We start from the raw sequence: 57671 nt of genomic DNA, 5'->3' as shown, positions 1-57671 counted from the left end.
GCGCCTGAATTTGGGCGATGTAAAAACCTTTTTTGGGAAGGGAATAGATGTAGCCTTCTGCAAGGAGTTGCGCATAAGCGTTTTCGACGGTTACGACGCTCACGCCGAGATTTTGGGCAAGGCTTCGTTTGGAAGGCAAGCGGGAATCGGCTTCGAGCCTTTTTGAAAGAATGTCCTTTCGGATGCACTGGTACAGATAATGATAAAGAGATTCACTTCCTGCTTTAGACATGTCGTAGGTGAACATTCTTTTGCCCTTGAAAAAAGTTTCTGATCTTCTAGAAATATAAAAATCTGATATGCAACTGACCTTATTGTGGTATGGTCAAAATAATAGAAACTTGAACGTTGGAATGTGATTTTGTTCGTTCTAAATTACCCCTTGAACCAAAACAAGTGAGGTCATGATGACGAACGAAACGAAAACAGAAAGCCGCAGCGAATTGAACCGTAACCTTGCCCAGATGCTGAAGGGCGGTGTGATTATGGACGTGACGACTCCGGAACAGGCAAAGATTGCAGAAGCGGCAGGTGCCGCTGCCGTGATGGCGCTCGAACGCATTCCGGCGGATATCCGTGCGGCGGGTGGCGTTTCCCGGATGAGCGATCCGAAGATGATCAAGGGAATTCAGGATGCGGTTTCGATTCCGGTGATGGCGAAGTGCCGCATTGGACACTTTGCAGAAGCACAGATTTTGCAGGCGATTGAAATTGACTACATCGATGAAAGCGAAGTGCTTTCTCCGGCGGACGATGTTTTCCACATCAACAAGCGTGATTTTGAAGTGCCGTTTGTGTGTGGAGCAAAGGATTTGGGCGAAGCGCTGCGTCGGATTGAAGAAGGCGCTTCGATGATCCGTACCAAGGGGGAGCCGGGTACGGGAGATATTGTACAGGCTGTGCGTCACATGCGTTTGATGAATCAGGAAATCGCAAGAATTACGAGCATGCGTGAAGACGAACTCTTTAACCGTGCCAAGGAATTGCAGGTTTCGTATGACTTGGTTCGCTATGTGCATGATCACGGAAAACTCCCGGTGGTGAATTTTGCGGCGGGTGGCGTTGCGACTCCGGCGGATGCCGCTTTGATGATGCAGCTCGGCGCGGAAGGCGTTTTTGTGGGGTCGGGAATTTTCAAGTCTGGTAATCCGGCAAAGCGTGCCGCGGCGATTGTGCAGGCGGTGACGAACTATACCGATGCCAAGCTGATCGCTTCGCTTTCGGAAGATCTCGGAGAAGCGATGGTCGGAATCAACGAACAGGAAATCGCCTTGCTGATGGCGGAAAGAGGCAAGTAGTGGAAAAAAGAAAACTGCACATTGGAGTTCTTGCGGTTCAGGGAGCGTTCATTGAACATGAACGCGTCCTTGAATCCTTGGGCGCCGAGGCTTTTGAAATTCGCCAGTTGCGCGATTTGGATCGTCCGATGGATGGCCTTGTGCTGCCGGGAGGTGAAAGTACCGTTCAGGGGAAGTTGCTTCGCGATCTCGGTCTTTTTGAACCTCTTCAGAAGAAGATCCGCGAAGGCCTTCCGGTGCTTGCGACTTGCGCCGGCTTGATTCTGCTTGCGGAAAAGCTTTCGAATGACAAGTCGACGTATTTTGCGACGCTTCCCGTGACGGTGGAACGAAACGCTTACGGTCGGCAGTTGGGAAGCTTTTTTGTGCAGCACGATTTGAAGCACGTGGGGAATATTCCGATGACATTCATTCGCGCTCCGATCATCAATCAGGTGAACGATGGCGTGGAAGTTCTCGCGCATGTGGATTCTCCTTCGATTGGTGATAAGATTGTCGCTGTGCAGTACAAAAAACAGCTCGCCCTTGCTTTTCACCCGGAACTGGATTTGGATCGCAAGGTTCACCAGTACTTTCTCGGAATGATTTGAGCGGAAAGAGCTATTATTCTCTTTGAAAAGTGAGCCTAAATCATGAATTTAAAAGAGAATCTCCAATTTGATAAAGAACATCTGTGGCATCCTTATGCAGCGTTGAAAAATACTCCGGCGCGATTCTTGGCAAAGGAAGCTCATGGAACGACGATTGAAACGGCGGACGGTCTGCATCTGATCGACGCCGTTTCCAGTTGGTGGTGCATGGCGCACGGCCATAATGCTCCGGAAATCGTGGAAGCGATTCAGAAGCAGAGTGAAAAAATGTGCCATGTGATGTTCGGCGGCTTTACGCATGAACCGGCGATTGAACTCGGTGAAAAACTGGTGAACTTTTTGCCGCAGGGATTGAATCGAATCTTTTTTGCGGATTCCGGCAGTATTGCCGTGGAATGCGCGGCGAAAATGGCGGTGCAGTATCAGTATGCCATGGGTCATCCAGAAAAGAGTAAGCTTGTGGCGCTGAAAGGCGGCTATCATGGGGATACCGCCGGGGCGATGGCGCTCTCGGATCCCGATGGCATGCATGTGCTCTTTCGCGAAATCATGCCGCATCATTATTTTGCGGAACGTCCGAACTGCAGAGTCGACGAACCTTGGGACGATACGGACTTCGTTTCGATGGAACAGACCGTTGCGGAACATCTACATGAAATTGCAGCGGTCATTTGCGAACCTGTTTTCCAAGGTGGAAACGGGATGTGGCTGTATAATGCGGGCTATCTGAAACGTTTGCGGAAACTTTGCGACCGCTACGGGATTCTTTTGATTTTAGACGAAATCGCTTCGGGCTTTTTTCGGACCGGTCCGCGTTTTGCGATGGAACATGCGGGAATTTTGCCGGATATCATGTGCATCGGGAAGGCGCTGACCGGGGGAAGCATCACCATGGCGGCCTGTGTGGCGTCGGAGATGGTCGCGGAGACGATTACGAATAGTAAAATCTCTGCGTTTATGCATGGCCCGACTTACATGGCGAACCCTCTCGCTTGTGCGGCGGGGATAGCTTCGCTGTCGCTTTTTGAAAATCGGGATTATCCAAGTGCCGTGAAGCGGATTGAGGCTCGCTTAAAGCAGAATCTGGCACCGTTGCGCAGTTTGGAAAATACGGCGGATGTCCGCGTCTGTGGAGCGATCGGGGTGCTAGAACTGAAAGCGAAACCTTCATCTGACGACATTTTGAAGGTCATTCGGGAAACAGGAGTGTGGCTTCGTCCGTTCTGCAATTACGTGTACACGATGCCACCGTTGGTGACGACCGAAGCGGAAATAGACCGCATTTGCGAAGCGATGAAACGGATTGGGGAATGCGAACCTTTGCCGGTTGTCGATGGGGATGATGAATTCCACGAATAAGGGAATGTAAGATTCCCTTTATTGAGGTCATTATGAATTACTATAGCTTAAAAATGCGAGCTTCGCAGCATATGGGCGAAGGCGTCAATCAACACGAACAGCATATTTCCGGTGCGGAACGCATTGTAAAACGCGAAATGGTGGAAGATGTTTGCAGGGCCATGGTGCATCGGGCGATGTCGCATTCTAAGGGAGATCCGGATTTTATCAATGTGAAAATCGAGAAGGTCCTGGAAAAGGATATCCAAATTTTGAAGGCTTTGCCAGTGACCCGCGTGGACGTGGAAACGGCAGAAGAAGGATTGAAAAAGGCGTTTGGCTTGCTTCGCGACGATGTCGCCTGCAACGACAGGTTGGAAAATGCCATGGAGAACACTGCGACGCCTTCCGAGTTGGCCGGTTTCTTGAAGGATTTTGAAACGAACTTATCTAAACTATTAAAAGAAACCTTCCCGATGCGCGGAGCCATGCTCTACGATATTGCGACGGGGAAGCGCTTGGAACCGGACAAGGAACGCGGAGTCCGGGCGACTTACATGGACGCTTTGCATTCAAGCGAAGTGGACGGAAAAAAGAACCATTTTAACGAAGCGATTGTCCTTGCGACAAAGGTCGCTAATGCACCGGGCATGGTCGCGGAATTCTGCATGAGCGACGATCCAAATTATGTGACGGGTTACGTGGCGAGCAAAAGGCTTGGCTACGTGCGTATCATGAAAATGAAAGAGATGAACGACGAAAACGGCGGTCGCATTTTCCTCTTTGACTCGAGGAAAGCTTCCGCCGAAGAATGCATTCAGTTCCTTCAGAAAACGAAGGTTCTGGTCGAAGTTTAGTTAACGGCTGATGCGGACGCTCTTGGAAACGCCTGTTGTCCTGTTCCTTAAATAATAGACGCCGGACTGCTTCAGCTGATTGGACGACTGGAGCATATCGGCAGCGGCGGAGAATCCGTATGCGGAAATCGTTCCGATACGCATGCCGAGTGAATTCAACACGTGATAATCCTGAAGTTTCTGGGCGTCATAATTCAAATTGTTTGAAAAGACGCTGGTTGATTCGTTTGTAATCGGTTCCGGATCGGTTGCGTCTTTTCCCTTCACCAAGGTAAAGTAGTCGATGTCGAACCAGGAGCGGATCACCTTCATCTTAATAATGTGCGTGCCTGCAGTCAGGGTGACATTGGCGCTGACCTTGTTGTAGTCTTCGTAGTTTTCTTCGCCTTCGGTGGCTGCCGGAACCGAAATGGTATCCGTCAAATCAACGCCGTCCACTTGGAATAGGAGGGAAGAACCTTCGCTTGCCGCTGCGACTGCGGCAAAAAGCGTGTAGTCTCCAGTTTCTTGAACATTTACAGTGTAATCGAGCCATTCGCCTTCTACGTTGTAGCCGACGACAACTCCGGTTGCTTTAGCGTAAAGGTCTACGCTTTCTCCGCTGCGGTAGTAGCTGTCACCATGATTTTCGGAATCGGTGTCGTAATAGCCTGCATTGCCCGTGCCGATGCCTGGAACATCAAAGTCTTCGGATTCTATTTTGCCCGGAATTGTGTGGGTTTTGTATGCGGTCTGCGGAACAGGATCGATGAGAACGCCTCCGCCAAGTCCTGTTGTATTTTTGCCCTTGTCCAGATTTGTAGCGAAGTATTCCTTGAGCCATGTCATGGAGGCACGGTCTCTGCCGTTATCGATTAAGCCGGTGTTCGACACCCAAGTAGCTCCGTTGATGTATCCCCAAATGGTAATGCCTGCGACCCATTCCGTTTCCCACATAAAAGGAATGTGGTTTGCGTAGTCATTTTTTTGCTTGGCATCGTCCGCTTCGCTAATGTCGTATTCGGAGATGAGCAGGGGAAGGCCTGTTTCTTTGTGAATCCGGGTCATCTTGCTTTCAAAATCCGTTTTGCTCATGCCTTTACAGTCGTGAGCCTGCTGACCGTAAGCGTCGACAGGTGCACCATTTTTGATAATGGTCTGGATGAGTTCAATGCCTTCGTTTATTTGCCAGGTTAGCGTGTTATAATCGTTATAAATCAGGACCGCCTTTGGCCAACGTTCGCGTGCCATTTTGAAGGCTGTCGTGATAAAGTTGTATTGGTGCTTGCCGTTCACGACATCGTCACCGCCAAGAGCTTCGATAATATAAGAGCCTCCGCATTCCGTGTCGTCGGTGCTATTCCCTTCTGCACCGGCGGCGGGTTTGCCGTAGCCGGAGTGGTAGTTGTTACCATCCCAAATTGCTTCGTTAACGACGTCGATGTATTCGAGGTCGGGGAATTTTTCAGCGACGGCGTCAAACCATTCCGTAATGTATTGCTTGGTCTTTTCTATTGTAATGCTTGGATTCTTCTTTTTGCAGAGAAAGTTCGGGTATTGGGAACCCCAAACCAGGGCGTGAAATTTGAAGTGACGTTTGCCCGGTTCTTCTTTTGCCCATTTATAGGCACTTTCGCATTTATCGTAATTGTCCCAGGCGAATTTACTTGTGCCGGTGTTGCCGTTTGAGAGGGAATGGACAGAACCCCATTTACAGCCGTTTTCGGGGGTAATCTGGTTCCAGTACGTTCCCATGTCATTGCGGATTTGACCGCTCGTGGTGATGTTGCCGACGAATTTCGCACCGCCTTCTGCTAACGGAGCTGCTGTTGCGGTAGCGGTGAGTGATGCAAGGAGCGCTACGGAAGAGAGAAATGCCTTTTTCATGCCGAATCCTTTTTTTGATTTTTATTAAAATATTTCGCCGTTGTCGAATGCCTTAAGTATGAAAGAAATTTCTATGGATAAATAGTCCATAAAAGTTTGGACGGATTTTTTATATTGTTGACCGAAAAAAAGGCGAAAAATGAGCGTTTTGGACGATTTTACAAATGAAGTGATTCAGTCGATGCAAAAGGATCACACTTATCGATCTTTACGGCACATGACTACCCCCGAAACGAGCCGTATTCAGCTCGCTGGAACATCAGGGAAACCATCGCAAGAACTGATGCTTTTGGCGTCGAATTCATACCTTGACCTCGCCAATATACCAGAACTTAAAAAAGCGATGGCGGATGCCGTTCTCAAGTGGGGAACAGGCAGCGGCGGCGCACGCCTTACGACCGGAAATAAGACGCCACATTTAGCGCTCGAAGAGGAAATTGCAAAGTTCAAAGGCGAGGAGGCTGCGATTACGTTCGGCACGGGATACATGGCAAACGTGGGAACGATTTCCGCTCTCTGTGCTAGGAAAGACATCATTTTTAGCGATGAACTGAACCATGCAAGCATTATCGACGGCATTCGCCTTTCCCGTGCAAAGTGCTACGTTTACAAGCACAACGATCTCGAAGATTTAAGATCCAAGATTGCGGAAGCGGTGAATGTAAATGGTCAAAAGCTCGGCGAAAATGCGGCGGAAAAAGTCCGCGGAGTGATTGTGACCGATGCCGTGTTCAGCATGGACGGCGACTTGGCGAATCTTCCCGAACTTTTGAAAATCGCAAAGGATCATTCCTTGCTTCTGATGATTGACGAAGCGCATGCGACGGGCGTTATTGGCAGAACGGGCCGCGGGCTTGCGGAATATTTTGGCTGTGAACATGCCGACGTGACGGTGGGAACCTTGAGCAAGGCGATCGCCTGCGAAGGAGGATTTGTCGCGGGCAAAAAGCAGCTGATCGAATTTTTGAAGAACAAGGCGCGGAGCTTTATCTTCACGACGGCGATGGCGCCGGCGGTCGCTTTTGCGGCTTGCAATAATTTGCGGTATCTGGAAAATCATCCGGAGTGCGTGCAAAAACTCCAGTCAAATGTAGAGTTTTTTTGCAAGGCTTTGCAGAAGGCCGGTCTGCAGGTGCCGAGTGTTCCGTCGGCGATCGTTCCGATCATCGTGGGCGATGAGGAAAAGGCTTTGCTGGTTTCGGCAGAACTTCAGAAACAGGGGATTCTGATTTCCGCGATCCGCTATCCCACCGTGCAAAAGGGCAGCGCCCGCTTACGGGCAAGCTTGATGGCAAGCCTTTCGACCGAAGACTTGGAATTTGCCGCCCAAAAGATTGCGCAGACGATTCAAAAGATGAGGTGAAAAATGTCTAACGGTTGTTTGAATGCGAAGGGTTACTTTGTGACGGCGACCGGCACGGATGTCGGCAAGACTTTTATCACGGCACTTCTCGTGAAAAAATGGCGGGATTCCGGAATTGATGCAGGATATTATAAGGCCGCATTGAGCGGTGCCGAATTCAAAAATGGTCACTGGGTTGCGGGCGATGCGGATTATGTGAAAAATTTCGCCGGACTTTCGGACTCTGAAGAAGAACTCGTTAGCTACGTTTACAGGGAAGCCGTTTCGCCGCATTTAGCGGCCCGTAAAGAGGGAAATCCGGTAGAGCTGTCCCAAGTGAAGTCGGACTTTAAAAAGGCCGCGGAAAGGCACTCTTTTGTGTTCGTAGAAGGGAGCGGTGGAATCATCTGCCCGATCCGCGATGACGTGGACGCAAACGGTGAATCCTGTGGAAAAAAGTATTTTCTCGAAGACATCATGAAGGCGGTGAATTTGCCGCTTTTGATTGTCACCACGGCAGCCTTGGGCTCCATCAATTCCTGCGTGTTGACCGTGGAATATGCTAAAAGCCGAGGACTTTTTGTTCGCGGAATCGTGGTGAACCGTTACGGCGATAGTGGCAATCTGGAAATGGAAGACGACAACATGCGTATGATGCAAAAAATCACCGGTCTTGAAATTCTTGCGAAAGTGAGAACCGGTGATTTGGACTTAGGCGTTTTGCCGTTTTAATTTTACTTCGAACGCCAGAGGCCGATCAGGCTCTTGTTTTTGCGGAGCGTGAGCCAGAAGGTCGGACCGATAAGAATCAGATCTCGGATAAGGGCTGTCCATGTTTCACTCTTGCTCTGCGCCCCTTCCAGTTCAAAGCATCCGCAGGTGATGCCGAGGTCCAGGGCAAGCGCCCAGATGAGTGCGATGATAAAGCTTACGAACATGCCGAAAATCGCAAGGGAACATTCCTTTGTAAACGGCGTCACGATGAGTGCAAGGCCAAACCAGAATTCAAACTGCGGATAGACCAGGGCAAAGAAGTTGTTCACAAAATCCGGCAAGAACTGGTACTGTGCCACGAGAACGGCAAACTGCTTCGGATCCTGGATCTTGAAAAGGCTTGCAAAGATGAACATGCCGCCGATGCCGATGCGGAACAGCGTTTCAAGACCTTTGATAGTGAATTCCTTATCCTTCAAATAAGCGGGAATCACAAGCAGAATGGAGACGATCAGGGAAGCGATGCCTACGTGAATGTTGTACTTCCAGATTTTCGGGAACTTTTCGATTAAAGATTCATAATCGGTAAAGGTGAGGAAGGATTCCGGGAAGGCGACTTCCGCGACGCATACTGCGGTCAGGAATGTGGCTATAAGCAATAAAATGGTGGAGAGGATATGCTTTTTCATTAGAACCCCTCCGGTTTTTCAAAGACTTCCTGGGTGCCGATCCATTCGACAGAGCGATTTGCATCGGCACGGATGTTGTTGAGAATCGCAAGTAGAATACATGCTGCGGCGAAAATAAATAAAAACTTCCAGTTGAAGCTTTTGATGTAGTTTAAAATTTTTTCCTTCATAAATAGAAATGTATAAATCTATCTCGCAAAAAACAAAGGCTTTCCTGGTGGGAAAGCCTTTGCGCGAAAGTTCTGCGAATTTTCGAAACTTAGATGTTGTCGATAATCCGGTTGAAAGCTTCGACCGGACGCATCCACTTTTTGAGAAGTTCCGGCTGGGTGACGTAGTAACCGCCGATATCCACGGAGACGCCTTGAGCCTTGGCGAGAGCCGAAACGATTTCCTGTTCGCTTTTCGTCAACGCTTCGGCAACCGGAGCGAACTTGGCTGCAAGTTCGCTGTCCGTCGTCTGGACGGCGAGTTCTTGTGCCCAGTACATGGCGAGGTAGAAGTGGGAGCCTCGGTTGTCGAGACCGCCGAGCTTGCGTTCCGGGGTGCGGTTGTTATCGAGGATTTTTTCGTTTGCTTTGTCGAGCGCTTCGGCGAGAACCTTGGCCTTCGGCGTACCGATCTGTTCGAGAGAAGCGGCGAGGGCGAAGTATTCGCCAAGGGAATCCCAGCGAAGGTAGTTTTCAGCGAGGAACTGCTGCACCTGTTTCGGAGCGCTTCCGCCTGCACCTGTTTCGAACATGCCACCGCCCGCCATCAGCGGAACAATGGAAAGCATCTTGGCAGAGGTGCCGACTTCGAGAATCGGGAAAAGGTCGGTGAGATAGTCGCGCATCACGTTGCCCGTGACGGAGATAGTATCTTCGCCCTTCTTGGCGCGGGTCATCGTTTCAAAGATTGCATCTGTCGGGGATTTGATCGAAATCGAAAGACCGGAAAGATCGTATTCTTTAAGGTAAACTTCGACCTTCTTTTGCACTTCGCGGTCGTGGGCGCGGTTCGGGTCGAGCCAGAAGATTGCTGGCATGTTGGCAGCTTTGGCACGGTTCACGGCGAGCTTTACCCAATCGCGAATCGGAGCGTCCTTCGCCTGGCACATACGGTAGATGTCGCCTGCTTCCACGTTCTGCGAAAGGAGAACGTCTCCCTTCGAATTGACTGCGCGGATAATGCCCTTGCCGGTTGCGATAAAGGTCTTGTCGTGGCTGCCGTATTCTTCGGCCCCCTGAGCCATGAGACCAACGTTCTGAACGGTACCCATCGTGCTCGGGTCAAATGCGCCGTTCTTTTTGCAGAAGTCGATCGTAGCCTTGTAAATACCTGCGTAGCTGCGGTCCGGAATCACGGCCTTCGCTTCTTCGAGCTTGCCGTCCTTGTTCCACATGCAACCGGAGTTGCGGATCATCGCCGGCATCGATGCGTCGATAATCACATCGCTCGGAACGTGAAGGTTTGTGATTCCCTTCGTGGAATCGACCATGGCAAGGCTCGGACCTTGAGCGATTGCAGCGTCGATAGCCGCCTTGACTTCGGCTTCCTTCGGATGTCCATCGAGACGCTTGAAGAGGTCGCCGAGACCGTTGTTTTCATTGACGCCGATTTCCTTGAAGAGATCTGCGTACTGTGTGAACACGTCCTTAAAGAACACGCGAACGAATGCGCCGAACATGACCGGGTCCGAGACTTTCATCATGGTCGCCTTCAAGTGCACGGAGAAGAGAACGCCCTGCTTTTTGGCATCTTCCATCTGTTCTGCGATGAACTTTTCGAGAGACTTCATACGCATCACGGTGGAGTCGAGAATTTCCCCCTTCAAAAGTGGCTTGGCAGCGCGGAGTTCCTTGACTTCGCCCGATTCGGAAACGAATTCGATCTTGAACGTGTCGGCTTCCGGAAGCGTAATGGAAGTTTCGTTGCCGTAGAAGTCGTCTGCCTGCATGCTCGAAACGTGGGTCTTCACAGATTCGTTCCAGGTTCCGTCGGAATGCGGATGCTTGCGTGCGTAATTTTTCACTGCCTGCGGAGCGCGACGGTCAGAGTTGCCCTGGCGAAGAACCGGGTTTACGGCAGAGCCCTTCACCTTGTCGTACTTGGCGCGGATGGCCTTTTCTTCTTCCGTTGCCGGCGCGTCCGGGTAATTCGGAACGTCGTAACCGTTCTTCTGGAGTTCCGCGATGGCTGCCTTGAGCTGTGGGAGGGACGCGGAAATATTCGGAAGTTTGATGATGTTTGCTGACGGATCCTGAGTGAACGCGCCGAGGAAGGCGAGGTCATCGGTCACCGGCTTGCCAAAGAATACAGCCCCCGCAGGGAGCTTGTCGGCAAAAACGGCGAGGATACGTGCCGGAAGGGAAATGTTCTTGGTTTCTACATCGATGTCGGCGGTCTTTGCGTAAGCTTGGACGATCGGGAGGAGGGATTGAGTCGCGAGAAACGGCGATTCGTCTGTCAGAGTATAATAGATTTTCTTAGTCATACAAGATGCAAGATAGAAAAACGACTTAGGGCTTCCAACACTCCAGTAAAAAGAAAAGAAGCCCGAAAATGTACGGGCTTCTTTCAAATCCTACAATTTTGAAAACTTAGAGGATGTTGTTGATGTCGCGGACGGCACCCTTGTCGGCGCTCGACGCCATAAGACCGTAAGCCTGCAGGGCCTTGGACACCTTGCGGTCGCGATGTTCCGGCTTCCAAGCTTTGGCTCCACGGGATTCCATTTCCTTGCGACGCTCGTCGAGTTCAGCATCGGTGAGACCGACGTTGATTGTGCGGTTCGGAATGTCGATTTCGATGATGTCGCCATCCTTGACGAGGCCGATGTTACCCTTGCTTGCTGCTTCCGGGCTTGCGTGTCCGATCGAAAGACCGCTTGTACCGCCAGAGAAGCGGCCATCGGTGAGAAGAGCGCAGAGCTTGCCCAAATGACGGCTCTTGAGATAGCTCGTCGGGTAGAGCATTTCCTGCATACCAGGACCGCCCTTCGGACCTTCGTAACGGATTACGACGACATCGCCCGCCTTGACGCGGTTCGGGTCGAGAATGCCCTTCACGGCGTCGTCCTGGCTTTCGAACACGACGGCCGGACCGGTGAACTTGAGAATGGATTCATCAACGCCTGCGGTCTTCACAATGCAACCATCCACGGCGAGATTACCGTAAAGAACAGCGAGGCCGCCATCCTTCGAATAGGCGTGGGCTGCATCGCGGATCGCGCCGTTTGTGCGGTCGAGATCCAGGGAGTCGTAATGGAAATCCTGAGAGAAAGCCGTAATGTTGAATTTGCGGCCTGGACCTGCGAGGTAGCGTTGTTTGATTTCTTCCGACGGATTGCGCATTACGTCGTTCGTTTCAATGGCTTCGCCCATCGTCTTGGCGTGAACGGTGTGGCATTCGCGGTGGATAAGACCCATGCGGTCGAGTTCGGCGAGAATACCGAAGATGCCGCCTGCGCGGTTCACGTCTTCCACGTGGATGTTATGAACGGTCGGGGCGACCTTACAAATGCAAGGCGTGTTGCGGGAAAGGCGGTCGATGTCCTTCATGGTGAAGTCAGCACCGGCTTCCTGTGCGACGGCGAGAAGGTGAAGGACCGTGTTCGAGCTTCCGCCCATGGCGATGTCGAGACGCATGGCGTTTTCGAAAGCTTCCTTCGTGGCAATGGAGCGCGGAAGGATCGAATCATCATCTTCGTCGTAGTAGCGGTGGCAAAGTTCCACAATGCGACGTCCCGCTTCTTCAAAGAGCTTCTGGCGTTCGGCGTTCGTGGCGACGATAGAACCGTTACCCGGAAGGGAAAGTCCGATCGCTTCGGTGAGGGAGTTCATCGAGTTTGCTGTGAACATACCGGAGCAACTGCCGCAAGTCGGGCAGGCTGCGGATTCGATTGCGGCGGTTTCTTCGTCGGAAACGCTTGTGTCAGCCGAATCAATCATCGCGTCGATCAAGTCGAGAGCGCGGTCGGAACCGTCTTTCTGCTTCACGTGGCCCGCTTCCATCGGACCGCCGGAAACAAAGATTGCAGGAATGTTCAAACGCATGGCGGCCATGAGCATGCCCGGAGTCACCTTGTCGCAGTTGCTGATGCAGACAAGAGCGTCGGCGCGGTGAGCGTTTGCCATATATTCAACGGAGTCCGCGATCAAATCACGTGATGGAAGGCTGTAGAGCATGCCGTCATGACCCATAGCGATACCGTCATCGACGGCGATCGTGTTCATTTCCTTAGGAATGCCGCCCGCTTTACGGATGTTTTCTGCGACAATCTTGCCGACGTTGCGAAGGTGAACGTGGCCCGGAACAAATTCTGTGAAGCTATTGCAAATCGCAATGACAGGTCTTCCGAATTCTTCCGGTTTTGTGCCAGTCGCGATCCAGAGCGCACGTGCGCCTGCCATTTCGCGGCCTTCAATAGTCTTTTTAGAACGCAGATCTCTCATAGTTATACCTCGTGAAATTTCACGGGCGTAAAGATAGAAAATCAAGCGTCGCCGGCTCCGAATTTTCCGAAGGATTGTCGAAAAATTCTTAAATTAAGGACATGGCAGTAGATGTATCCAAAGATTCTAAGGAAAACGAAGAAGTTTCCGATCTTCCGAAAATTGAGTCCAACGAGGATTTGGCGCGAATAGTCCAAGCCTTGGTTTTTGCATCGCCGGATGTGGTGACGCTTAAAAAATTGAAGGACATCATCGGGGATTTTCTCGATTCGAAAACCGTTGCAGAAGCTCTGCGCATTGCAAACGACAATCTGAACAAGATCGATTCTCCGTTTGAAATTGTGGAACAGGCGGGCGGTTACCGCTTTCGTACCCGTGCAAGATATTATCCGTGGGTAAGAAAGCTTTTCCCGGATGCGAATCTTCGCAGACTTTCGCAGGCAGCCTTGGAAACGCTTTCGATCGTCGCCTACCAGCAGCCGATTACCCGTGCAGCACTCGAACAAGTGCGCGGTGTTTCTTGCGACGGTCCGTTAAAGAGCTTGCTCGAAAAGAAGCTGATCGCTCTTGGCGCCCGTGCAGAAACCGTCGGAAACCCTTATACCTATGTAACGACAGACGATTTTTTGAAGTATTTCGGCATCAACAAGATTCCGCAAGACCTTCCGCGCCTTCGTGAATTCCAGGAACTGCTCAATTCAAACGAAATCGTTCCGAATTATGCGCAGAACGAAAAACCGGATGCGCCGAAACCGCCTGAATCCGATCCTTCGCAAATTGAACTTTCGATGGGGACCCCGTGAGTGTAACCCCGTTAATGAAGCAGTATTACGAGATCAAGGCCCAGAATCCCGACTGCATTCTCTTTTTCCGCATGGGCGACTTCTTCGAACTTTTCGAATCGGACGCCGAAATCGCTTCTAAAATATTGGGCCTGACCCTCACGAGCCGTAACAACGGAGCCTCGGGCGCAACGCCGCTCTGCGGATTTCCACATCACGCTTCGGACAGATATTTCCCGAAGATGGTCGCCGCAGGCTATAAAGTCGCCGTCTGCGAACAAGTTGAAGATCCAAAGCTCGCCAAGGGAATTGTCAAACGCGCGATAGTGGAAGTCATCAGCGCAGGAACCTCGATGAACGACGGAAACCTGGACGCCAAGGTGGCTAACTACCTCTGCGCCGTTTTACCGCAAAAGAATTCGATCGCATTCGCTTTTGCTGATGTGACGACCGGCTACTTTGCCGTCTCGGAATCGCCGATCCAGAGTTTTGAAAGCGAATTTGCTCGTCGGATGCCGAAGGAAGTGCTTGTTCCGCAGGGCGTGGAACTCCCGAGGTCCATTGCGGAATTTGTCCGCGCCGAATGCATTTTGGTGACGTCTGTCGAAGAAGATCACTACGCGCTTCAGAATGCGGCAGAAGTTCTGCTGAACCATTTCAAGATGGCGAGCGTCGAATCTCTCGGTCTCGACGGCCAAGATGAAAAGACCCGTGTCGCAGGCGCGATCCTTTGGTATTTGATCGACCAGAAAAAGTCCGAGCTTTCGCACATTACGCACCTCGAACTTCTGGACCTCGGCGATTACATGGTACTTGACCCCGCGACGCTCCGCAATTTGGAACTCGTGCGCCCGCTGAACGCCGACGACCCGCAGAGCACGCTCATGTATGTGCTGGATTACACGGTCACGGCGATGGGTGGCCGCAGGCTCCGAGAATGGATTTCGCATCCTCTCGTTTCGGTGAAGCGGATCGAGGAGCGCTCTGAAGCGGTCGCGGAACTTGTTTCGAACCCGATCGTTCTTGATGAATTGAAGCTTGCGCTCCGTGAAATTTTGGATATGGAACGCCTGATGGGTCGCGTGGGCAGCGGACGTGCAAATGCGCGCGACCTCTATGGAATGGGACGCTCCCTTTCCAAGGCGGTAAAGGTGGCGGAAGCCCTTTCAAGCTTAAAGTCGCCACTCTTCCACGATTTGGCAGAAACGCTTCTTGCTGCAGAAGGCAAGGGCGACGAAATTCTGCGTATGCTGAACGACGACCTTCCGATGACCGTGCGTGAAGGCGGCATGATCCGTGAAGGTGCCGCTCCAGAACTCGACCAGATGAACGCCGAAATCAAGGATCGCCGCGATTGGATCGCTTCCTTGGAAGCCCGTGAACGGGAACGCTTGGGTGTGAATTCGCTCAAAGTCAGCTATAACAAGGTCTTTGGCTATTACATCGAAGTTTCGAAAATTCATTCGGACAAGATTCCGCCGGAATACATTCGCAAACAGACGACGGTGAATGCGGAACGCTACATCACGCCCGAAATGAAGGAATGCGAAACGATCATTTCGAGTGCGGAAAGCCGCATCCACGATCTAGAATACCGCATTTTCTGCAAGCTCCGTGAAACGGTCAATGCCGAACGCAACGAACTGCAGGACATCGCGGAAGCGCTCTCCGAAGTGGATTCTTTCTATAGCCTGGCGGTCGCCGCTCGCAAGCGTTGCTACACCCGTGCCGAAGTCTTTGATGGAACGGGCGTCGAAATCCGCGGAGGATTCCACCCGGTCATCGTCGCTGCAAACCCGGACCTTTCCTTTGTGCCGAACGACGTTTCCCTTTCGCCGGATGCGCATCGCATGATGCTCATCACCGGTCCGAACATGGCCGGTAAATCGACGTACCTTCGCCAGACGGGACTGATTGTTCTTATGGCGCAGATCGGTTCGTTTGTGCCTGCGGAATACGCCCGTATAGGCGTCGTAGACAGAATCTTTACGCGTGTCGGTGCAAGCGATCGCCTTTCTCGAGGCCTTTCCACGTTCATGGTAGAAATGATCGAAACGGCGAACATTTTGCGAAATGCGACCGATAAGAGCCTTGTGCTGCTTGATGAAATTGGTCGCGGTACAAGCACCTTCGACGGACTTTCAATTGCCTGGGCGATTTTTGAAACGCTCCACGACAACGAAAAACGTGCAGCGATTACGCTCTTTGCCACGCATTACCACGAAATGACGACTCTCGCCGATTCTTTGGAACATGCGGGCAACTACCAGATCGCGGTCCGTGAAGACGGCGACAAGCTGATCTTCTTGCACAAGATTATCGCCGGCGCTTGCGATTCGAGCTACGGTATCCATGTGGCGGAAATGGCGGGGCTTCCTTCCGAAGTCGTGCGCCGCGCCCGTAAGATCCTTCTGCGCCTCGAAAAGCAGCAGATCGATCCGAGCGATTCCAAGCACAAGCAGGAACTCAAGGCGCAGCCGCAGGTTGATATCTTTGCTCCGCCGGATGAAGATACTCAGCTTTTGCTCGAAGAAATCAAGCGTTTGAAACCGGAAGAAATGACTCCGCTCCAGGCGCTCCAGACTTTGACGGAACTGAAGGAGCATTACGGAAAGTAAGATGGAAGAAATGAATTTCGCAGCTCTCGAAGAATTCATTTACGAAAACCGCCTGTTTGATCGAAATTCCGTTCATGGGCTTGAACATTGGCATCAGGTGGAATTCAACGGACTCCTGATTGCGAAAAAAACGCACGCCGATGAAACGGTCGTGCGGCTCTTTTCCCTTTTCCATGATTCGAGACGTGTACACGATGGCTATGACGAGGAGCACGGTCCCCGTGGAGCGAATTTTGCCGAAGAACTCCGAGGCAAATATTTTCAGCTGGATGATGATCGCTTTGAAAAGCTCTTGCACGCCTGTCGAAATCATACGGTCGAACCAGCTTCGGGCGATCCGACAATCGATGCCTGCTATGACGCCGACCGTTTAGACTTGGGACGTGTGCAGATTGTCCCAGATCCCAACAAGATGGCGACGGACTTCGGCAAGAAACTCGCCGCGAAGTTGCAGAAAATTCCCATTGAAAAACATCGGGATTGGCTTAGAACCGAATCCTTTATTATTTTTCCCAAGTGATTTATAATATCCTTCTTTCGCTGTTTCCGCTGCTCTCGGCGTTCCCGCTTTTCATGATGCTGGTGGAGCTTCATGGAAAACGTCCGGCTGCCCGCCAGCTGCCGTGGCTCGCCTTTGCGTGCTACATGGTTTTGTGGAACAGTGTGTTTACCCGTTTCATGGCAGAACATCCAGTCCTCTGGACGCTGAATCCAATCGGCGACATCTTTATGATGCTCTCCTTCATGTTCCTGTTTGTTCGGGAAGAAAACCGTAAAGCGGTGGAGCCGATCCGAAAATCTTACCGGGTGCGGTCGATTGTAGCGTTCTTGATCTATATCGTAAGCAATGTCGTCTGCTTCCACATTCTGCGTCCACCGGTATTTTTGATTCCGCTGATCGTCGGGGCTTTGGTCGTCTTCTATTTTGACCGCCTGTACTCGTCGCTGTCGTACTACCCGAAGACGCGGATCCATCTCGTATTCTACTTCTTTATCATCAGTACCTTCCTTGTTTTGCCGCTGTTCCGTTTGTTCTTTATTGCGCAGATTGGCTATGTGTTCATGTGCCGTTACCGCAACTGGATTGCACACAAGGACCGCATGATCGTGCAGCATGACGAAGAACGCAAGATGAATCACAAGATTGTGACGAAAATGGGCGAAACCGTGAACGACTTCTCGGATTTGCACGAATCCCTGCAGAACTTCCTCACGAACCTCGCCCAGGGTATCGAAGCGAAATCCGCCGCCATTTACATCTGGGACGAAAAGGAACAGCTCTTCCGCTGCTCGGATATTTACGGTGTCTTCTTCCCGCTTGTCCGTGGAAACGAAATGAGCTTTACCCACGTGGAAACGCTCAAGGAAATCGCTCTTTCGCAGAACATCAGCGAACACGATAACATCGTCTGGGAATGCGGCATGTCTCGAATCGGAACGTACGTGCCTTTCGCAAGCCAGGACGGTCGTATTCTTTCTCTCGGAAGCCGAGCCGCGAACATCCGCTCGCTCATCCTTGAACCGCTGAACTTTAACCAGCAGCTGCTAGGTGTCCTTGTTGTAGAAAACAAGCTTTACGAACGTTACTTCTCTGAAAGTGATTACTACTTGGTGCAGAACTTTGCCCACTATGCCACGATGATCCTCAAGGCGAACGAAGCCGTGATGGAACGTCAGAACCAGGCGCGAACCCAGGCGGAACTGCAGCTCGGCTTCCACATTCAGTCGGGACTTTTGCCGCACAAGATTCCGGAATTCGACGGTATTTCTTTGGCAGGCTCGATGACTCCGGCAAAGGAAATCGGAGGCGACTACTTCGACTTTTTGAATTTGCCGAACGGAAACTTGGGTATTGTCATTGGTGATGTTTCGGGTAAAGGCGTTCCAGCGGGCATGGTGATGACTTCGCTCTATGCCTTCTTGCATGCGGAGTGCCGTTACTTTGTGAATTCTTACCGAGCCCTTGTGCGTGTGAATTCGGACTTGGCGGGGCACATTTCCGAAACGATGTTCGCGTCTCTCCTCTTCTTTGAATGGAATCCGCGTTCGAAGGCTTTGCATTACACGAGCTGCGGTCACGAACACATTCTGCATTTTAAGAAGATGGACAATTCGCTCGATACCATCAAGAGCGGTGGAATTGCACTCGGTATGATCGATGACAACAGCAAGATCATTCGTGAAAAGTCCCTGATCGTGAGACCGGGCGATACCGTTTTGCTGTACACGGACGGTGTAACGGAAACGGCAAACGAAAAACGCGAAATGTTCGGCCTTGAACGCTTGAAGGCATTTGTCGAAAAGTACCAGGCTTTGTCTGCAAACGAAATCCGCTTGGCGCTTCTCGAAGAGCTCAAGTCCTTTGCTCACGGCGCACCGCAGGCAGACGATATCACGATTCTCGTGATGAAGTTCTAAAGGAAACAAGAAACCGATTGAGCTTTGCCAAAAGCATTTTAGCCCGAAATATATTTTTAGGCAAACAGGGCCGAGCCCGCGCTCACCAAGCCAAATTTCTGAATCGTTTTCATCTAGAATCTCCTCATTTTAAAACCTCAAAACCCTACGGAATATGCCCTGTTTCCGCAGACACTCCGGCTTCAAGTTTATTTACACCTGATATATCGTATTACAACAATGACCGAATAAAACAGCGCCTAAAAGGAATGAGCCCGGTGCAATACCGGACTCATAACTCAGTTTTATCCCAACTTTAAACCGTCCAACTTTTTGGGGTCAGTTCAGCGGGGAGGCTTTTTGAATTTTTCAATTCCGAATTACTTGTTCAGAGCTTCGAACAGGGCGAACACCATGCCCGGACGGAAATACTTACCGGCCGTGTACTTGAGTGCCGTGCTGTGGAGCAGCGTGAACAGGTCTTCTTCCGAAATCTTAGCCTTCTTGGCGAGAGCGCCGTAGGACTTCTTGAACGAAGAGAGGTTCGTCGTGAGAGTCGGAGCGATACGCTGATCCGGGAGAAGGGCTTTCTTCTTCACGAGTTCGGCGATGAGCGTCTTGGCTGCGGAAGCGGAAACTCCAGCCTTTTCGAGAGTGTCTTCGTGGAGACGGCAGGAACCGTTGAAGCCTTCCGGTGCGGCGAACGGGATTTTCGCTTCTTCGTAAAGGTTCTGGACCATGCTTTCCACGAGGTCGCGGGCTTCATCGAAGTTCTTGTGGAGAATGAGACCGCTGGCGATGCTGTACTGAATACCGATCCAAACGTCATGAGCCTGGAAGTTGAATTCGTCGAGCGGGGAACCGTCCTTGTGAACAAGGTTTGCGGCGCCGAGCAGCGGGGAATTTTTCTTGTAGTTCGTCTTGAAGATGCGGTCGAGAGTACGTGCGCCCTTTTCTTCGTCGGTAATCGGCTTCAAGTCGAGGAGACGGAGATAGGTGTCGGCGAGCATCGAGTCGGCGAAGACGTCGTCGGAATCGAGATCGATCTTTGCCTTGAAGGAATCCGTGAAGGCTTCTGGAGCGGTGCTGTAAAGCCAGGTTTTCTTCCACTTGCGGAGTTCAAGCTTCGAAAGTTCTTCGTCTTCCGGAATTTCGCTGAAGTCGAGCCAGTCGTTCAGTTCGCGGAGCTTCTGCGTGTCACTGCCGGAAAGCGGGACGAGGTCGGCGAGAGCTTCCACAACCTTGTCGAAGTTTTCGAAGTTCACGTCCTTCGCTTCGATTGGGGTCGCGAAGAAGTGGAAGTAGCCTTCCTTTTCATCCCAGAGGGCGGAGTGGAATTCGGCTTCCGCTTCGTCGGCCTTCTTGTTCCAGTCGAGGGCACGAGCGGAATCGCCTTCGAGTTCTGCGATTTTGGCCGCAGCGCGGAGACCGGCGATCCAGAGGGAACCGCAGTAAACGGAAATGCCGTTCGAAGAAAGATTGTCGAAGGTGTCGTCCGTTCCGTGGGTGAGCGGGAAGTTTTCGCCTTCGGCGACCATCTTTTCCAGATATTCCATACTGGCGTAGACAGCGTCCTTGCAAGCGTCGACGACTGCCTTTTCACCGGTGAACTTGTAATGACGGAGAACCATCAACACATACTTCGGAGCGAGATCCTTCCATTCCTTTACGTTATGCCAGTCATAAGCGTCGGCATGCGGAACGAACGGGCTTCCTAGGTCGTGAATCACGGCGCCGGTCACGGCGAGAGGACCTTCGAGCTTTGCCTGCGGAAGGTCTGCATACGGATGGTTCACATATTCGTGGTGACGACGGCGGGTCATATTTTCAGCGAGGATTGCATCGCCAAAGCGCTTCAGCACTTCGCCATCGAGACGCGGCAAAAGGGCAAGGAGCGAGAAACTGCCGTAAAAGTAAACGTCGAGAGAGTTGAAGAACGGATAGTCCGCGCATTCGCGAACGAGAAAGTTGTCGTCCTTGTCCCAGACCGTGGCTTCCGGAATAAAGCTCAGCGTGTTGAGAGCAAGGGAACGGAATTCCGCCTGTTTCTTCTTGTCCTTCGGGAAGAGCTTTGCCAAAGCCTTTTCTGGAGCGAGTGCGCGGTAAGCTTCACCAAAGGTCTTTTCGAATTCAGCGTCAAAGCTTAGAGCTTCGGATAGCATCGCCTGGACGCGGCCAAAGGATTCCGGATAGAAGACTGTGTACTTCTTCAAAGTTTCCTGTGCACCGTGGAAGCGGATGTGTGCAAAGTCGAGGACCGTGTTGAACTGGACCGTAGCCTTTGCCTTCGGCTTCAAACGGATCGTGGCGACGATTGCACCAGCGACGGTTTCACGGCCGCTGTAGACGTTCTTTACGAAGGTCTGCGAAACGCGGCCACTGTGGAGGGCGCCTGCGAGAACCGTCTTCTGATCGTTGCGGTAGAAGAGAGGCTTCGTGGTGACGTTCACATCGTCCTTCGGATTCCACGTAGCGGAAATGCCCATGCAACCGTCGAAGTCGCTTTCGGAAAGGACGTTCTTGTTGAAGAATTCGACACCCTTCACCATGCGACCGTCGGCGAGAGTCGAATTGAATTCGACGCCCATCGGATCACGAGCGGCCGGGACGAGCACAAAGGAAGAGTCCTGGACGCTTTCACGATCCTTGCGAACCTGGTAACCGCAGTAGTTTTCCTGCATCTGCACGAGCGTCACTTCGCGGACTTGCTTTGTCGGGTTCACGAGTTCGTAACGGGTGGCGCTCACCGGAAGGCTCGAAATGCGTTCGTTGTTCGGGAGAACGTAGCTGTACTGGTAACGGGTAATCTGGACGCCTTTCTGACCCTTGTACTGGGTGCGGGAAAGCGGATATTCTGCCGTGTAATCCATCTTCTGAGCGTCATAGCCCTTTTCGCCGAGGAATTCGGTTTCGTCGCCGAATGCGCCGGTAAGAGCGCCTTTGCTTTCGACTATTTCACCGAGTTCGCCGTCGAAAAAGTCGATGAGAACAGCACGGTTGAATTCCGGGGAAGTCGTGATGCCGGCTTCGATCATCGCCTGCGTGCGCGGACTGAATTCCGTGTGCCAGCGGAGGAGAGCGTCCTTGTTCGTTTCCCAGAACTTCTTGTCGGCGAGTACGGCTTCGACCTTCTTCAAGGTTTCCTTTTCGTTTTTGCATTCGAACAGAGCGTTGCCCTGTGCATCCTTCAAGGTGTAGAACTGATTTTTACGGCAGAATTCAAAGAAGCTGCGAATGGCGAGCGGAGCCTTCTTGTCGATCACAGATTCGCGATAGAAAGCGTTCTGCAGGCGCATGTCGTTCGGGTTTTCCGTGCGGACTTGAACGCCCGGAATCAGGCCCGTCACCGGAGTCGTACCGGCCGGAGTCACTGTATATGTGCTGCCGATACCGCCGACGGCAATACCCGTCGTTGCCGGAGTCGTGGTGAGAGGGGTGTACCACGGCTGAATGAATTCCACGGCGAGACCCTTGGTCATCAAGTCTTTCACGTTGCCGTGCAACTTGGCGGATTCGAGATATTTATCAAATGTCATGAGGAGATTTCCTATGGTTGTTGATATTTTATTTCGCAATTAATTTAGAAAAGTTATTTTTGGCGCATGTTTAAGTTTGGTGCATTTGCTTCGGGTGGTGGCAGTAATTTTCGCTCCCTCCTTTCCCATGCGGAAGATGGAACCTTGGAAGGTTCCTGTGAATTTTTAATTGTGAACAATGCGGATTGCGGTGCGGCACAGAGTGCCAAGGAACATGGAATTCCGGTTTACCATATTTCTTCGAAGACGCATCCGAATGAAGCGGATTACGAACAGGCGTTGTTGAATGTCTTGGAAGAGCACCCGGTTGATCTCGTTGCCCTTTGCGGTTATATGAAAAAGATTCCGGATTCATTCCTCGACAAAATGAAGGATCGCGTTTTGAACGTGCATCCGGCGCTGCTTCCGAAGTACGGTGGTAAAGGCTTTTACGGAATCCGTGTGCATCAGGCGGTCATTGCCGCTGGCGAAAAGGAAAGCGGCCCGACCATTCACCTAGTGACAAGTGAAATCGACAGTGGAAGAACGCTCGCGCAGACGAAGGTACCGGTCCTTGAAGCGGACAGCCCCGAAGATCTTGCCGCTCGCGTCCTTGTGCAGGAACACGCTCTTTTTTGGAAGACGCTCCGTGACTACGCACGGTCTTTATGACTTCTTTGCGATAACACTTGGGCAATACGATGAAATTCAAACCGCCTGAATTTTTAGAAAACACGACGACCCCGATTGAAGGGGAAATCGCCTTGCGCACAAATTATCCGAACGTCTGCATCATCGGCATCGATGAAGTGGGCCGTGGACCTCTCGCAGGGCCAGTCGTCGTCTGCGCCGCGGTCCTCCAAAATCCGACAGGAGATTCTTCTTTAAACGATTCGAAAAAGCTCACCCGTAAAAAGCGTGAAGCCATGTTCGATACCGTTAAAGAGGAATGCCTTTGCTACGCCATCGCCAGTGCGAGCGCCGAAGAAATCGATGAATTCAACATTCTCGAAGCGGACTTCCTCGCCATGCGACGCGCTTTAAGCGCTCTCGGATTTCCGGGCCTTAAGGCTTCAAAACCAAAGCTCCCGATCGAAGTCAAGGGGCTGCTTCCGCAGAATACAAAGCTTCTGATTGCGGTCGATGGAAACTTAAAGATCCGCGGTGTCCCCGAAGAAAACCAGATTGCGATCATTCAAGGCGACGGACGCGTCGCAAGCATCTCCGCCGCTTCGATTCTTGCCAAGGTTTACCGTGACCGCTACATGGATAATCTCGCCCAAAAGTATCCAGGCTACGCATTTGAAAAGAATGCGGGCTACGGCACCAAGGCGCACCTCGAAGGCATTCGCAAACTCGGCATGACGCCGGAACACCGCAAGAGCTTCCACCCGAAAAGCCTGCAGACAGAACTGTTCTGATTTGGATTTAGACCATCTTTCCGATGCCCACGATGGCAGCGGTTCGCGCACGTAAACGGGTCTTTCCCAGTTTTAAAAGTTTGACTTCGCCACGGGAATAAGCCTGGATTTTTTCAATTTCCTGATGGGAAAATCCGCCTTCCGGTCCGACGAGAAGCGTCGTATCCTTGGTCACTTCGCCGATGGAATCTTCGCCGTCCATATCGCAAAGGATAATATCGCCGTCATAAGCCTTTAACCATTCTTCAAACGGAATCGGGCCGCGGATTTCGGTGAGCCAAGCCTTTAGCGACTGCTTTAAACTGACAAGTGCCTTGAGTTCGCAACGGCGGACGACTTTCTGCAAGTTGGAATCTTTCGGCTCTTCGGAATGTTCCGTGCGCAAAAGCGTTATGCTTGCGACTTCCATTTCACTCACGTGCAAGGCGACTTCTTCGTTTGCGTCGTCCTTGAGGCAGGCGAGTCCCAGATGCAACTTCGGCTTTGTACGGTCGGAAGTTTCAAGCTTTTCGATTTTTAGCTGGCAATCTCTTGTGTCCGCTTTTTCCACGATGCCTTTCGCAAAGTGTCCTTTTCCGTCGGTCAGGTTCAGAACGTCTCCCGGGCGGGCGCGGCAAACGCGAATCGCGTGGGCGCTTTCTTCGCCCGAAAGGGAAAGGGTGCCTGTGGTAAGCTCAGGAACGTAAAAACGGGTATCAGGTGATTTCATGCCCCAAAAATAAATACTAAATTCAATCCACTATGCAAATTAAGGCTGTCGCATTCGATTTAGACGGAACTCTCTACCTTTCGGGAAAACCTTATCCGAAGGCCGTGGAAACGGTTCAGAAGGTCGCCGAGAAGGTTCCTGTCTATTATATGTCGAATAATACGAGTAAATCGCTCGTGTTCTATACGAACCGTCTTTTGCGCATGGGTCTGCCGATTCAGTCCAAGGACCGTATCCTTTCGGCGATGACTTTCGCCCTTTCGGAAATTCACAAAAAAGGAATCAAGAACATTTACCTGTTCGCGAATCCGGAAGTGGTTGAATGGTTTGCTGCGGAAGATCCGAGCTTGGACTTGCATGCTCCGATGGATAAAACGGAACTCGTGCTCGTCGCTTACCATTCTTCCTTTAATTATAGGGAACTCTGCGAAGTTGCGTGGAGACTTGAACGCGGTGCGGATTTCTGGGTGACGCATGCGGACTTCGTTTGCCCCGATGAACTCGGACCCGTTCCGGACATTGGAAGCTTCATGGCGATGTTCAAGTCGGCGACCGGTCGCGAACCGTCCCGCATTTTTGGCAAACCGAATCCGGAAATGCTTTCTCCTATTATGGATCATTTGCCGCCGGAACAGATTCTTTTTGTGGGCGATCGCCTGTACACGGACTTTGAACTTGCTCAACGTGCGGGCTGCCATTTTGCTCTGGTGCTCTGTGGCGAAACCAAGTACCGAGACGTCCAAAGGCTTGCTCGACAGCCGGATATCATTGCGGAGCAGGTTTCCGATATCGATTTCGATAAGCTCATTCTCTAAATTTCGCCCCTAAAAAAAAGAGCTTGTAAACACTTTAAAACAAAAGTGCCGTTTTCTAAATTTGGCGCATCATGTCAATGCTGCCCCATTATACACCAGAACTTTTTAAATCCCTGCGCAAGGGATACTCTAAGCAAAAATTCACCCAGGATTTGATGTCCGGTTTGATTGTCGGCATTCTCGCTTTGCCGCTTGCGATTGCATTCGCGATCGCTTCGGGCGTGGGTCCGGAAAAGGGGCTTTATACGGCGATTATTGCGGGCTTTGCTATTTCGTTCTTTGGCGGTAGCCGCTTCCAGATAGGCGGTCCGACGGGCGCTTTCATTGTGATTGTTTACGGCATCGTGGCGAAATACGGTTACGATGGCCTTGCGACGGCGACGCTTATGGCGGGCGTCATGCTGGTTATTTTTGGCGTGGCAAAGCTTGGCGGGGTCATCAAATTTATTCCATTCCCTGTGACGGTGGGCTTTACGGCGGGTATTGCGATTATCATCGCTCTGGGTCAGGTTCCGAACTTTTTGGGTTTGCAGTTTGGCGCAGGCGTTTCGGAACCGGCAGATGCGATTGGCAAGCTTGCTCTTTATGCAAAGTCGCTCATGACGACGAACGTCTTCTCGGTGTTAATCGGTGTAGTGGCTTTGGCGATTTGCCTTGTTTGGCCGAAGATTACGACGAAGATTCCGGGCTCCTTGATTGCGATTATCGTGGCGACCGTGATTGTGAAGGTTCTTGGCTGGGATGAAACACATGGCGTGATGACCATCGGTTCCAAAAATTCCATTCCGACGGGTTTCCCGGTTCCGCATTTGCCGAACATCAGTTTGGATATGATGCGTCAGGTGTTCCAACCGGCGCTTACGATCGCGATTCTCGGTGCGATTGAATCCCTCCTTTCCGCAGTCGTGGCGGACGGTATGACGGGTACGCGTCACCGTTCGAATACGGAACTTGTCGGTCAGGGTATTGCAAATGTGCTTTCTCCGATCTTTGGCGGTATTCCGGCGACGGGTGCGATTGCCCGTACCGCGACGAACATCAAGAACGGTGCAGTGAGCCCGATTTCCGGTTTGGTGCATGCGGTGATTCTTTTGCTCATCATGCTGATCTTTGGTAAGTATGCGGAAATGATTCCGATGGCGGCTCTCGCTGCGGTGCTTTTCCAGGTGGCTTTCAACATGTGTGGTTATAAGAACTTTGTGAAGCTGGTGAAGGGCGCTCCGAAGAGCGATGTCACGGTTCTTTTGGTGACGTTTGCGCTGACCGTGGTGATGGATTTGACGATTGCAATCGAAGTCGGTGTGCTGCTTGCGGCGATTTTCTTTATCCGTCGCATGTCGGATGTGGCTGAAGTCGAATGTGTGACGCAGGAACTTCAGGAGCATGATGAAGAACTGGCGGACCCGAACAACATTGCAAGCCGTCAGGTTCCGCAGGGTGTTGCTGTGTTCGAAATCATGGGTTCGCTCTTCTTTGGTGCGGTAGAAAAGTTCAAGACCGCATTGGATATGACTAGCTCTCACCCGAAGATTTTAGTGCTTCGTATGCGTCAGGTGCCGTCGATCGATGCTGCGGGCATTCAGATGATCGAAGGCTTGCTTATGAAGTGCCGTGCCCAGGGAACGCAGCTTTTGCTTTCCGGTGTGCATTCCCAGCCGATCGTTGCACTTTCGAAGGCGGGAGTTTTAAGGGATATCGGTGAACAGAACGTGCTTGCAAATATTGACGCCGCCCTGAATCGCGCCCGTGAAATCCTCGGCCTTCCGATCGTTGCCGCAGCTCCGACTACGCCGAGTGTGGATTGGGAACGCAACGTGCAACAGCCGTGGGTGCCGGAAAATGCAAACGCAAAGATTGCAGAAGAAACGACCGAAGTCATCGCGGAAACCATTTCGGAAACGCAGGCGATGGACATTCCGAAGGTTCTCGACAAGAAGGATACTTTCCACTCGATGATGAACAAGATCTTCCCGTGGATGAAGAAATAGGAAACGGTTGTGAGTGACTATTACTTTTAGTTATGAACGATTTGAAGCTCCAAGTTTTTGTGATGGCAGCGCGGCTGTTGAATTTTTCGCAGACGGCAAAGCGTTTCGGTATCAGTCAGCCTGCTGTAACCAAACGGATTCATGAACTGGAAGAAGATGTGAAGGTTCGCCTTTTTGAACGGGCCGGTTCCAAGCTTCTTTTGACGCGCGAAGGGGAAGTTTTCTTAAAATATGCAGAACAGATCCTAGAATCGTATGAGGCGTTGAATTACGAGCTTGGACTTTTGCAGCAAAAGCATGCGGGAACGCTTCGGTTAGGCGCGAGTACGACAATCGCCCAGTACATTCTTCCGCCGATTCTAGCCAAGTTCAACGAAAAAATTCCCCAGGTTACCATTTCTTTGCAGAACGAAAATTCGACGGTCATCGAAAATGCTCTGCGGGAACGTCAAATCGATCTGGGCTTTATTGAAAGCAATGCGGAACCTGCAGGACTTCGGGTAACGCCTTTCTTAAAAGATGAACTCGTTCTGGTGGCGCATGTGAAAAACCCTTTGACGCGGCGAGATGAAATCAGCTTGAACGAGTTGAAGGTGACACCGCTCGTTTTGCGTGAAGACGGATCGGGGACTCTCGAAGTCATTCAGCATGCGCTAGAGTCGCGGGGAATTTCTTTTGGCGATTTGAATGTTCAAATGCAGCTGGGCAGTACCGAAAGCATCAAACGATACTTGGAAAATTCCCATACGGCAGGAATCGTTTCTGTGCGAGCGATCAACCGGGAACTCTTGCAGGGAACGTTCAAAGTCGTGGACATTACAAGCTTTTCGATGCCGCGGTACTTCTCTTGCTTGGAAAGGCTTGGCAAATCTCCGGCGTTGGTGCAGACTTTTATTGAGTTCGTCAATCGTTTCAAAAAAGAACTTTAGTATAACCAAATGATTATGGACTATTCCAAAGGGGAGACTTCCCGCTAAAATGATCTCTTGCTAAGTTTTGTTTTGCAAAATGAAGCTAGCAAGCGAGGTGAATATGCTTGGCAAAGATAAAATAGACTTTTTTCATGGGATTCTTTGGATAGCCCTCATCACGGGCGTGGCTTTTGTCATCGCCGGAATTCCTGCGGTCAAGGCGCTTTCTTTAAGTCCGCTGATTGTGGGACTTTTGCTCGGGATTGTGTATGCGAATACGCTTCGAAAGGGGATGCCGAGCTCTTGGACTTCGGGCGTTGCCTTTTGTTCGAAAAAGATTTTGCGTTTGGGGATTGTGCTGTACGGCTTCCGGTTGACTTTAACGCAGATTGTGGGGGTTGGCGCGCCTGCTTTGGTGATTGATGCGATCATTGTGATAGTGACGCTTGGCGGTGGATACTTGATCGGTTCGCGCTTGTTGAAGATGGACAAGGAAACGGCGATGCTCACGTCTTGCGGAAGTGCAATCTGCGGTGCGGCTGCGGTTCTTGGGGCGGAAGCGGCGTTAAAGACCAAGCCTTACAAGACGGCGGTCGCCGTTTCGACGGTCGTGCTCTTTGGAACGCTTTCGATGTTCCTCTACCCGATTCTTTACCGCAATGGCGTTTTGGACCTTTTGCCGGAACAGGCTGGGCTTTATATCGGTTCGACGATTCATGAAGTGGCGCATGCGGTGGGGGCTGGCAACGGTACGGGAGATGCGGTCATCGCAAGCAATGCGATCATTGTGAAGATGATCCGTGTGATGTATCTGGTGCCGGTTTTGCTCGTGCTCGCCTTTTTTGTGGCTGGCCGTTTGGGTGATACAGACGGCAAGGCGGGAAAAAAGAAAATCGCCGTGCCATGGTTTGCGTTCGGATTTCTCGCCGTGGTGATTTTCAATTCGTTTGATTTCTTGAGTCCGACTTTGTTGCACGGAATCGAAACAGTGGATACGTTCTTCCTTTCGATGGCAATGACGGCACTTGGAACGGAAACGAGTTTTGACAAATTCAAACAGGCAGGACCGAAACCGTTCATTTTGGCGACGATTCTGTATGTCTGGCTTGTTTTGGGCGGTTATGCGCTCGCCAAATACCTCGCTCCGGTTCTAATCTAAGCTCTTGGTCATCTTTCGTGCCTCGCGAGAACAAGGAAACTAAAGTTTACTGTGTCCTTGTGCTCGCCATCCAAAATGGACAAGATGAGAAAGCGGGAGAAGGTAAAGGAAACAAGCGCACAGAACCGATGAAGAGGGCGTCCCTGCTAGCGATAAAATCATGGCTGTGGCTACGGACCACGGGACAAGCGCAATTACGATAACAGCGGAATCATAAAGATCCAACGCTGGATCTTGACTCGGAATATTTTCTGACAGCTGATGCGTCAAAATAATGGTCAGCGTCTGATTGCATGTAATGCAGGCTACAAAAATCGAGGTTAAAAGTTTAGCGAAAAAAGAATTTGACTTTTGTGAAATCTTGAAAATGAAGCCTTGAAGCGGCGAAAGCATCCCGGTCCCTTTGAAAATTCCGCCAAAGCAGCCTGCGATCAGGACGATGCAAAAAACATTCTTCATCGAAACGAGTCCGCCTCCATTCATCATCTTGGAAAGCTCCGGCACAGAAGACGTGTAGCCAAAGACCAGCATTTTCAAAAGGCTCAACCAGGAATGTCCTTCCGCAAAGAATGCGACTGGTATCGCCGCACAGGCGCTGAGCAGCAAAACACGTGAAGATCGGACGTTGAAAATCGAAAGCGCAAGCATCAAGACGGCGGGCAAGACACTCCACAGCGAAAGGGAACATTCTCTAGCGAAAAGGCCTTGCCAATCTGCGGCAGAAAAATTTCCTGAATCACTTTGAAAAATTCCGCTGAAACCAACAGTCAAATAAATGCCGCAGCTGAGCAACAGCGGAAGCCAGGTCGTTCGAAGCATTCGATGCACGTTTTTATAAATATCGGTTTGCGTCAGATTTGCCGTAAGAAGAGCCATGGAAGAAATCGGTGAAAGTCGGTTCCCGAAATAGGCCCCGGCAAGAATGGCGCCTCCTGTCCAACAGGGAGAAATCCCGAGAGCGTGCCCAGCACTGGCACAGATGACTCCGGTCGTTGCGGCCGTACCAAGAGCGGTACCCGTTAAAAGTGACATGGCACCGTTTAACAGAAATGCGATGAGTAAAAAGGCTTCGGGGTGAATCAAGTGCAACGAATAATTGACTAAAAGAGGAATCGTTCCGCTTGCGCGCCACAAGGCGGTCAATATACCGAGCATTATAAATAAACGAAGAATTCCTCTTGTGGTAAAAATGCCTTGTCCGCACATGCGTAGAATTTGTCGAAGAGAATACTTACGGAAATAGGTGTAGAGAATCAGAAGTAGAAGCCCGATAAGCATGATGAGAACAAGTATCATTATTTATCTTCTTAGAGAGAATTTTAAGCGTGTATGTTCGCATAAAAAATAAGAAACGACACAAACGCATGCGGTTAAAAATCAGATGTCGCCGGAGGAAAGTCTGCCTTCGGTTGCAGAAAGCCGTATATGACTCAACACAAGGTTTGGGGCGCTCGCTTTCGCAAGTAACCCCTAGGCTTTACACCAATTCCTTTGCAAGCTGCTTCAGCGCTGCGGTGGAATCCGCATTCAGGGCACTCTTGATGCTCACCGTGGTTTCGCACAAAGTAATTTTCTTCATGGCGGAAAGAGCTTCTGTCATTTTCTTTGCGGCCATGGGAGCCCAGGAACCGTTTTCGACAACGCCCACTTTGCGGTTGCTGTAGTTTTTCGATTTCAGGTGGTTCAAGAATTCTTCCATCACCGGAAAAACGCCTGCATCGTAAGTCGGGGCCATGACCACCATGCGGTCGTAGCGGAAAGCGTCTTCAAGCACTTCCGCCATGTCGCTGCGGGCGAGATCCGAAACCACAACTTTTTCGACTCCGGCTGTTTCCAGTTCCTTGGCAAGGACTTCGGCAGCCTTGGCGGTATGCCCGTAAATCGAGGTGAAGGCGATAAGAACGCCCTTGTCTTCGGGGACGTAACTGCTCCAGGTGTTGTACTTGCCCAAGTAATATTCCAAATTTTCGGCGAGAACAGGTCCGTGGAGTGGGCAAATCGTTTGGACCCCGAGAGGCGCCACTTTTTTAAGAACGGCCTGCACCTGGGCGCCGTACTTGCCGACAATGTTAAAGTAGTATCGGCGGGCTTCACATGCCCAGTCATCTGGATCGGCGTCGTACACGCCGAATTTGCCGAAGGCGTCTGCGGAAAAGAGCACCTTTTCGCTCTGTTCAAAGCTAAAGATGACTTCTGGCCAGTGGACCATCGGGGCGGTAATGAACTGCAGGGTATGCATGCCGAGGGAAAGCGTGTCGCCATCCTTGACGGCGAGCTTTTTGGTTTCTGCAGGGAGTTCCATGAACTGCGGGAGCATGGCGAAAGCCTTTGCACTCGCGACGATTGTCACTTCGGGGTACAATTCCACAAAGCGCGTGATTCCGCCGGCGTGATCCGGTTCCAAATGGTGAATGATCAGGTAGTCGGGCTTGCGGCCAGCAAGAGCCTTTTCAAGGTTAGCTTCCCAGTCAGCGACCTTGCGAAAATCTACCGTATCGGTGACCGCGATCTTTTCGTCTTGGATCAAAAAAGAGTTGTATGCCATGCCTGCAGGCACAACGTATTGGCCTTCGAACAAGTCGATGTCGGTATCGTCAACGCCAATGTACTGGATGTTCTCACTCAAATTCTTCACAATATTACCTCGTGAGTAAAAATATTTATTTTTTTTGCATGGCGAATGAAGACGAAAATAAAGTCACAACGCAGAACGGCGCTGCTCCTGTTCATCAAAAGAAATCTCGTAAAAAAATGCCCTTAAAACATTCATACGGGGCAAATGATTCCTTGGATGACTACGATTCCATTTCGTATGGCGATGGTCATTCCGGGTGGAATCGATAAGATGGAATTCAAAAAACGAGAACTTTACGGCGATGTACTTCGGCTTGTAGCTGCCGATGGCGAACCATTTGCTTGAAATGTTTGCGAATTTTACCCTGTACAGGAATATTCGCATTCAGGGCTGTACGACTTTTGCGGGTTTTTACCTGACAGGCTTTTACCTTTCGCATTACGGTTTGAATTTGCGGTCGAGAGCCTTTTTGTACGCGGCGGCGGTGGCTTCGTGGGCTTTTGCCTTTGCGTCTTCTACGTTCTATTCGCTGGAACGGGTGAAGCCGAATGAATATTTCTTGGGGAACTTTCAGCCGACGACGTTCCTTGTGGCGTCGGGAATCTCGTTTTCTGCAAAAAAAGATATATTGTAAGTATGTGGACAAAGAGCCTTTGTTTTGCAAAATGGGTGATTATCTTGCTTGTGCTTGGGGGAATGTTACCGCTTTGGGCAGCAGGACTTGTTTTGCAGAAAATCGATTCGACAGATGTGCGGCAAACGCTTTCCAATTTTGATCGAGGATTTTATAATCATCGCGGACTGCATTTAAAACCGTTCGGAAATACGGCGGTCACAAATCCTCCCAAGCTTTTGCATTTGCGTGCGGATATCAGTGAATTTAGCAGTCGAGCGTGGATAAATATCGATTCCACGGGTGGTAAAAGAGATACGACTTGGGGCTTTTCGCAAGATTTGACCGAAGACGCTTTGAATGCTCTTCAATCCACTTTTGACAATGTCCGTAATCATGGCGGCTTTGTGATAGTTCGCATTTGTTACGATCCTTGGTTTAATGGTAGAAGGAATGTGACTCCCGAACACAAATGGGTGTTGCGCCATGTGGAGCAGCTTGCGCCTGTGTTATCCAAAAATACGGATGTGATTCTCGCTCTCGAAATGGGCATGCACGGAGCATACGGCGAAATGCACAGCGATACGAGCATCACTTATCCCCGTGTTGCAGAAGCGGTAAATCTGATGCTTCGAAATACCCCATCTGAACTAAAAATACTGACTAGAACCGCCAACTATTCCGCTGCTGTGCTGGGATTTGAAAATTGGGGAGTAGATTTTTACATCGAAGGCGATGCGTTTCAAAGAATCGCAAAAGCGAAAGGCGATACGCTTTACCGCGTGGGAATGTTCAACGATGGCTATTTGGGAACCGAATACGATTATGGAACTTGGGGCGCGGACTGCGCTACATCGATTTGCCGTGAAGAGGGCGTCGCCTGGCTCGAAAAATACAGTGTTCACACGCCTTATGGTGGGGAAGCCTTAACAACCGCTTCCGGTTACAAGGTCATCAACACTCCGGAGTATTTATCTTACGAAGGTTATCGGACTCATACAAGTTATTTAAATATCGCCTGGAATCATGAATTGATTGATTCATGGAAAAACGTCAAGTTCCAAGGTAAGGACTTTGAATACGATTCCTCGGTTACCGGTTTTAAATACATCGACGATCACTTAGGTTACCGCTATGTTTTAAGGGAATCCGTACTTCTCGATACGATCGGCGACGATGGAATTTTTTTAGCGAAGCTTCGCATTCAGAATGTGGGCTTTGGAAATTTAACCCGTCAAGTCGCTGCAAAAGTCGTCTTTGTTCAAAACATGGATTCGAGTATGCTCGATGTTTGCCCTTTTGAGTTCGATTATGAGCTGCCGAATCTGGATTTTAGAAATGTATTCAGCCGGAAAATTTCCATTTCCGGCGGGGATACCTTGACGACTTTTGACGGAAATCATGAACTTGATATTTCGGTTCCGACTTCTCTTGACAATGGAAATTACCACGTTTTCTTGAACGTGGAAAATATCGCTTTTGCAAATGGAAAAGTCTCCGCCTATCACTGTTTCGAGGAACCGGTGTTGTTTATCGGCGATGTAACTGTCGATAACAACGTAAAAAGTTCTATTTCACGGCCTATTGCTCGGTCCAAGTTGCATTCTTCGATTCAGAACAACTTTGTTCGCATTCAAGAAGTCAAAAAACATTGGAATGCAGTTGTTCACAACGGAAAGTTGCTTTACCGCATGAACGGTTCTTCTTTTTGAATAGCTTTGATTCCAAAGCATTTTTGCAGGAAGGAAGATGGCGAGAGCCATCTTGTTCAATTTCTCGCCCCAATTTTTCCAAATTCTGTAAATTTATAGGCTCTCTTGGGTATCAATCCTCTATTTTTAATCTAATTTCAATTTGATAAAATAGAAAATCTTGACTTCAAATCGTTGAAAAGTTATTTAAAGGGGAAGGAAAGGGCCTATGAAACTAAATTTTTCATTGCATTTAAACTCGGCAGAAGACAAGAGTGTATTGGGTTCTTTTGCTGTTGAAAAACCTCTTTTGTGGGACACTTCGATTTCTTTTGATCAGGCATCGGAAGATGCTTTTGAAGTCTTGATGACGGATTCTGCGGAAGAAGCTTGTTGTTCTTTGCAGAACAAGCGGAAACTTTCCGAAGCCATTTTCTTTGGGGAATCCTCGGCGGTGGAGACTTTCTTCGATGGCTTGTTAAACGTTTGGCCGCTCCACGAAAAAGCGGAAATGCGACGCGCGCGTTTTCAAAAATTGCTCAAGCATTTCCAGTCGGAATTTGACGCATGGCATTACAAGAATCTGCTCAAGAGCACAATAGACAGTGTCCCGGACCTTGTCTGGTTTAAGGACAAAATCGGCGCACACATGATGGTGAACCAGGAATTTTGCAATACCGTTCACAAGACGAAAGAAGACATTCGCGGTCGCGGACATTATTACATCTGGGATATCTCCGAAGAGGAATACAAGAAGGGCGAATTCGTTTGCATGGAATCCGAAACGGACACCATGAATGCGGGAAAAACCTGCATTTTCGACGAACCGCTCAAGACAAGCGAGGGCATGAAGCAGCTCAAGACTTACAAGACCCCCTTGTACGATATGTTCGGCAACATCGAAGGTACGGTCGGCGTTGCCAAGGACGTGACGGACTTCGGTAATATGGGACTTGAACTTTCCATTCTGGTGGAAAACATTCCGTTCCCGCTAATCCTTTGCGATGTGAACTGGAAAACCTTGAAGATGAACGACTGCTTTAGGAAACTCGTAGGCATCGATAAGGCTAAGATTCAGGATTTCGATTTCCACCTGTGGCTTGAGAGGAATATGACGCAGGTCAGCGATGACAGCGAAAACCTGAAAACGAATTCCCGCGAACATGAATACGTGCTCCAGATCGGCAACAAGGATCATCACTTCATCGTTATCGAACAGGAAATCATCGACTACTTCCAGAATGTTTCCGGCTATTTTGTCATTCTTCGAGATGTGACGATCGCGCGCAATTTCGAAACGATGATTTTGAATGCGGCGAATACCGATGCGCTGACACAGCTATACAATCGCCGTTATTTTGAAGACTTCATGAAGAATAACGCGAAACGTCCGATGACACTCTTGTACATGGACCTCGATAACTTCAAGGAGGTGAACGACAAGTACGGACATCGCCGTGGGGACGAAATTTTACAGAACTCTGCTAAGTTCATGCAGGAATGTTTCCCGACAGGAATTATTTCTCGTATGGGTGGCGACGAATTTACCGTGATTTTGGAAAAGCCGATATCAGAAGAAAACATGGCGACCGCTTGTGAATTGCTCAACCAAAAGGTGATGTCTTTGTTCCGATCGGGTGGCTTGCACGTTTCGGTGAGCGTCGGCATTTCTAAAACGGATGGAACGCGCAGCTATGATGAAATTCTGCACGAAGCCGATGAACGCATGTACGCTTTGAAAAAAGAGCGTCACGCGGAACGGGAATAGTTACCCGTTGCAGTGCTTGTCGATGCAGAATTGCAGGTTTATTTTGCGAAAATCGACAACGGCGGCCAAAATATCACAGGGAGAAAGTTCTAAGGCTTTCCCTGTAAATTCTCCGTTCTTATAAAAACCGTTCGAAGTTTCCACGAGGCAGCCGAGAATCTGGGAAAGTTCCTTCGCATGGGTTTCAAAGGATTCCATGTCAAAATTCTCGCCGACCTCTGCCCATACCTTCAAGACTTCGCGCGGATAAGAATCGATGGACTGTGAAAGAAAATCAATCGAATTCCACGTGTGCACGTACTGCGGATCTCCGTTGATGAGATTTACGCGGAGAGCCGTCTTCGCTTTTTCGTAATCGCGAATGAAGAGCTTCAAAAAAATCTGCATGCCTAAATAATAGTCAAAGATTGTATATTGGTATTCATGATGGCTCCGTTATTTTTGATTGCGTTGCTTGTATTCCTTTGTTCTGTGCTTTGGAAAATGTTCAGGCGTCCGCAGAAGGAGACTTCCGTACAGGTTTTTACCCAAAAAGTCGTTTCGCAGAATCCATTAGAACGCGCCGTGAGCGAGGCTTGTTCCGTAGACGGCCGCTATTACCGCATTCTGTTGAACGCCGTGATTCCCAAGGAACGCGGCTTAGAACGCTTTGAACTTTTGCTGCTCCACGAAACAGGCGTTTACGCTTTTGCACGCCGCTCCCTGCTCAAAAAACAGCGGAACGTGACAGAGGTTTTGCAAAAATTTTTAGACCCGGATGCCTCGGAATTTTTAGCCTTTGACTTTCTCGTTTCCAAAACGTCTTCGACGATTTCCCCAAAGGAAATTCTGGAACTCGGCGGGGAACTGGAGCAGATGCTTCAAATGGGAAAGAGCGTTTATACCGCTGAAAAGCTTGAAACCTGGGCCGAAAAAATCAAATAAAAAGCCCGGACCGAAATCCAGGCTTCTCCTAAGCAAAATTTTTCAAAATTTGCACTGCATTTTGCATTAGAGCGAAAGGTAATCTTCCATTTCGCTAAAGCGGTCGAGCATTGCAACGCTTGCGCCTGAAGAAACGCCGAATGCAAACATCTGCATGGCGAATTCCTGGAGAGACTTGGGCGAAATGTCGCCTTTGTTTGCGAGAGCTTCGCAGGCTGCGTTGATGTAGTCGAGAGCATCGTCGGTCGCCGCCTTTTCGAGAATCGTGATCGGCTTTACCTTTTTAATGGTCTTTTTCGCTGAGGTCTTTTTAGCGGCGGTCTTCTTGATAGCCGTCTTTTTTTGTGTTGCAGTCTTTTTGATACTGGTCTTTTTGGGAGAGGCTTTGGTCGCTGTAGCCTTCTTTGCGGTGGTCTTTTGGGTGATTGTCGCTTTTTTCAGTGCCATATTTTTCCCCTGTTAAGGTGTTGTCTTTTATGAATATAAATCGGTTTTGGGCGAAATTGCAAAATTCTTTGCAAAACCTTTATCCGGTTGTTTATGGCGAGGCGAATTTTTTTGTGTAAATTATGGGAGAAGTGATTTTTGGATACACAGATGGAAAAGCTTTCGCTTTTTAACTTTTTAGATTACCGGGAATATCTATTGGCCTATTTCGACCATCGGAAGGCGGTTTCGCCGTGGTATTCTTATAAGGTATTTGGAGAAGGGGTGGGGCTCGACCAGAGCCAGGTTTTTCGCATTCTGCAAAAGCAACTTCACATTTCTAAAAAAGCTTTACCGCGTTTTTTGGAATACTTAAAACTCGAAGGCCGTGAAGCGGAATATTTTACGAAGCTTGTGGAACTCGGACGTTCCCGTCGAGAATCCGAAACACGTCGTCTTTTTGCAGAAACTCTTGCCTTGCGGGGGTCTAAAAGTCGTAAACTGCAAGATACGCAGCTCGAACTTTATTCCAAATGGTATTACAGCGTCATTCGCACCTTGCTAGGCTTTGTCCGCGTCAAGGACGATTACGAATCGCTCGGTCAAATGGTATCTCCGCCGATTTCTGCGGATATCGCCAAAAAATCTGTTCAGTTGCTCGAAACGCTTGGCCTTGCGAAGCGCGACGAGGAAGGCTTTTGGACGTTGACCGATCTGAAGCTCACTACGGGCTCTGCTTATAAAAATTTACAAGTGCACGCGTATCAGTCGGAATCGATGAAACTTGCCATGCAGAGCCTTGAATTACATACAAAAGAGCTTCGGGATATAAATGTGATCAATATGGCGCTCGATGCTGACGCTTTCCGCGATTGTCTTGCTATTTTAAGTACAGCAAGGGATGAAATCCGCGCCCGAGTGGAAAAGGTCGAAAATCCGGATCGTGTGATGCGGCTCGCTTCTGCTTTTTTCCCGGTGGCGTTTACAAAGGTTGCAAAGAAATGAAAAGTCTCGCTTGGACATCGATGCTTTGCGGCGCGCTTGGCGCGTTCGGTTTAAGCGCGTGCTCAAACGATTCGACTGCAGGGCGTGGCATTTGGGATGAAACCGAAAACGGTCTCGCCGTGGTGATTCAGGGCGAAGCAGGAATGCCGATTCCGAGCGCTCGAGTTCGCCTGGTGAGTGCGACTGCCGTGGTGCAGGACAGCGCGATTTCCGATTCCACGGGTACAGCTTATTTTGAAAAGCGCCCGGATTACGGCGGACATGTCGAAGTTTCTTCGGACGCAGGTGTTGCCCGTTCTGCGTTTGCTTCGGGCGATTCGAGTCTTGTGAATACGGTGCGCGCTCCCGCCAGGCTTTCGGGATCGTTGAATGCACAGAATGGGGAACTTCCTTCGGAAGTATACTTGCACGGCACTAGTTACAAGGCCCCGGTGGCGTCGGACGGCTCGTTTCGCTTTGAAGGAATTCCGGCTGGGGATTACGCAATCCTTTCCGCAGAAGAGACGTCTTACTTGTACTGGAACGAGTCCCGGCTTGTTTCGGACGAGGAAACGGTGGTCTTTTTGAACGCGCCGTCTAAGGACAGCGTCTTGATTGACGACTTTGAAGACAATCGCGGCACGAACCTCTTTTACGCTCTGACCGGCAGTGGCTGGTGGTTCACCTACGGAGATTCGACGAGCGTCATTTCGCCGTCGTTTCCGGAACACGGCTTGACACGGGAAGATGCTTATGCGGGGAACAAGAGCCTGCACGAAACTTTCACGATGGATTCGACAGCCAAGAATCCGTATGCGCTTGTCGGCTTTAATATTGGAACGCCGCCTTCTGAAGACAGCCTGCACGGTTACGATCTTTCGAAGGTCGACAGTGTGACGTTCTACGTGAAAGGCTCGGGGCACGTCTTTATGCAGTTCGCCGGAATGGATGCGGATTTGGAATCCCTGATTTGGGAAATGGAATTCGACATTCCTTCTGCAGAAGAATGGACGCAGGTCGCCGCTGTTCCAGGGGATGATGCGACCTGGGCAAGCATTGCCGCAAATATCAAGACGATCAACTTCCTTGTGACGGAATCTGCGGACATTTGGCTCGATCAGGTCGTTTTCTACGGAACTTCCGCTTCGGACGTGTTTCGCGTGGAGCTTAAAAAGTAAAAGAGAAATCAATTTTTTGAAATTTTTTCCAAACAAAAATCCCGTTCGAATGGACGGGATTTTTGTTTGGAAAGTCGCTAAGGCTTATTCGCCGACGAACTTGAAGAAAACGGCTGCGAGCGGTGGAAGCTGAATGTTCGCGCTCCACGGACGACCCTGCCAGCCAATATCTTCGGAACGGATTTCACCCGCGTTGCCGATGTTACCACCGCCCCACATTTCGGAATCCGAGTTGAAGATTTCCTTCCAACGGCCACGTGCAGGAACGCCGATGCGATACGGAGTACGCGGAACCGGGGTGAAGTTGAAGGCGCAGAGAATCATCGCACCGTGTGCGTCACGGCGGACAAACGAAACGATGGAACTGTCGGCGTCATCGCAAGAAATCCATTCGAATCCTTCCGGTGCGTGGTCGACTTCCCACATGGCACTTTCGTCCTTGTAAATGTGCGAAAGCGTTTTGAACATTTCGTGCAACTTGCCGTGCGTTTCCCAAGAGAGCAAGTGCCAGTCGAGGGACTGCTTTTCGTTCCATTCGCGGTACTGACCAAAGTCGTTGCCCATGAAGTTGAGCTTTTTACCCGGATGGGCGAACTGGTAAGCGTAGGCGAGGCGGAGGTTGGCGAACTTCTGCCAGTTGTCGCCTGGCATCTTGTTCAACATGGAACCCTTGCCGTGAACGACTTCGTCGTGGCTCAGCACTAAAATGAAGTTTTCGGAATAGGCGTACACCATGCTGAAGGTGAGCAAGTTGTGGTGATACTTCCGGTGCACCGGTTCGTGGTGCATGTAAGAAAGGAAGTCGTTCATCCAGCCCATGTTCCACTTGTAATGGAAGCCGAGACCGCCGCGTTCTGGCGGACGCGTGATGCACGGGAAGCTCGTCGATTCTTCGGCGATGAGAATCGCGTGCGGAGCGAGACGGCCCATGATGCTGTTCAAATGCTTCAGGAATTCGAGAGTGTCGTAGTTGATGTTTCCGCCGTCTTTGTTCGGAATCCACTGACCGTCTTGCTTACCGTAGTCGAGGTAGAGCATACTTGCCACGGCATCCACACGGAGGCCGTCGCAGTGGAATTCACGGAGCCAGTACATGGCGTTTGCAATGAGGAAGTTCGAAACTTCGCTACGACCGAGGTTAAAGATATAGGTGCCCCAGTCCGGATGTTCACCCTGACGCGGGTCAGCGTGTTCATAGCAGGCTGTACCGTCGAAACGGCCGAGAGCATAAGAGTCCTTCGGGAAGTGTGCTGGAACCCAGTCGAGAATCACGCCGATTTCGTTCTGGTGGCAAAGGTCCACAAAGCGGCGGAATTCATCCGGCGAACCGAAACGGCTGGTCGGGGAATAGTAACCCGTGACTTGATAACCCCAGGATTCATCGAGCGGGTGTTCCATGATCGGAAGGAATTCCACATGCGTATAACCCATTTCCTTCAAATACGGAATGAGCTTGTCGGCGAGTTCGTTCCAGGAGAGGAAGCGGTCCGGATTGCTCGGGTCACGTTCCCAGGAACCGGCGTGCACTTCGTAAATGTTCATCGGAGCACCGAAGACACGGGTTGCGTAATGCGTGTCCATGTAGAGCTTGTCGTTCCATTCGTAACCTTCGAGGTGAGTGGTAACGCTTGCCGTAGCCGGACGCATTTCGCTGAGCTTTGCCAGAGGGTCGGACTTGGTGATCAGGCGACCGTCCTGGGCGTGAATTTCGAAACGGTAAAGTTCGTTTTCGCCAAGATCCGGAATGAAGATTTCCCAGATGCCCGAGGAACCTATCATGCGCATCGGATGACGACGGCCGTCCCAGCTGTTGAAGTTGCCGACGACGGAAACGCTCTTGGCATTCGGAGCCCAAACGGCGAACTGCACACCGTTAAAGCCTTGGTGACGCACAATGTTTGCACCGAGCTTCTTGTAAAGTTCGTAATGCGTACCGTTCTTGATTAGATGGCAGTCAAAGTCCGTGAGAACCGGAAGGAATGCATAAGGATCGACAACCGTGTACTGGATGCCGTTTTCAAGCGTAATGTGAAGCTTGTAGAAGAACGGCTGGAATTCCATGTCGAGTACGGCTTCGAAGAATCCCGAGTTATCGATGCGGACAAAATCAAAAGCGAGAGTCTTGGCGTCATCTTCCACGGAAGCCTTTTTAGAGCTCGTCTTGGCGGTCTTTGCCGTTTTTGCGGTTTTGGATGTCTTTGCAGACTTCGCATTCTTCTTTGCGGTCTTTTTTTTACCAATCTGGACTTCTTCTGCCGGTTCTTCAAAGTTTGCTTGACCGTAGATGATTTCCGGTTCGACCGATTCTCCGCGAATGGAGGCGGCGCCCGGCAAGTATACGCGAATCACGGTCTTGAGTCCGCGGTCGGTTTCCAAGGCGTGAATGCCGAGAATCGAAAAAGGATCGCTGCAATTAAAGTTCCAGATGGAGTTCATCTGGTCGTAAGTCATTGTTGTATTATTTTGAAAATCCATCAGAACACCCATGTTGTGAGTACCTTGTAAAATTACTTTAATTTTAAAAATTCGTAAAAAAACTTTTTAAAAATACCTTACGAAAAGCTTGCCCTTATAGAGAATGGAATTTTGTCTAAATTTAGAGCGTGAAACGAATCCTTTACGCCTTACGCTTTTTGGGCTCCCTGCAATTCGGCATGATCCTTTTGATCGCCCTGTTTGCATTGGTTTTTTGGGGAACGCTTTTTGAAGCTCGTGCTGGCTTGGATTTAGGGGTTTCCCGTTTTTTTGACAGTTGGATCCTTTGGGTGGCAGGCATTTTGCCGTTTCCGGCGCTCAAGTCGCTCGCTGTCCTTCTCTTTATCCATCTTCTTTTCGCCTGTATTTTCCGCCTGTCGCATTCCGTCCGAAAATTTGGGATGCTGCTTGTACACTTTTCCATTTTGATTTTGATCGCAGGGAGTTTTGCGGGTTCCCAAACGCGGGAATCGTTCCAGGCGTTTGGACTTGTCGGCTCGGAGGTGTGGATCGATTCAACGGTAGGCGCTTCGTTTGCCATTTTGGATGCGGATTCGGTGAGCTGTACGGTGTTGCCGTTGGGCAGTGTGGATACAATCCGCACGGGGTTGAACGTGCCGCAGACGATAGGACCTTACACGATGTACTTTGGGGAAACCTTTGAAATAACGCCTCAAAAGAAAGTCGTGCGTTTTTTTGTCAAGCGGGATCCTTTTGCATTTGCGCCTTTTTTGTTTGCAGTGATGCTGCTTGTGGGGCTTGTTTGGCATGGAGTGGCGGTTTTTGGAGGGCGTAAACGATGAACCTTCGAACGCTCTCGTTCGTGTTGCTTTGGATGTGGCAGCTCCTTGCTGCACAGGAAAACTTTGCCCTGCCTGAATTTGTGAATTTTGAAGGTCGCGTGCGTCCGCTGAATTCCCTAGAAAATGCGGTGGCAAATGCGCTATGCGAAAAACAAAAGTGTGCGGGACTCAAGCCACAGACGCTATTGCAGAAAATTGTAGACGGCTCTGCGGACTCGTTGAATGTGTTTCGGGTGAACCGTTCCATGACGGTCGAAATTTTGCACTTGGATCCGGCACGGCGGGAGTTCAAGCGCAGTGATTTTGAAGAAAGCCGTTCGCTCTTAAAGCAGTACGCGGAAAGGGATGATTCCCATCCGCAGACGCACGAGCTTTCCCGCTTGGATTACGCTCTGGATTTGTTTGATTCGCTTCAAGTGCAAGGCTTTTGTTGGCGAATTTCTGTGCCGAGGCAAGAGCTTTCTTCCACTTCGCTTAGACAGTTGCTTGCGGAACGGGCTTATTTGAACTGGAATTTGCCGTTCTGTGTTTGGATTTTTGTGTGCATGGCGTTTGGACTTTCGCTCCTTGCCCTATGGAAATCGTGGGCGTGGAAGGCCGCTTTGGTGATGCAGTCGATCGTTTCGCTCGGCTGTGCGGGCATTTTTCTTTGGCGTGGAATTGTGGAAAATCGGGTTCCGCTGACGACGCTTTATGAGATGCTCCTTGCGCTTGTGCTTGGCGTTTCGATTTTTGCGGTGGCGGTCTCGGCGAAGGGGCGCGTAAAGCCGTTGCTCACTTGCGGTTCGGGGATATGTCTTGCGCTCTTTTTGGTGATGCGTTCGGCGCTTGCGGGCGATCCCTTTGGCGCGGTCGCGATGATTTTGAATTCTTCGTTTTGGCTTTCGATGCACGTGTTTACGATTGCGGTCGGGTTTTGCGGGCTGATTCTTGCGAGTTTACTTGCGCACGTGATGCTTGCAAAACGGGCGTTTGGCGGGGAAGTTTCGGTGAGCTTGCAAAAGCTTTTGTTTGGAACTTTGGGCGTGGGATTTGCTGTTTCGACGCTTGGGACTTTGCTTGGCGGATTTTGGGCAGAGGTCGCGTGGGGACGTTTTTGGGGCTGGGATCCGAAGGAAAATGGGGCTTTGCTCGTGCTCATTTGGGTGCTCGTGGTAATCCACTTGAAGGCTCAAAATTTTGTGAAGCCGAAGACGCTCGAAGTGCTTTCTTCGCTTCTTTTGATTGTCATCGCCTTTTGCCTGTTCGGGGTGAATTTGCTGGGGGTCGGTTTGCACAGTTACGGATTTTCGGCGAACCTGCTCGTTGCTTTTAGCGCTTTTGTTTTGGGCGATGTTTGGGTGGTCTGTTTTTTAAGTTTTTGGAAGAGGAACAAACGACGAAAATGAAAACGGCTTTGGCGATTGCAGGCTCGAATTCAAGCGGTGGCGCAGGAATTTAGGCGGATTTGAAAAGGATGACTTGAAAAAAGATTCAGTCGAAATCAAGAATTGAAGGTGCTGCACAAGAAATTTTAAAGACGTTTGGTTGCGCTCGCTTTTATGTTCGGCTCGGGCAGCGGAAAAGGCCTGATGAATCACGCGGTCAAGCTTGGATTGCTATTTTTGACGCATGATTCTGAAATGGGAAACTCTTCTTTCTGCAACGCGCTACGGTCACCCGGCAAGCCGTGACCCGAACCGTTCCAACTTTCATCGTGATTTTGACCGTATCGTTTTTTCGACGGCTTTCCGTCGTCTGGGCCGTAAAACCCAGGTTCACCCGTTCTCTGTCAACGATCACGTTCACAGCCGCTTAACGCACTCGCTCGAAGTTTCGAGCGTCGCGCGCAGCCTTGCCATTTCGGTGTTCAACGAAATGCCGAAAGAATTTCCCAGGAATTTTAACGCCTCGCTTCTCGGAACGATTGCCCAGTCCGCCGCCTTGGCGCATGACATTGGAAACCCGCCGTTCGGTCACGCCGGGGAAGCGGCTATCCGCGACTGGTTCCGCAAAAACCGCGAATCCGCACCGCTCAGGGAGTTTAGCGACCGCGAAATGAAGGACTTTGAAAACTTCGAAGGCAACGCGCAAGGCGTTCGTATTCTTTCGAAGCTCGAATATCACTTTTTAGACGGTGGCATGCGCCTTACATTCCCGACGGTTTCATCGATGATGAAGTATCCGCGCCTTGCCTGCTATGGCATTCCGACGAGCCTTTTCCAGACCGAAGCGGATGATTACCGTGAAATGGCAAATGTGCTCGGCATTCCGGAAGTCGGAAATGGCATTTGGATGCGTCATCCGATGAGCTATCTCGTGGAAGCGGCGGACGATATTTGCTACTGCATTTTGGACGTGGAAGATGCGATTGAACTCGGCATTTTGCAGTTTGCCGATGTACGCAACATGTTCGAATATCTCTGCGGCCCGCAGGTGGACATAGACCGTGAATACAATGAAAACGGTCAGAACTTCCGCGACTTCCTTTCGAGCGTGCGCGGACTTGCCATTCAGAACCTGATTGATGCCGTGGTCCGCGCCTTCATTATCCATTATGAAGAAATCATGAACGGGGAACTCAAGGGTTCGTTGCTTGATTTGGCGGACGCCGATGCGGTGGATGGTATTCGTGTGGCAAAGCGCCTTGGCCGGGAGCGCATTTACCCGGACCGCAGAAAAACGGAGCTTGAAGTCGGTAGCTATACGACGCTCAGCACGGTGCTTGACGCCTTTGTGAGCGGTGTCTATGAATTTCGTAAGTACGGCGAATCTTCTTACCGTGCGTCTCGCATTGTGCGCTTGATTGGCCAGGCGAAAATCGGCCAGACGGTGACACCGCTTGAAGCCTATCACCAGGTGCTCGATTTTGTGAGCGGCATGACGGACAATTACGCTTCTTACCTTGCACGTCAAATCAGCGGTCTTGTGCAATGATTCTTTCAAACGATACGGATCGCATTTGGCTGTTTGATTATGATCTGACGCTTTACGCGGAATCGGAACGTGCTGTTTTGAATTCGCTCGACCGTCGCATTGCGCTGTACGTGCAGCAGGTGGCGAACATCGATTACGATCACGCTCAAGAAATTCGCAAGCGCTATTGGAAGGAATACGGTACCACTTTGGCAGGGCTTCGCGCCGTGTACGGGGTTACGCCGAACGACTTCTTTGACTTTATCCATCAGCCCGAAACTCTCGTTTACCCGAACTTTGCGCCGCAGAAGAGAGCTTTGCTCGAAATCCTCAAAGGTCCTAAATACATTTTTACAAATGGGCGTTCCGACTGGAGTCGTAAAGGCTCTTCTAAAATGGGAATCCTCGACTGCTTTGAACGCATCGTGGGCTTGGAAGACATGAACTGGGACGGTAAACCGCAGGTGAGCGCCTACGAAACGATGGAAAAGGTTCTTGAATACGACGGAGTTTGGAAAAAAGGCGATGATCCGAGTCGGATTGTGCTGCTCGACGACGCATTGCACAATTTACGCCCGGCGCATGACCGCGGCTGGAAAACGGTGTGGGTGAACCCGATATCCGAAGAAAACGGCAGTTTTACGGATTTCCGCATTCCGGACCTGATGGATCTTTTGAAAATACTCGGCTAAGTTCCGATTTTCTAAATTAAGGCTTATGCTCCAAGAAATGCTTTCCATGGATTTTATGCAGAACGCTTTTATCGCGGCGGTTCTCGTTGCAATTTCTTGCGGGGTCATGGGATCCTATGTGGTGGTGAATAAAATCGCGGGGACGGCGGGCGGTGTGGCGCACGCTTCTTTTGGTGGAATAGGGCTTGCCTGTTTTTTAGGATTTTCACCGATGCTCGGTGCGCTCGGTATGGCGCTTGTGTGTGCGCTCGTGATGGGATATTTGACTTGGATCGACCGCAAACGTTCCGATACGCTGATCAACGTGATTTGGGCGGCGGGTATGGCGGCCGGTGTGATTCTTACGGATTTAACGCCCGGTTACAGCGGCGATTTGACGAGCTTTCTGTTCGGCAGCATTTTGACTGTGCCGCATGAACTTCTGTGGGGCATGGGCATTTTGACCGCTTTGATTTTAGCGGTATCCGCGTTCTTTTTTAGACAGTTTCTTGCTGTGTCGCATGATCCGGAATTTGCCCGTGTGCGTGGAATTCCGGTGTTTCGCCTGTATATGTTGTTGATGGCGATGATCGCTTGCACGGTGGTGATGGCGGTACAGACAGTGGGCTTAATTCTTGTGATTGCGCTTCTGACGATTCCCGCTTATGTAGCGCAGAGTTATTCCAAAAATTTGAAGCAGATGATGTTTTTTTCGTGCCTTTTCTCGGTGGTGCTTTCGCTTGCGGGACTTGTGGTTTCTTATGTGTGGAACTTGACTGTGGGACCGACGATTATTCTCTTTAGCGTTTTGCTGTATGTGGCAAACTGGGGAGTTCAGAAGCTTCTCGGTGCAAATTGATTGTAGGATAGACGATGCGATTTTTGACTTTGGCAGTAATGACTTTGGGCGCGGTTTCCGCTTTTGCGGCGACGCATTCGCTTTTTAACAATCCAGATATTACGACGGAATATTCTGTACTTTTGCAAGAAAAGAATGCGCGGAACGATTCGTTGTTGCCTGCATTGGACGGTGACAAGGCTTTTTCCGAACTTTTGCGCCAGAATCCGAACTTTTGGAGCTTAGAACGCCTGGACCAAGAAGGCGAAATGCTCACGAAGCTCAAGGCGAAGATCATTTACATCGACGGTATCCGTGAAGAAGCTTACTGCAAGCTCGACAAGAATACGTCTCAGGCTGGCGAATGGAATTTGGAAATCGGCGTGGACTTTGTGAGTGCCGCGTCGAATACCGTGGGCATTCACGTGCAACAGTGCTTGAACATGGTCCGCGATGAACTCGGCTACCTGGTGAAAAAGGACGACAAGATTATTGCCGTTCCTCCGCGCAAGGTGATTGAAAAAATCAAGGAAGTCGAAATTCCGATGGCGGTGGACATCGATTTGCAGCAAAAGCTTTTAGCGACCCACGAAGAAGTGAATCGCACGGGCAACTGCCCCAAGGGCATTGAAAGCTATATTATTTTGCGCGACGTCTGGAACCAGGTGAAGAACGAAAAGATGGACATCGTTACGATCAACGACAAGTTGAATTCCAAAGTGAACGGTGGACACAGTATTAAGACCTGCGCTTTTAGCACGGAATGGAACAAGCGTTACCAGGGCAACGCTTCCTTTGAATGCGACATCGACAAGGAAGTCTGCGATTACGAAGATTCCGAAGACGGCAAAACGAGCTGGAGTTGGAACTTTGACGAAAACCGATTTGAATTTGTGCGCAAAAAATTTCTCTTCATCCCGTATGGTTCCAAAAGTGTTCACGACGGCGGAACGATGATGGACCTTCGCCTGATCCGCCTTTCGACGACCCTTTACTTGGAGGGCTTCTTGGACGAAAAGGGCGAACCGGTGACGCTCGGACTCATCATTTTGCCGAACGAAAACGACGAATATGAAGAATACGACGACTCGGATGAAGACGAATACGAGTACGAGGAGTGAGGGGTTCAGAGCTTAGTGCTTAGAGCTTAGAGCTTAGAGCTTAGTGCTTAGAGCTTAGTTGAGTGACCAGAAGCGTATAAGGCGGTTTTCGATGACGGCGGCTTTCGAATTCGAGTTTCCTGAACCGGAAGTCTATTATATGGGAATAATGATGTATTCAATTTAACTCGTTTTATTATATATTTAAGGTATATCTCAGCGAGGAAATCTATGAAAAGTTTTGTAAACGCTTCTTTATTTGCGGCCATGCTTGCTTTGCCAGCTATGGCAGGTGAAAATTTTGGCGGTATCGGTGTTACGATTTATGCGGTGAACGAAGGCGTTCTCGTTTCGGACGTGATTCCGGGTTCTCCGGCAGCAGAAGCGGGTCTTGAATCAAAAGACCGCATTATTGCCGTGGACGGTGTTTCGATAGCCGGTAACGATATCGATGCTTCGAAGGAAGTGCTCCGCGGAACGGTCGGAAGACCTGTGGAACTTTCCGTACTCCGTGAAAAGGAAACTTTTACAGTAACGCTTCGCCGTGCAAATATTTCGGTGAACGACGTGGATGCGTCCAAAGTAGAAGCTTGGTATGGCGAAAATCAGAACAGCTATTCCTCGGACGAAATTGCGGAAGTCGCTTCTCAAAATCTTTCCAGGAATCAGAAGCTTCTTTCGGTGATGCAGCATGGTCACGTGGTGAAGGAAGAAATGAAGGTTTCTTCTTCCGATCTTTCCGTGGTCTCCGTGGAAACGGCTGAAGAAGAAGTCGCTCCGCAGGTGAAGAACCGCAGTGTGCGTGTCGCGGGCTCTTTGAACGCCTTTGACCGTGAACAGGTCGCGATCAACCTGCGTGCAGAAGGCTCTACCGTGGTGCGCATTGTGAATGCGAACGGTGAAGTAGCCGCTCGCCTTTTGAAGGAAGATGCGAAGGCCGGTTCGCAGTCCCTCGCATGGGACGGCAAGAATGCGGCTTCCGGCCGTTACATTGTTCACATTGAACAGAACGGTGCCGCTTCCGCAGTGGCAGCGGAACTCCGCTAAGTTCTTTTGACATAGTCTGTTCTAAGGCTTTTTAGAAGAGGCTCCTGGTAAAACAGGAGCTTTTCCTTTTCTATAATTGCCGTGTGATGAAGAACACGTTGAAGCGAAGAATTCTAGAGTGCTTGTTTTGGCTCGCACTTGTTTTTTCGTCTTTCGCTTCGGCGCAAGAAATGACGCCAATTGATTTGCCGGAAAGGCCCGATCCCGCTGATTCCACAGAGACGGATACGACGGATGGCGATTGGTTCGGATCTTCAAACGATACGACAAAAACCGATACGGTGGAATACCATGCGGTTGATTTGCAGTATGACGTGGGAACGTCCACATTCAATTTGAACGATAAGGCGCAGCTGAAATATCGCACGGCGACTCTCGATGCGGATACGATCCTTTTTAATCAAAAAGATCAGGTTTTGCAGGCAAGCGGAAATCCGGTGCTCCGTGAAACCAAGAATCCGTCGCTTGCAGGTTATCGCATGAAGTACAATATGAAGTCCCGAGTGGGGGAAATCTATTATGCGACGACCTTCCAGGACAACAATCAGCTAAACGGCGTGGAGGTTCGCCGCCTTCCGGATACAAGACTTTTGATTGCCCGCGGCGACTTTAGTACCTGTGACGATACGACGCACCAGCATTATTACTTCTACGGTAGACGCATGGTGGTGAAGCCGAAGGAAAGTGTGACGGCAAGACCTGTCGTGCTGAACATTGCGGATGTTCCGGTGGCGGTGCTTCCGATGATCGTGGCGCCGCTCAAGAGCGGTAGGCGTTCCGGACTTTTGACGCCTAAGTTCGGCGGTGACCAGGTCCAGGGTTTTTACATCAAGAATGTGGGCTTTTACTATGCGCCGAACGATTACTGGGACGCGACGACTTCGGCCGATGTGATCGAAGGCTCTTCGGCCAACTTTGAAAAGACGACTCTTTCGGAATCGATCCGCTATAAATGGCGCTACCATTTGGACGGAAACATTTCTTATACGAGTTACCTTGAACAGTTTGATTTTGCAAACAGTGGATATGACATTCGCTTTAACCACAATCAGAATTTGACGCCCGACGGAAAACATACCCTTTCCGGTACAGGTTCTTTTGTTTCGGACCAGAGCGTTCGCCAGGATAACGGTACCGATGCGGAAACGATCTTGGATCAGCAGGCAAACGCCCAGATGACGTATTCGGGCAAGTTCGGATCGAACAAGAGTTTGACGGTGAAACTCTTGCAGAACTACAACTTGACGACGGGATACAAGGAACGCCAGATCCCGGACATCCAGTACCGCATGAGCGGTCAGCTTTTTGATTTTGAAGACGACGATGATGAAGTCGCTTCGGAAGAATCCTGGCTAGACAAGTTCAATTACTCGTTCTCGAACCGTTTCAACCTTTATGAAGTCATCGCAGCAGATACGGTGCGGAATATCGATACCGCCGTCTGGTATACGGGCTACACGGGAACGTATTCTGTGGACTATTCCGCATCTCTCTTTGATGTGATTAACTTGACACCGAAGGCTACCTTCACCGGCATGTGGACGGGCAACCGCTGGATCAATCCGGAAGATTCTGCAAAGTACCGCAAGCAGCGTAGCGGTTGGAATCCGGAAAACGATGAATATGGTGAATTCTTTTACAACCACAATTACAGTTTGACCGCTGATACTAAGCTGTATGGAATTTGGATGCCAAATATCGGACGCTTTACCGGTGTGCGCCATGTGCTTTCTCCGAGTATTTCGTACACCTATGCGCCGGAACTCGACACGAACAAGTACTTTGTGAAGCACCCGCTTCTTGGCCAGACGCCTTACCAGATTGAACAGAAATCGCTCGGCTTCTCGATTTCGAACGATTTCGATATCAAGTATTTGAAAACGCTTGGGCAAAAGAAGGCTTCGGAAGACGGCAAGGATACAACGGAAACGGAAGATACTTACGGCACCCGCCGCCTGATTACGACTTCGCATTCGACGTCTTACAACTTTGCCGCAGATTCTCTCCATTGGTCGGACATCAATTCGAGCTTTGGGTTTCAGGTGCTCCCGAATTACATGTTCACCATTCGCACCCGTCACAGTGTTTATCACAAGTATGAAGAGGATCCCAATAAGGTCCGCTTCCCGGAACTGACTTATTGGGCTTACGATCTTTCCAAGAGTTTCAACTGGTCGGGTGACTTTAACTCGGGCCTTGCTTCGCAAATGGGAAAGTACCAGAAGGATTCCTGGTCGGCGAGTCTCGATTACCGCTATTCGTTCTCCAGTACGCGCGTCGGTAAAAAGGTTTTCAAGGACAACATTTCGCATTCTACAGGAATTTCCGCGTCTTTGCATCCGACGCCCAACTGGTCAATGACATATTCGACGCGCTACAGTTACACGGAAGGCCGTTTTGCAACCCATGAATTTACTTTCGATAGAACCTTGCATTGCTGGAAGCTTGACTTCACCTGGACTCCGACGGGCCCTGCTGCGGGCTGGAGCTTTACCGTGTACGTGAAGGACTTGCCGGATATCAAACTGAACGCTTCGAGTACGGAAGATAATTAATTTGTATTGAATAGGGTACGGATGACGCGGACGGAACTTGAAAAACGTTTGCTTGCGGAACAGGATTTGAAGTACCGTGAATTTCACACGGCGTTGCTTCCGGGCATTGACCCAAAAACTTTTATCGGAGTCCGCGTGCCAACACTTCGGAAACTCGCCCAGGAGTTTTCGAAAAACGCTTCGCCCGCCGAAGTGGAAGAGTTTTTGCAAAGCCTTCCGCACCGGTACTTTGAAGAAAATCAGATTCACCTGTTCATCGTGGAAAAGATTTGCGACTTTGAAACCTGCTTGCGGCAGGTGGAAAGCTTTTTGCCGTATATCGATAACTGGGCGGTCTGCGACGGAAAATCTCCTAAGGCGCTTTTAAAGGATACGACCCGTTTTGAATCGAAAGCTTTGGAATGGCTCAAGTCCGATAAGGCTTACACGGTGCGCTTCGGCGTGAATATGCTGATGGCGTTCTTTTTAGACGAGCGCTTTCGCGAGGAACATTTGAAGCGCGTCGCTACTGTGGATGAAAACCGTTTTGAAGGTGCCGACCGTTATTACGTTCAAATGGTCGTCGCCTGGTACTTTGCCACGGCACTTGCAAAACAATGGAACGTGGCGCTGCCTTATATTCAAAAGAAAAAACTTTCACCGTGGATTCATGCGAAGACGATTCAGAAGGCTTGCGAAAGTTACCGTATTGCCGCAAAAGAAAAAGCTCTTTTGCGAACGTACAAATGAAAAACTGGACCCAAAAAAGGATTGGCCGATTTTTTTAAATGTGTAGCCAATTTGTATTAGTCGCTTTTGCAACCGACAATATTTGACGAATATCGAATTAAAAACTGGGCCATCAGTGTTTAAACTGTAGCCTAAATTTTTCCTCTCTTTCGCAGAACAAGCCCCCAACAGACTTGAAGTTTTCATAGCGAGTTCCCATAAACGATTCCGCGCCGTCTCCGCTATAAACGATTGTCGGCGGATTTTGGGAAAGATGCTTTGCGTACTTCTCGGAAAAACTTTTCATGGGTTTGCTGAAATCCTGGTCAAAAGCCTTGCCGCTTTTGACTTCGAATAGATCGAGCCCTTGCTTGCGCGAAAGAATCAGGTCCACTTCCAGCCCATTGCTGTTCCTGAAAAAATACAGGTTCGGCTCTAAGCCGTTATTTAATCTGCTTTTCAGGGCTTCTAACAAAACAAGATTTTCGAACAACTTTCCTAGCATCGGATCTCGCTGCAGTTGAACAGGAGTCTCTATCCCTAACAAATAACAGACGAGTCCCGTATCACAAAAATAAACCTTGGGACTTTTGACAACCTGGCTAGTCCTAGAAGTAAACCAAGGCTTCAAAACATAGACAATATGCGAGGCTTCCAAAAGCGAAAGCCATGCAGAAATAGTGTTACCTGAAACGCCCGCTTCGGCCCCGATTGCTGCACTGTTCATCAACTGCCCAGTACGCCCTGCCAGCAGTTTCAGGAAATTGAAAAACTTGGACAGGTCACGAACGGACGCCTGTTGCGCGATGTCCCTTTCCACGTAGGTGTTCACATAATTCCTGTAGTAATCGGACGGAGCGTGTCCGCTTTCAGCAAACAGGAACGGCATTCCACCAGCAATAATCTGATCGTCGCGATCCAGCATAATCCCTGCCGACTCTATTTCAGAGATGGACAGAGGAAGCATGTCGATAATGGACGTTCTGCCAGCTAGAGACTGGGCTACGGACGCCTTTACCGAAATTTGGTTGCTGCCCGTAAGCAAAAACTGCCCTTTGAGAGGGGTTCGGTCGATACGCACCTGAACCTGCCCCAACAGGGATGGGACCCGATGAATTTCGTCGATGATGACCGGAGCGGGAAACCTTGTGAAAAACTCGTCGGGATCCTTCGACGCCAATTCACGGGTGGCAAAATCTTCTAGGTTCGCATATGCGTAGTTTGGGAAAAGGGCGCGCACAAGCGTCGTTTTTCCGCATTGGCGCGGGCCAAACAAGGTGACAGAAGGGTATTCAGCCATCTGGGACTGGATATAGGGGGCTATTTTGCGATTGATCATGCTCTAAATATACATAATTTTAACGGAGATGTGAAATAGCATTTCATTTTTCCGTCATAAAACACCCAAAAAGCTCGTTTTCCGCATTTTCAAGCATATTTCAGGCCTTTGCGAACATGGCGTGGTAATTTAGGCCTTATTATGGCCCCGGACTTGTTTTTGGGGGGAGCCTTTTTTATGTTATCTTTCCCTATGACATAGCCCCGTACCGAATGGCTAGGTCGTTTTACGACTCAGCCTTTTTCGGATATCCTCCATCAGCGGGCGGTACATTTCCGGACATTCGATTTGCATGATGGTGGTGACCTTATTACCGCCGTCCTTAGCCGATGCGCCACAATGAAATAATTTTTCGCTTTCAAAGCCATAATCAGTGAACACATAGCGTCCGTGAACTTTGCGAAGCAGGGGCTTCACGCCCACGTAGTTGTCGATAACGTTCCGTAAAGGCGTAAGTCCGTTTTTTCGCGCCACCCCAACTTGATGTGCATTTTTTGCACATCAAGATTCGCATTTCTTCTTCAGTCAACTGAAATCGAAAATCTTCTGCAATTCTTTCAATGTTATTTTTCACTTGATGATTAAAAGCACCGGTGCTATACCCGTAAATCTCCGCCAAGTCGGCGTCCAGCATAACCTTGAGTCCGCGAATCGTGTAAATACGCGATTTTAGCACGCCTATCCTGTAACGACGAGAGAATGAAATTAGCTAGATTACGACAGGCTATATTTTTTTAAATGTTGTAAAATAGTCTATAAATTATGCTTCAAGCTGACTGCGAAGCACGACGACGTCTTCCAGGGAAAGATCCGTAGCCGCGGCAATTTCCTCATTGGAAAGTTTGCCGAGTACTATCATTTTCTTCGCAAACTCGCGATTTCTACCAGAAATACGTTCTTCAATCTTCGCGTTGACGTCATCCGCGAATTCCTTGAAGAAGCCGTCCCTCAGGGCGTTATGGTCCCATACCTTGTGGTACATATTCCGATATGCCTCGAATTCTTTCTTGTTGAAGTTAGATACTTTTGCGCTTTCTGTCAAGTCCTTGAACTTTCCATCGTCCAGTTCTTCGGGGAGTTCCTTGAGCCGGTTCAAGTAGCGGAAGAAGAACAGCCACTTGCTCAAATCGCTGGAAGTCTTTTCGATGAAAAAGGGAACCTTCGAAAGTTCAATAGCAGTAAAGTTATAGGTATCCACAAGCTGTTCTCCGCTTTCCATGTCGATTACCGTTGCACGATGGACAGCGCGTTCATCGGGAAAAACAGAGAAACGCGTCAGAGCGATTACGTAGGCTGGCTGGACATCAAAACTCCAATCGTCCCCGGGCTCGGCCTGGTTCACCACCATCTCGCTAGCGTAAAACGCTAAGCGTTTCACGAAATTCTTCATCTCGCGAATCTGCACCTCTATCTCGATGAGGTTCCCCAAATCATCCTTGCAATGCAAGTCGAAAATTGCCGTGCGCGACGCCTTGCTGCCGCTCAGGTTCTTCGCCACGCTGCGGGTCCACACATTTTTGATGGGTCGTTTGAGTTGCGGTTCCAGCAGGTCGTTCAAGAGGTTGATGAGGTTGTTTCGGCTGGTAGGCTTGTCTGGATCGAAGGCCTTCTTGAAGGCCAAATCCACCAGCAAATTTGCATACGGGCTCGTTTCTCCCGGCTTCACGATACAGTCCTTGAAGGACTTGCGTACTTTCATCCTCTACTCCTTCCGCCTACATGCAAGAAAAGGCGAACATCTTAAAAACTACTGCACAAATATACACTAATTTCAAGAAGCCGTCAAGGGGAAAATGCGAAATTTTTCAAAAAATGCGGATGCGGATATAGTTGTCGCAAATTTATGCTATTTTAAGATTGACATAGCCCCGTACCGAATGGTGCGGAGCGACCGGAATTTTTGAGATTGTAGAAACATCTTCGGCTCGGCAATGAAAATGCAAGCATTTTCGCAGCGCTCGCCTTACGATGTTTTTGTCTCTTATTCTCATTGCTGAAACTACCACTTTCAATTGACTCGAGAATAGGACCGACGCTCACGCCTAATGGTGCGTGGGTCGTTTGTGCTTATTGAGTCAAGGGTGTGGTAGCCCGCAGCAATGGTAAGTGCAAACGACACCACGCCTTTTTTATTCCTAAAAAAATGTGTGCGACAAAATGTCGAATAAGGACTGAATCCCCGATTCACAACTATAGGCCAGTTGCGAATATGGAAAGTATGGCCTAAGAAAGGACGATTTATGAAAATCATGAATCTATACGAACTCGCTCTGTTGTTGAGAGCAAAATTAAAAATGGCGAAATGGCCATTTAACCGATACGGTTTTCCCGTATTTCCCAGGGAGGTGATTCTTGAAGAACCGCCTACACTCATAGAACCAATCCAAAGGATTCGTTGTTGCAAAAAGCCAAATGAGAACTTGCTGAGTTCATTTTCCGATGACTTGTTCATAAAAAGAAGACTTCAACGTATTTTTGAAGAAATTAACTTGTATGGGCTTTTCAAGGGATTCGGAGGGTTTGACTTAAGTCCTAGAATAAGATGGCCTTTCCAACAGCAAAAGTTCAACATATGGCTTTCTCAGTTGGCTACCGCATTTGTTGCCTTGTCGGGACAAAAGATTATTCCCAACTTTAGGATAGGAAACTTGCAAACTCTATTTGCGCTGGAATCATACCCTAAAAATATTCCCTATGTCATAGGGACGTTGGGATGCTCTAAAAAAATGCGACCTCTTTACGAATTCATCTGACATCGGTGAACATCAACGAGATTATCAGTCAATTCGCACCCGATGCCCATGCAGAAGTTCATGGCAACAAGGTCGAGTGGTATAACGAAAAGACGAAAATTTCTGTAGTAGCCGATATCGGTGGAGGTTATCTGCGACTACAGGATAAAAGCGTTCCATATAATTTGTATCTTGACATACATGGTAAAGATGTGCGAAATTATATTGACGCAAATGGCAAACAGCATGGTCGGCCAAAAGCCGAGCGTGAAGCATTAACTCATTTCAGAATTAAATACAGGAGCGAAATGTAATGGAACGCTACGACGAAATCTTTATCCCAATTCACGACTTGAATGATGACTGGACCATATATGTAAATACTGATCCGGAACACCGCCAGTTGCACCATTTTGTGCAGTTCAAAATGTTCGAAAGGGAAAACGAGACCTTATGGGACATCTATAGCGCATTCAACGAGAAATTGGAAACGCTTATCGACCGTTACGAAAACGAAGAGCTTCCTGCAGGCAAGGTCGACGCGGCTATCGCCATCGCCGAAAGTTTCCGAAACAAGAAAACCGGTGAACTGGAGAAGGCCGCGTTTGAAAAACTGATGCAAGCGTTACGCAAGGCGAAGGAAATGGGCAAACCAGTCTATTTCTGGTTCTAGCCGCCTTATTCTTTGTTTTTTTTACTATCATTTTCCATGACATAGCCCCGTACCGAATGGTGCGGAGCGACCGGAATTTTTGAGTTTCGACTCTTATTCTCTCTACTGAAACTACCACTTTCATATTACGCGAGAATAAGACGAACACTCACGTCCCATCTGGGGCGTGGGTCGTTTGTGCTTATTGCGTAACAAGGGTGTGGTAGCCCGCAGTAGAGGTAAGCACGCAAA

Annotated in this window: 51 protein-coding genes and 2 pseudogenes (1 of these 53 running past the window's edge); 36 read left to right on the top strand and 17 right to left on the bottom strand. The window is 49.8% G+C overall.

Annotation, left to right across the window (positions count from 1 at the left end; all coding sequences use genetic code 11):
- A protein-coding gene (gene pdxR / locus MR847_RS01675; RefSeq protein ID WP_287722783.1) for a MocR-like pyridoxine biosynthesis transcription factor PdxR crosses the window boundary here: on the bottom strand, window positions 1-247 show its beginning. Its footprint begins 1172 nt before the window's first position; the window shows 247 of its 1419 coding nt (coding positions 1-247); it begins with the start codon at window positions 245-247; its stop codon lies beyond the left edge, outside the window.
- 160 nt (window positions 248-407) lie between these two features.
- Between pdxR and pdxS the strand changes: the two genes are divergently transcribed.
- Genes pdxS through MR847_RS01655 form a run of 4 tightly spaced genes read left to right on the top strand, consistent with a single transcriptional unit; the run spans window position 408 to window position 4083 of the window.
- A complete protein-coding gene (pdxS, locus tag MR847_RS01670; protein WP_100426709.1) occupies window positions 408-1298 on the top strand; it encodes a pyridoxal 5'-phosphate synthase lyase subunit PdxS in 891 nt (296 codons plus the stop codon).
- 14 nt (window positions 1299-1312) lie between these two features.
- The gene (gene pdxT / locus MR847_RS01665; protein ID WP_100426708.1) at window positions 1313-1888 is read left to right on the top strand and encodes a pyridoxal 5'-phosphate synthase glutaminase subunit PdxT; all 576 of its coding nucleotides are present in this window, start codon (window positions 1313-1315) and stop codon (window positions 1886-1888) included.
- 42 nt (window positions 1889-1930) lie between these two features.
- Complete coding sequence (gene bioA, locus MR847_RS01660; RefSeq protein ID WP_100424476.1) at window positions 1931-3247, top strand: adenosylmethionine--8-amino-7-oxononanoate transaminase; 1317 nt, start codon at window positions 1931-1933, stop codon at window positions 3245-3247.
- Window positions 3248-3279: 32 nt separating this feature from the next.
- Entirely contained in the window at window positions 3280-4083 is an 804-nt protein-coding gene (locus MR847_RS01655; protein WP_106520037.1) for a 6-carboxyhexanoate--CoA ligase, read from the top strand.
- On the opposite strand, the gene MR847_RS01650 is transcribed toward MR847_RS01655, so the two are convergent.
- Window positions 4084-5949, bottom strand: a complete 1866-nt coding sequence (locus tag MR847_RS01650; protein ID WP_287722782.1) for a cellulase family glycosylhydrolase — start codon at window positions 5947-5949, stop codon at window positions 4084-4086.
- Window positions 5950-6088: 139 nt separating this feature from the next.
- Here MR847_RS01650 and MR847_RS01645 point away from each other — a divergent pair, with 139 nt between their 5' ends.
- Together MR847_RS01645 and bioD are read left to right on the top strand one after the other, a co-directional pair.
- The gene (locus tag MR847_RS01645) at window positions 6089-7312 is read left to right on the top strand and encodes an aminotransferase class I/II-fold pyridoxal phosphate-dependent enzyme (protein WP_287722781.1); all 1224 of its coding nucleotides are present in this window, start codon (window positions 6089-6091) and stop codon (window positions 7310-7312) included.
- Between the two features lie 3 nt (window positions 7313-7315).
- Window positions 7316-8023: a dethiobiotin synthase gene (gene bioD / locus MR847_RS01640; RefSeq protein WP_287722780.1), complete on the top strand. Its 708-nt coding sequence runs from the start codon at window positions 7316-7318 to the stop codon at window positions 8021-8023.
- Between the two features lie 2 nt (window positions 8024-8025).
- Here bioD and MR847_RS01635 read toward each other — a convergent pair whose 3' ends face one another.
- From MR847_RS01635 to ilvD, 4 genes are all read right to left on the bottom strand, one after another.
- Window positions 8026-8694 carry a MauE/DoxX family redox-associated membrane protein gene (locus tag MR847_RS01635; protein WP_287722779.1) on the bottom strand — a complete coding sequence of 223 codons (669 nt, stop codon included), beginning with the start codon at window positions 8692-8694 and terminating at the stop codon, window positions 8026-8028.
- Window positions 8694-8864, bottom strand: a complete 171-nt coding sequence (locus tag MR847_RS01630) for a hypothetical protein (RefSeq protein ID WP_287722778.1) — start codon at window positions 8862-8864, stop codon at window positions 8694-8696. Before MR847_RS01630 ends, MR847_RS01635 begins: the two co-directional genes overlap by 1 nt.
- A gap of 89 nt (window positions 8865-8953) precedes the next feature.
- Window positions 8954-11170 (bottom strand): NADP-dependent isocitrate dehydrogenase, encoded by a 2217-nt coding sequence (locus MR847_RS01625; RefSeq protein WP_277000815.1) that lies wholly within the window; start codon window positions 11168-11170, stop codon window positions 8954-8956.
- A 106-nt stretch (window positions 11171-11276) separates the two neighbouring features.
- The gene (gene ilvD, locus MR847_RS01620) at window positions 11277-13130 is read right to left on the bottom strand and encodes a dihydroxy-acid dehydratase (RefSeq protein WP_106520041.1); all 1854 of its coding nucleotides are present in this window, start codon (window positions 13128-13130) and stop codon (window positions 11277-11279) included.
- A 101-nt stretch (window positions 13131-13231) separates the two neighbouring features.
- Between ilvD and scpB the strand changes: the two genes are divergently transcribed.
- The 5 genes and pseudogenes from scpB to MR847_RS01595 form a co-directional block, all read left to right on the top strand.
- Window positions 13232-13933 (top strand): SMC-Scp complex subunit ScpB, encoded by a 702-nt coding sequence (gene scpB / locus MR847_RS01615; RefSeq protein ID WP_100424469.1) that lies wholly within the window; start codon window positions 13232-13234, stop codon window positions 13931-13933.
- Window positions 13930-16530, top strand: a complete 2601-nt coding sequence (gene mutS, locus MR847_RS01610) for a DNA mismatch repair protein MutS (RefSeq protein WP_277000810.1) — start codon at window positions 13930-13932, stop codon at window positions 16528-16530. The genes scpB and mutS overlap by 4 nt, the downstream gene beginning before the upstream one ends.
- Before the next feature lies 1 nt (window position 16531).
- The gene (locus tag MR847_RS01605; protein ID WP_199189271.1) at window positions 16532-17050 is read left to right on the top strand and encodes an HD domain-containing protein; all 519 of its coding nucleotides are present in this window, start codon (window positions 16532-16534) and stop codon (window positions 17048-17050) included.
- Window positions 17047-18948, top strand: coding sequence for a GAF domain-containing SpoIIE family protein phosphatase (locus tag MR847_RS01600; protein WP_100424467.1), 1902 nt, complete (start codon window positions 17047-17049; stop codon window positions 18946-18948). Before MR847_RS01605 ends, MR847_RS01600 begins: the two co-directional genes overlap by 4 nt.
- 203 nt (window positions 18949-19151) lie before the next feature.
- Window positions 19152-19247: pseudogene (locus tag MR847_RS01595) on the top strand (IS3 family transposase); the annotation flags it as partial.
- A gap of 60 nt (window positions 19248-19307) precedes the next feature.
- Here the strand turns inward: MR847_RS01595 and MR847_RS01590 are convergent.
- Window positions 19308-22463: a GH116 family glycosyl hydrolase gene (locus MR847_RS01590; protein WP_287722777.1), complete on the bottom strand. Its 3156-nt coding sequence runs from the start codon at window positions 22461-22463 to the stop codon at window positions 19308-19310.
- Window positions 22464-22529: 66 nt separating this feature from the next.
- Between MR847_RS01590 and purN the strand changes: the two genes are divergently transcribed.
- A complete protein-coding gene (gene purN, locus MR847_RS01585; protein ID WP_287722776.1) occupies window positions 22530-23114 on the top strand; it encodes a phosphoribosylglycinamide formyltransferase in 585 nt (194 codons plus the stop codon).
- A 29-nt stretch (window positions 23115-23143) separates the two neighbouring features.
- Window positions 23144-23863 (top strand): ribonuclease HII, encoded by a 720-nt coding sequence (rnhB, locus tag MR847_RS01580; protein WP_277000798.1) that lies wholly within the window; start codon window positions 23144-23146, stop codon window positions 23861-23863.
- Between the two features lie 7 nt (window positions 23864-23870).
- Here rnhB and MR847_RS01575 read toward each other — a convergent pair whose 3' ends face one another.
- Complete coding sequence (locus MR847_RS01575) at window positions 23871-24572, bottom strand: RsmE family RNA methyltransferase (protein WP_287722775.1); 702 nt, start codon at window positions 24570-24572, stop codon at window positions 23871-23873.
- A gap of 32 nt (window positions 24573-24604) precedes the next feature.
- Between MR847_RS01575 and MR847_RS01570 the strand changes: the two genes are divergently transcribed.
- The 4 genes from MR847_RS01570 to MR847_RS01555 all read left to right on the top strand — a co-directional run bounded on the left by MR847_RS01570 (window position 24605) and on the right by MR847_RS01555 (window position 29445).
- A complete protein-coding gene (locus tag MR847_RS01570) occupies window positions 24605-25387 on the top strand; it encodes an HAD-IIA family hydrolase (protein ID WP_100424462.1) in 783 nt (260 codons plus the stop codon).
- Window positions 25388-25458: 71 nt separating this feature from the next.
- Window positions 25459-27375: a SulP family inorganic anion transporter gene (locus MR847_RS01565; RefSeq protein ID WP_100424461.1), complete on the top strand. Its 1917-nt coding sequence runs from the start codon at window positions 25459-25461 to the stop codon at window positions 27373-27375.
- Window positions 27376-27407: 32 nt separating this feature from the next.
- A complete protein-coding gene (locus tag MR847_RS01560) occupies window positions 27408-28304 on the top strand; it encodes a LysR family transcriptional regulator (RefSeq protein ID WP_287722774.1) in 897 nt (298 codons plus the stop codon).
- A 103-nt stretch (window positions 28305-28407) separates the two neighbouring features.
- The gene (locus MR847_RS01555; protein ID WP_353846828.1) at window positions 28408-29445 is read left to right on the top strand and encodes a YeiH family protein; all 1038 of its coding nucleotides are present in this window, start codon (window positions 28408-28410) and stop codon (window positions 29443-29445) included.
- Between the two features lie 39 nt (window positions 29446-29484).
- On the opposite strand, the gene MR847_RS01550 is transcribed toward MR847_RS01555, so the two are convergent.
- Both MR847_RS01550 and MR847_RS01545 read right to left on the bottom strand, forming a co-directional pair.
- Window positions 29485-30741 carry a Na+/H+ antiporter NhaC family protein gene (locus tag MR847_RS01550; protein ID WP_287722772.1) on the bottom strand — a complete coding sequence of 419 codons (1257 nt, stop codon included), beginning with the start codon at window positions 30739-30741 and terminating at the stop codon, window positions 29485-29487.
- Between the two features lie 181 nt (window positions 30742-30922).
- Window positions 30923-32083 carry an FprA family A-type flavoprotein gene (locus MR847_RS01545; RefSeq protein WP_502798492.1) on the bottom strand — a complete coding sequence of 387 codons (1161 nt, stop codon included), beginning with the start codon at window positions 32081-32083 and terminating at the stop codon, window positions 30923-30925.
- Between the two features lie 141 nt (window positions 32084-32224).
- Between MR847_RS01545 and MR847_RS01540 the strand changes: the two genes are divergently transcribed.
- The 4 genes from MR847_RS01540 to MR847_RS01525 all read left to right on the top strand — a co-directional run bounded on the left by MR847_RS01540 (window position 32225) and on the right by MR847_RS01525 (window position 36092).
- A complete protein-coding gene (locus tag MR847_RS01540; RefSeq protein WP_157797807.1) occupies window positions 32225-32365 on the top strand; it encodes a hypothetical protein in 141 nt (46 codons plus the stop codon).
- On the top strand, window positions 32346-32654 hold the full coding sequence (locus MR847_RS01535) for a hypothetical protein (RefSeq protein WP_277000779.1): 309 nt from the start codon (window positions 32346-32348) through the stop codon (window positions 32652-32654). Before MR847_RS01540 ends, MR847_RS01535 begins: the two co-directional genes overlap by 20 nt.
- A 62-nt stretch (window positions 32655-32716) precedes the next feature.
- Window positions 32717-34345 carry a DUF4832 domain-containing protein gene (locus MR847_RS01530; RefSeq protein ID WP_287722770.1) on the top strand — a complete coding sequence of 543 codons (1629 nt, stop codon included), beginning with the start codon at window positions 32717-32719 and terminating at the stop codon, window positions 34343-34345.
- 208 nt (window positions 34346-34553) lie between these two features.
- Window positions 34554-36092, top strand: coding sequence for a sensor domain-containing diguanylate cyclase (locus tag MR847_RS01525; protein ID WP_287722769.1), 1539 nt, complete (start codon window positions 34554-34556; stop codon window positions 36090-36092).
- Here MR847_RS01525 and MR847_RS01520 read toward each other — a convergent pair whose 3' ends face one another.
- Window positions 36093-36479 carry a hypothetical protein gene (locus MR847_RS01520; protein WP_106519647.1) on the bottom strand — a complete coding sequence of 129 codons (387 nt, stop codon included), beginning with the start codon at window positions 36477-36479 and terminating at the stop codon, window positions 36093-36095.
- Between the two features lie 36 nt (window positions 36480-36515).
- Here MR847_RS01520 and MR847_RS01515 point away from each other — a divergent pair, with 36 nt between their 5' ends.
- On the top strand, window positions 36516-37016 hold the full coding sequence (locus MR847_RS01515) for a hypothetical protein (protein WP_287722768.1): 501 nt from the start codon (window positions 36516-36518) through the stop codon (window positions 37014-37016).
- A 66-nt stretch (window positions 37017-37082) separates the two neighbouring features.
- On the opposite strand, the gene MR847_RS01510 is transcribed toward MR847_RS01515, so the two are convergent.
- Window positions 37083-37463 carry a hypothetical protein gene (locus MR847_RS01510; protein WP_277000769.1) on the bottom strand — a complete coding sequence of 127 codons (381 nt, stop codon included), beginning with the start codon at window positions 37461-37463 and terminating at the stop codon, window positions 37083-37085.
- Between the two features lie 138 nt (window positions 37464-37601).
- Between MR847_RS01510 and MR847_RS01505 the strand changes: the two genes are divergently transcribed.
- Both MR847_RS01505 and MR847_RS01500 read left to right on the top strand, forming a co-directional pair.
- Window positions 37602-38447 carry a TIGR02147 family protein gene (locus MR847_RS01505; protein WP_287722767.1) on the top strand — a complete coding sequence of 282 codons (846 nt, stop codon included), beginning with the start codon at window positions 37602-37604 and terminating at the stop codon, window positions 38445-38447.
- Window positions 38444-39604 (top strand): hypothetical protein, encoded by a 1161-nt coding sequence (locus MR847_RS01500; protein ID WP_287722766.1) that lies wholly within the window; start codon window positions 38444-38446, stop codon window positions 39602-39604. Before MR847_RS01505 ends, MR847_RS01500 begins: the two co-directional genes overlap by 4 nt.
- An 84-nt stretch (window positions 39605-39688) precedes the next feature.
- On the opposite strand, the gene glgB is transcribed toward MR847_RS01500, so the two are convergent.
- Window positions 39689-42079, bottom strand: a complete 2391-nt coding sequence (glgB, locus tag MR847_RS01495; RefSeq protein ID WP_241899393.1) for a 1,4-alpha-glucan branching protein GlgB — start codon at window positions 42077-42079, stop codon at window positions 39689-39691.
- A 128-nt stretch (window positions 42080-42207) separates the two neighbouring features.
- Here glgB and MR847_RS01490 point away from each other — a divergent pair, with 128 nt between their 5' ends.
- The 9 genes from MR847_RS01490 to MR847_RS01450 all read left to right on the top strand — a co-directional run bounded on the left by MR847_RS01490 (window position 42208) and on the right by MR847_RS01450 (window position 52717).
- Entirely contained in the window at window positions 42208-42882 is a 675-nt protein-coding gene (locus MR847_RS01490) for a hypothetical protein (protein ID WP_100424450.1), read from the top strand.
- A complete protein-coding gene (ccsA, locus tag MR847_RS01485; protein WP_287722765.1) occupies window positions 42879-44270 on the top strand; it encodes a cytochrome c biogenesis protein CcsA in 1392 nt (463 codons plus the stop codon). Before MR847_RS01490 ends, ccsA begins: the two co-directional genes overlap by 4 nt.
- 223 nt (window positions 44271-44493) lie before the next feature.
- Window positions 44494-45798, top strand: a complete 1305-nt coding sequence (locus tag MR847_RS01480; RefSeq protein ID WP_241899392.1) for a deoxyguanosinetriphosphate triphosphohydrolase — start codon at window positions 44494-44496, stop codon at window positions 45796-45798.
- Complete coding sequence (locus tag MR847_RS01475) at window positions 45795-46469, top strand: HAD family hydrolase (protein ID WP_287722764.1); 675 nt, start codon at window positions 45795-45797, stop codon at window positions 46467-46469. The genes MR847_RS01480 and MR847_RS01475 overlap by 4 nt, the downstream gene beginning before the upstream one ends.
- Window positions 46470-46494: 25 nt before the next feature.
- Window positions 46495-47307 (top strand): metal ABC transporter permease, encoded by an 813-nt coding sequence (locus MR847_RS01470; protein WP_100424447.1) that lies wholly within the window; start codon window positions 46495-46497, stop codon window positions 47305-47307.
- A 14-nt stretch (window positions 47308-47321) separates the two neighbouring features.
- Entirely contained in the window at window positions 47322-48407 is a 1086-nt protein-coding gene (locus MR847_RS01465; protein WP_106519640.1) for a hypothetical protein, read from the top strand.
- Between the two features lie 210 nt (window positions 48408-48617).
- Window positions 48618-49433, top strand: coding sequence for a PDZ domain-containing protein (locus tag MR847_RS01460; protein ID WP_106519639.1), 816 nt, complete (start codon window positions 48618-48620; stop codon window positions 49431-49433).
- Between the two features lie 170 nt (window positions 49434-49603).
- A complete protein-coding gene (locus MR847_RS01455) occupies window positions 49604-51988 on the top strand; it encodes a putative LPS assembly protein LptD (RefSeq protein ID WP_106519650.1) in 2385 nt (794 codons plus the stop codon).
- A 21-nt stretch (window positions 51989-52009) separates the two neighbouring features.
- A complete protein-coding gene (locus MR847_RS01450; RefSeq protein ID WP_100424444.1) occupies window positions 52010-52717 on the top strand; it encodes a DNA alkylation repair protein in 708 nt (235 codons plus the stop codon).
- 112 nt (window positions 52718-52829) lie between these two features.
- On the opposite strand, the gene MR847_RS01445 is transcribed toward MR847_RS01450, so the two are convergent.
- The 4 genes and pseudogenes from MR847_RS01445 to MR847_RS01430 form a co-directional block, all read right to left on the bottom strand.
- Complete coding sequence (locus MR847_RS01445; protein WP_287722763.1) at window positions 52830-54035, bottom strand: ATP-binding protein; 1206 nt, start codon at window positions 54033-54035, stop codon at window positions 52830-52832.
- A gap of 216 nt (window positions 54036-54251) precedes the next feature.
- A complete protein-coding gene (locus MR847_RS01440; RefSeq protein ID WP_287722791.1) occupies window positions 54252-54509 on the bottom strand; it encodes a hypothetical protein in 258 nt (85 codons plus the stop codon).
- Window positions 54472-54669 (bottom strand): annotated as a pseudogene (locus MR847_RS10990) (ORF6N domain-containing protein); the annotation flags it as partial. The gene MR847_RS01440 and the pseudogene MR847_RS10990, both read right to left, overlap by 38 nt.
- A 126-nt stretch (window positions 54670-54795) precedes the next feature.
- Window positions 54796-55734, bottom strand: coding sequence for an Rpn family recombination-promoting nuclease/putative transposase (locus MR847_RS01430; protein ID WP_287722761.1), 939 nt, complete (start codon window positions 55732-55734; stop codon window positions 54796-54798).
- Window positions 55735-56275: 541 nt separating this feature from the next.
- Between MR847_RS01430 and MR847_RS01425 the strand changes: the two genes are divergently transcribed.
- Genes MR847_RS01425 through MR847_RS01415 form a run of 3 tightly spaced genes read left to right on the top strand, consistent with a single transcriptional unit; the run spans window position 56276 to window position 57440 of the window.
- Window positions 56276-56788 carry a hypothetical protein gene (locus MR847_RS01425; protein WP_287722760.1) on the top strand — a complete coding sequence of 171 codons (513 nt, stop codon included), beginning with the start codon at window positions 56276-56278 and terminating at the stop codon, window positions 56786-56788.
- A 5-nt stretch (window positions 56789-56793) separates the two neighbouring features.
- Window positions 56794-57081 carry a hypothetical protein gene (locus MR847_RS01420; RefSeq protein ID WP_287722759.1) on the top strand — a complete coding sequence of 96 codons (288 nt, stop codon included), beginning with the start codon at window positions 56794-56796 and terminating at the stop codon, window positions 57079-57081.
- Complete coding sequence (locus MR847_RS01415) at window positions 57081-57440, top strand: hypothetical protein (RefSeq protein ID WP_287722758.1); 360 nt, start codon at window positions 57081-57083, stop codon at window positions 57438-57440. The genes MR847_RS01420 and MR847_RS01415 overlap by 1 nt, the downstream gene beginning before the upstream one ends.
- Window positions 57441-57671 lie beyond the last annotated feature (231 nt).

The organism is Hallerella sp. (assembly GCF_022776125.1).
Taxonomy (GTDB): domain Bacteria; phylum Fibrobacterota; class Fibrobacteria; order Fibrobacterales; family Fibrobacteraceae; genus Hallerella; species Hallerella succinigenes.
This window is presented reverse-complemented; position numbering and strand designations above follow the sequence as displayed.

Excerpts from the sequence above, each read along its gene's own strand:
- pdxS (WP_100426709.1), top strand. The coding sequence starts at position 408 with ATGACGAACGAAACGAAAACAGAAAGCCGCAGCGAATTGAACCGTAAC.
- bioA (WP_100424476.1), top strand. The coding sequence starts at position 1,931 with ATGAATTTAAAAGAGAATCTCCAATTTGATAAAGAACATCTGTGGCAT.
- MR847_RS01655 (WP_106520037.1), top strand. The coding sequence starts at position 3,280 with ATGAATTACTATAGCTTAAAAATGCGAGCTTCGCAGCATATGGGCGAA.
- MR847_RS01650 (WP_287722782.1), bottom strand. The coding sequence starts at position 5,949 with ATGAAAAAGGCATTTCTCTCTTCCGTAGCGCTCCTTGCATCACTCACC.
- MR847_RS01645 (WP_287722781.1), top strand. The coding sequence starts at position 6,089 with ATGAGCGTTTTGGACGATTTTACAAATGAAGTGATTCAGTCGATGCAA.
- bioD (WP_287722780.1), top strand. The coding sequence starts at position 7,316 with ATGTCTAACGGTTGTTTGAATGCGAAGGGTTACTTTGTGACGGCGACC.
- MR847_RS01635 (WP_287722779.1), bottom strand. The coding sequence starts at position 8,694 with ATGAAAAAGCATATCCTCTCCACCATTTTATTGCTTATAGCCACATTC.
- MR847_RS01630 (WP_287722778.1), bottom strand. The coding sequence starts at position 8,864 with ATGAAGGAAAAAATTTTAAACTACATCAAAAGCTTCAACTGGAAGTTT.
- MR847_RS01625 (WP_277000815.1), bottom strand. The coding sequence starts at position 11,170 with ATGACTAAGAAAATCTATTATACTCTGACAGACGAATCGCCGTTTCTC.
- ilvD (WP_106520041.1), bottom strand. The coding sequence starts at position 13,130 with ATGAGAGATCTGCGTTCTAAAAAGACTATTGAAGGCCGCGAAATGGCA.
- scpB (WP_100424469.1), top strand. The coding sequence starts at position 13,232 with ATGGCAGTAGATGTATCCAAAGATTCTAAGGAAAACGAAGAAGTTTCC.
- MR847_RS01605 (WP_199189271.1), top strand. The coding sequence starts at position 16,532 with ATGGAAGAAATGAATTTCGCAGCTCTCGAAGAATTCATTTACGAAAAC.
- MR847_RS01590 (WP_287722777.1), bottom strand. The coding sequence starts at position 22,463 with ATGACATTTGATAAATATCTCGAATCCGCCAAGTTGCACGGCAACGTG.
- purN (WP_287722776.1), top strand. The coding sequence starts at position 22,530 with ATGTTTAAGTTTGGTGCATTTGCTTCGGGTGGTGGCAGTAATTTTCGC.
- rnhB (WP_277000798.1), top strand. The coding sequence starts at position 23,144 with ATGAAATTCAAACCGCCTGAATTTTTAGAAAACACGACGACCCCGATT.
- MR847_RS01575 (WP_287722775.1), bottom strand. The coding sequence starts at position 24,572 with ATGAAATCACCTGATACCCGTTTTTACGTTCCTGAGCTTACCACAGGC.
- MR847_RS01570 (WP_100424462.1), top strand. The coding sequence starts at position 24,605 with ATGCAAATTAAGGCTGTCGCATTCGATTTAGACGGAACTCTCTACCTT.
- MR847_RS01565 (WP_100424461.1), top strand. The coding sequence starts at position 25,459 with ATGTCAATGCTGCCCCATTATACACCAGAACTTTTTAAATCCCTGCGC.
- MR847_RS01560 (WP_287722774.1), top strand. The coding sequence starts at position 27,408 with ATGAACGATTTGAAGCTCCAAGTTTTTGTGATGGCAGCGCGGCTGTTG.
- MR847_RS01555 (WP_353846828.1), top strand. The coding sequence starts at position 28,408 with ATGCTTGGCAAAGATAAAATAGACTTTTTTCATGGGATTCTTTGGATA.
- MR847_RS01550 (WP_287722772.1), bottom strand. The coding sequence starts at position 30,741 with ATGATACTTGTTCTCATCATGCTTATCGGGCTTCTACTTCTGATTCTC.
- MR847_RS01540 (WP_157797807.1), top strand. The coding sequence starts at position 32,225 with ATGATTCCTTGGATGACTACGATTCCATTTCGTATGGCGATGGTCATT.
- MR847_RS01535 (WP_277000779.1), top strand. The coding sequence starts at position 32,346 with ATGGCGAACCATTTGCTTGAAATGTTTGCGAATTTTACCCTGTACAGG.
- MR847_RS01530 (WP_287722770.1), top strand. The coding sequence starts at position 32,717 with ATGTTACCGCTTTGGGCAGCAGGACTTGTTTTGCAGAAAATCGATTCG.
- MR847_RS01525 (WP_287722769.1), top strand. The coding sequence starts at position 34,554 with ATGAAACTAAATTTTTCATTGCATTTAAACTCGGCAGAAGACAAGAGT.
- MR847_RS01520 (WP_106519647.1), bottom strand. The coding sequence starts at position 36,479 with ATGCAGATTTTTTTGAAGCTCTTCATTCGCGATTACGAAAAAGCGAAG.
- MR847_RS01515 (WP_287722768.1), top strand. The coding sequence starts at position 36,516 with ATGATGGCTCCGTTATTTTTGATTGCGTTGCTTGTATTCCTTTGTTCT.
- MR847_RS01510 (WP_277000769.1), bottom strand. The coding sequence starts at position 37,463 with ATGGCACTGAAAAAAGCGACAATCACCCAAAAGACCACCGCAAAGAAG.
- MR847_RS01500 (WP_287722766.1), top strand. The coding sequence starts at position 38,444 with ATGAAAAGTCTCGCTTGGACATCGATGCTTTGCGGCGCGCTTGGCGCG.
- glgB (WP_241899393.1), bottom strand. The coding sequence starts at position 42,079 with ATGGATTTTCAAAATAATACAACAATGACTTACGACCAGATGAACTCC.
- ccsA (WP_287722765.1), top strand. The coding sequence starts at position 42,879 with ATGAACCTTCGAACGCTCTCGTTCGTGTTGCTTTGGATGTGGCAGCTC.
- MR847_RS01480 (WP_241899392.1), top strand. The coding sequence starts at position 44,494 with ATGATTCTGAAATGGGAAACTCTTCTTTCTGCAACGCGCTACGGTCAC.
- MR847_RS01475 (WP_287722764.1), top strand. The coding sequence starts at position 45,795 with ATGATTCTTTCAAACGATACGGATCGCATTTGGCTGTTTGATTATGAT.
- MR847_RS01470 (WP_100424447.1), top strand. The coding sequence starts at position 46,495 with ATGCTCCAAGAAATGCTTTCCATGGATTTTATGCAGAACGCTTTTATC.
- MR847_RS01465 (WP_106519640.1), top strand. The coding sequence starts at position 47,322 with ATGCGATTTTTGACTTTGGCAGTAATGACTTTGGGCGCGGTTTCCGCT.
- MR847_RS01460 (WP_106519639.1), top strand. The coding sequence starts at position 48,618 with ATGAAAAGTTTTGTAAACGCTTCTTTATTTGCGGCCATGCTTGCTTTG.
- MR847_RS01455 (WP_106519650.1), top strand. The coding sequence starts at position 49,604 with ATGACGCCAATTGATTTGCCGGAAAGGCCCGATCCCGCTGATTCCACA.
- MR847_RS01450 (WP_100424444.1), top strand. The coding sequence starts at position 52,010 with ATGACGCGGACGGAACTTGAAAAACGTTTGCTTGCGGAACAGGATTTG.
- MR847_RS01445 (WP_287722763.1), bottom strand. The coding sequence starts at position 54,035 with ATGATCAATCGCAAAATAGCCCCCTATATCCAGTCCCAGATGGCTGAA.
- MR847_RS01430 (WP_287722761.1), bottom strand. The coding sequence starts at position 55,734 with ATGAAAGTACGCAAGTCCTTCAAGGACTGTATCGTGAAGCCGGGAGAA.
- MR847_RS01425 (WP_287722760.1), top strand. The coding sequence starts at position 56,276 with ATGAAAATCATGAATCTATACGAACTCGCTCTGTTGTTGAGAGCAAAA.
- MR847_RS01415 (WP_287722758.1), top strand. The coding sequence starts at position 57,081 with ATGGAACGCTACGACGAAATCTTTATCCCAATTCACGACTTGAATGAT.